We start from the raw sequence: 57671 nt of genomic DNA, 5'->3' as shown, positions 1-57671 counted from the left end.
GCTTCAACTACAAGCGCTCGGCCACCGGGTGGCTGCGCGTCGACGCCGACGAAGACGTGTTCACCGTTCACCACAAGGCAATTCGACACAAGGAGCTCCGTCGCAAGGCCGGCGTCCGCCGCGTCGTGGCGGTGCGTCCGGTGGACTCGGTGCCGGTGCGTTGTGTCGAGGTCGACAACGACGAGCATCTCTACCTCGCCGGTGAGGCGATGGTCCCGACACACAACTCGACGCTGGCAATGGACTTCCTGCGCTCGGCGGCGATCGGACACGGCCTCACCGCGGCCATGTTCTCGCTGGAGATGAGCAAAACCGAGATCGTCATGCGTCTGCTGTCGGCGGAGGCCAAGGTCAAACTCGCCGACATGCGTGCCGGCACCATGAGCGACGACGACTGGACGCGTTTGGCCCGTCGTATGGGTGAGATCTCGGATGCGCCGTTCTTCATCGACGACTCGCCGAACCTCACGATGATGGAGATCCGCGCCAAGGCGCGTCGTCTCAAGCAGCGCCACGACCTGAAAGTCGTTGCGGTGGACTACATGCAGCTGATGACGTCGGGCAAGAAGGTCGAGTCCCGACAGCAAGAGGTCTCGGAGTTCTCGCGTCAGCTCAAGCTGCTGGCCAAGGAGCTCGAGGTCCCGGTGATCGCGATCAGCCAGCTGAACCGTGGTCCCGAGCAACGTACCGACAAGAAGCCACAGGTGTCGGACCTCCGTGAGTCCGGTTCGCTGGAGCAGGACGCCGACATGGTCATCCTGCTACACCGCCCCGACTCGATCGAGCGCGACGACCCGCGCGCCGGTGAGGCCGACATCATCGTCGGCAAGCACCGTAACGGCCCCACCGCCACCATCACCGTCGCGCACCAGCTACACCTCAGCCGGTTCGTCGACATGGCGCGGGGTTAGCACCGGGCCTTGCCGGTGTCTGCCGAAATACGCCCCTGGAACCCACCCTCCAGCGGTCCGCCGTCGACATGGCGCGCTGTTGCGTAATTGGCTGGGTCCGGTCCGGCCTGTCGTGGGTGGTTGGCGGCGGGTTCCGGCGATGATGTGTTGGTGGCCAAGGGTTATCGTCCGGTGCAGCGTGATCAACAGTTTCTGATGCCGCCGAGTATGCGGGAATGGCTGGCGGCTGATGATCCGGTGTGGCTGGTCATCGATACGGTCGCCTCGTTGGATACCTCGGCGGTGCAGGCGGTGCGCAAGACCGGCGGAGCCGGTCGCGCCGCCTATCACCCAGATATGTTGTTGACCCTGTTGATCTGGGGTTGGGCACAAGGTCAACGGTCCTCGCGGCAGCTGGAACGGTTATGTCACCGCGACGTCGCCTACCGCATCATTTGCGCTGGTGACGTCCCTGATCACGTGACGATCTCGCGGTTTCGCGCCGACTGCGCACCCGCGATCGAGAACTTGTTCGTTCAAGTGTTGATGCTGTGCTCGCGGGTCGGGATGGGCCAGTTGGGAGTCGTTGCCCTTGACGGCGTCAAGATCGCCTCCAATGCGTCACTGAGCGCCAATCGGACCGAGCAAGGATTGCGCGCAGCGTTGGCCGCCGAGGCTGCTCGTGCCGCGGCCGAACACGAAGCGGCCGATGTCGCCGAGGATGATGCCCATGGTGATGACCGCGGCGATCAGCTTCCCCGCGAGCTTCACGATCCAGGGTCGCGTCACGCCCGGATCACTGAAGCGTTGGCTGACCTGGCTGCCCACAATGAGCAACTCAACGACGCCGAGTCGGCGGCCGCCCAGCGCAAGAATGACCGTGAACAGGCTGGTGAGAAGGCCCAGAAGGCCCGCGAGGAGACGGTACAGCGGGCGCGGGAACGACGGGCCTCTGGCGGGCCCGCCACGGGTAAGGGATCGTTGCCGGTCGAGATCGAGGTCGAGGTGTTGACCGAGTCGTTGGCGCGAGCGATCGCCGTTCACCAGGACAAGATCGACCGCTATCGGCCCGGGCAGCGGGGCCGTGAACCCGGACCGGTCGAGACGAACTACTACGTGCTGCGCGCCCAACGAGCACTCCAGCGGGCCCTGGACCGTCAACAGCAGCGCCACGCCAAATCCGCGCCTGACTCAACTCCCACCCCGCCTGCCACCGCGACTGCGGCAACGACGTCACGGGCGCGACGGGCGCCACGGCGCAACATCACCGACCCGCAATCGCGGATGATGCCGTTGCGTGGCGGTGGTTGGCTCCAAGGGTTCAACTGTCAGGCTGTGACCAGCGACGACGGGCTGATCATCGCCACCGGTGTGGGCAACAGTCCCGCCGATGCCCCCACCTTCACCACGATGCTCGACAAAGCCGTCACTGCCGCAACACTCATCGACACCCATCGACCCCACCCGCCGGCGACGACCGGCATCGGGGTGGTCTTGGCCGATGCCGGATACCTCTCCGAACACAACCTCACCACCCCCGGACCCGACCGGCTCATCGCGACCGGCAAAAGCCGGGCAGTTTCAGAAGCCGCGCAACACACTCCGACCCACGGACCACCGCCACCAGACGCCTCGCCGATCGAAGCGATGGCCCACCGGTTGGCCACACCAGAAGGGCATGCGCTTTACCGTCAACGCGCCCACATCGCTGAAACCCCGTTCGGCCACGCCAAACACAACCTCGGATTCCGCCGCTTCACCAGCCGCGGACTCGATAGAGCCGCAGCGGAATTCAGCTTCCACGCCCTCGTCCACAACCTGTTCAAAGCCATCGGAAACCCCGCCCTGGCCCCCGCCCTCACCTGACACACCGCCCGGCCAGCCACCGGCCAACCCGACCCGAACCCGACCCCCACACCGATTACGCAACAGCCCGATGGTGTTGTTGGCGTCGCTGCAGAGGGCGCAAACCAGGGGCGCTTTTCGTCGGCGAGACCGGAGACTGTTCGGCGAACCCCACGTGCGGTGGGTCTCCGGTCAAACCGTTTGCGCCCACCCCGACAATGGTGAGGTGACCGAACGAATCCTGCGGCGCGTGAACGTCGTCGACCGATGACCGCACCCGCGCGTTCGACCCAGGCCATGGTCATCTGGCTGGTCGGTCTCACGGTGTACTTCGTCGCGGTTCTGCAGCGGTCGTCGCTGGCTGTGGCGGGCCTGTTGGCGGCGGAGCGTTTCGACATCACCGCGTCGCAACTGTCGATCTTCGTCGTGCTGCAGATCCTGGTCTATGCCCTGATGCAGGTTCCCGTCGGACTCCTGGTCGACCGGTTCGGTCCGCGGCGGGTGATGCTCACCGGGACCCTGATCCTCACCCTCGCGCAGTTCAGCTTCGCGTTCGCCGACAGCTACCCGTGGGCGCTGTCGTCCCGGTTCTTTGTCGGGATCGGCGACGCGATGACCTTCGTGTGCGTCCTGCGGTTGGTCACGAGTTGGTTCCCGACGCGGCGAATCCCGCTGATGACCCAACTCACCGGGGTGCTGGGCCAGTTGGGCGCGGTGGCGGCGGCGATCCCGATGACCTGGGCGCTGTCGACCCTGGGATGGACGCACGCGTACCTCGCCACGGCAGGGATGGGGGCAGCGCTACTGCTGACGACGCTGCTCGTGGTGCGCGATTCGCCGGCAGCGCGCTCGGTGTCGGGTCCGATCCTCGGGTGGGCGGGTATCCGGCAGAGTCTGGGTGAGTCGTGGGAACACCCCGGCACCCGCCTGGGCTTTTGGATGCACTTCTCCACACCCTTCAGCGCGAACGTGCTCGGCCTCCTGTGGGGCTATCCCTTCTTCGTGGAGAGCCAGGGTTTGAGCGCCGGCGCTGCGGGTCTCCTGCTGACGATCATGGTGCTCGCGATCATGGGCTTCGGTCCGGCGTTCGCGTGGCTGATCACCCGATCGCCGTGGCACCGGTCGACGTTGGTCCTCGGGGTGATCACGAGCATCGCAACCGCCTGGGCGGTGGTGCTGGCGTGGCCCGGCGCGGCGCCGTTGTGGTTGCTCGTCGTCCTGGTGATCATCTGCGGGATGGGTGGGCCCGCGTCGATGGTCGGGTTCGATCTCGGGCGCACCTCCAACCCGGCCTCTCGCACCAGTACCGCCACCGGGCTCATCAATCAGGCCGGCTTCCTGGCGACCCTCGTCACCGCAGGACTGATCGGCCTGATCCTCGACTGGCGCACCCCGGATGGGGTCGACGGCTATCCGGCCGAGGCATTCACCTGGGCGATGGCCGTGCAGTTCCTGCTCTGGGGACTCGGTGCGCTACAGATCTGGCGATACCGACGAAAAGGCCGCGCGCGGTTGCTGCGAGATGACCCGGAGCAGTGGTCCCGTCAGTCCGGACGCCCGGTCCCCGACCGCCCCTGAGCCGCCTGAGGACGCTCGATCCGAGGAGGTCGTCAACCCTGACATGTCCCGGAAGGGGCTCACCCGAAAGTAGGGGGTCGACTCGGTCTTCTCACCGATGTGCGGGACGCCCTCGTCGCCCTACCGTCGGGACATGAGTGTGATCGACACAGTCGAGAGTCCGGCAGTCTCCGGCAGCGAACCCCCAGCGACGCCACGCCTTTGGGGTCCGGCGAAGAAGGTGGCGTTCCGCTTCACCTTCACCTACACGGCCCTGTTCTGCCTGACCTTCGCCCAGATCACCTTCGTGTTCTTCGGAGTGGCGGGAAACCTGTTGCCCGACTCCGCAATCCTGTGGCAGATGCAGACGCTGTCCCCGCTGATGGAGTGGGTGGGCCGCAATGTCTTCGGCGTCGACGCGGTGCTCAACCTCCACTCAGGGAGCGGTGATCAGGCCGCGATCTGGATCTACCTGTTCCTCATCGTCGTCGTCGCCGTTGTCGTGACCGGTGTGTGGTCGGTCCTCGACCGGCACCGGCCCGACTATGCCCGGCTGTGGTCGTGGACGATGGTGTTCCTGCGGCTCGCACTCGGCGGGCAGATGCTGTTCTACGGCTTCGCAAAGCTCATCCCGTCGCAGATGGGCCCACCTCCGCTCGCCGCGCTGCTCGAACCGTTCGGAGACTTCAGCCCGGCGTCGGTGCTATGGCTGCAGGTCGGCAGCTCACCTGTCTACGAGATTCTTCTCGGCAGCGTCGAGGTACTGGGAGGTCTCCTCCTGTTCTGGACGCGCACAGCCACACTCGGCGCGGTAGTCAGCTTTGTCGCGATGGTCCAGGTGTTCATCCTGAACATGACGTTCGACGTCCCGGTAAAGATTCTGTCGTTCCACCTGATGGTCTTCTCGCTCATCCTGCTGGGCCCGCAGATCCGGAACCTCCTGGAGCTGTTCGTGTTCGGTCGAGCAGCCGATCCACTCACCCCGCCTTCCCTGTTCACGAGTGGCAAGCTCAACCGGTGGGCCGCGGCAGTTCAGGTGGTCCTGGGTATCTGGGTGGCGATCGGCGCGGCGCAGATCAGCTGGTCCGCGTACCAGGAGTACGGAGCCGGCGCGCCGAAGCCCGAGCTGTACGGCATCTGGACCGTACAGGACTTCCGCGTAGAAGGAACGCCGGTCCCACCGCACACAACCGATGAGAAGCGCTGGCAACGCATAGTTTTCGATATTGGCGGAGCCACCACGTTGCAGATGATGAGCGGTGTGCTGGTGCCGGTACCGGCCGAGACCTCCGACAAGACGCTGCGGATGCAACAACCGCCCGCGTCGCTGGCGATCGACCGTCCCGACAACGACACCCTGGTGCTGTCCGGCGAGCTGGACGGGATTCCGACGACGGTCGTCGCCCACCGCATGGACCACGACGCGATGACGTTACGGAGCAGGGGTTTCAACTGGGTTCAGGACGAGCCGTACTTCCGGTGACGGTCGCGCTCAGAGGAGCAACAACCACACGAACCGCAGCACGATCGCGCTGATCCCGAAGACCGCGACGCCGAGAAGCCAACGTCGGGCGTCACGGTCGGCGGCCACGGGATCTCGGCCTCGGCGTAGGTAAGTGAAGGCCGCCATGATCGCGCACGCCGCCGCGATCACGCCGGTGATGAGGACGAAAACCAGCATCACGGTGGTCATGTGCACAACCCGGCGTCGAGCCGCTCCGGCATCCAGACCTCACTTCGACGACGCGACCTCGATCGAAGTCGCATCGTCGGGACGAGATCCACCGGTTGGCGCCTCACACCACCCGCTTCAGTTCGCCGGGGGTCACGTCGTCATCGGCGGCCAGCGCCAGCACCTCGCCGAACCCGGCGACCAGGCACTCGGCGAACAACTCCTGGTCGGTGACCGCGGCACCGTCGGAATTGATCCCGAGACAGGCGGTTCCGTTGTGGGTGATCATCGTGGCCATCATCGCGCAACCGGGCAGTGGGCCGAAGGGGAACATGCGCTCGACCTTGGCGCCCGCGACGTACGTCTCCCACGGGATTCCGGGGACGTTGCTGGCCTGGAGGTCGTTCTGGCTGGTCGTTCCGCTGAACCGCATCAGGACGGTGCCGGGCAGCCAGGCCATCACCGATCCGAGGGTGTTGAAGATGTCCACCGCGGGCTCGTGGCGGGCCTGGCGGACCTGCTCGCGGATGGTGAGAACGCGTTCGAAGGGGTCGGCGATACCGACCGGACCTGCGAGCCGGCCCACCGCGATGCGATTACCGCCTGCCGGATCCTCGGGTCGGCGCACCGAGATCGGGATCGCCACCGGCATCGTCTCGATGGGCGAACCCATCTTCTCGTGGTACAGCCGGAATCCGCCGATCAACCCAGCGAGATAGACGTCGTTGATCGAGGACCGGGCGGCGGTCGCGGCGGCTTTCATGTCGGCGAACGGCACCTCGAAGGCGCTGAACCGCCAGGACAGACTGCGGTGGGCCAACAAGGGAGAACCCGGAGGGCTGACGAGGCCCGCCACTCGCGGTACCGAACGGCCATAGCGCAGAGCAGTACTCAGCGCCTGCCGCGGATTCGCCAGCGCGCGCACGCCACGGAATGCGGTGTCGAGGCGGTGGGGCACTCGACGGACCTCTTCGATGATCTGCCGCTCGAGCAGATCGAGCGGCGTGATGTTCACCGGGTCGGGGCTCGGCGGCTGCGGTTTGCTCGGATTGTGCTCCCGCGTCGGCGAATGCAACTGCGCCAGACCGAGGATCGCACCCAGGCCGTCGGTGAGGGCGTGATGCGCCTTGAGGAAGTAGGCCGCCCTGCCGTCGGGCAGACCTTCGATCAGGTAACCCTCCCAAGGCGGGCGTGCGGCGTCGAGCGCGGTCATCGCCAACTGCTCGCACGTCGTGAGCAGTTCCCGCATACTGCCGTCGCCACCCAGGCTGATCCGGCGCAGGTGGTAGTGCAGATCGAAGTCGGGATCGACTGCCCAACTGGGTGTTCCGGTGCCGAACGGGGAGTCGACAACCCGCTGGCGGAAGCGCGGAGCCATCCGGCTCGCCCACTCGTGGGCGGCGACCAGCCGATCCCAGTCGGGATCGCAGTCGTAGATCTCCAGCATGCAGATCGTGCCCCGCATGCGACGATCCGTGTCGCCACGCCACATGATGGTGTCGACCGCGCTCATGTGGGGGTCGCTCGCCCAGTCCAGGGGGCGGTCGACACCGTCGGTGAGATCACCCTCGTCGGCCATCGTCAGTCCTCCTCGGACGTTTTGTGCAGCGATTCCACGGAATCGTCGACGAATGATTCCAGCGGCCAGTCGGCGAGCGCCGTGACATACATCTGGCGGACCTCCTCGGCGCGGGCGCCGATCTCATCGGCTGTCCAGCCGCTGGTGTCGATGGGCGGCAGGACCATCACCTCGACCGTACCTGGCCGGATGAGCTGCGCACCGCGCCACATCAATTCACCGGTGTTGCGTAAGACGACGGGGACGATCGGGACGCCGGCCTGCATGGCGATGTGGAACGGACCCTTCTTGAACGGACCGATCCGTGGCGTCGGGGACCGGGTCCCCTCCGGTGAGACGACCAGCGACAAGCCGTCCTCGCGAAGCGCTTTGACCGCCGGTGCCAACTGTTCGATGGCCTTGCCCCGGTCGGCCCGATCGATGAAGACGAGTCCCGCCTGTCGCAGGATCTCACCGAGCACCGGGACCCGCTGCACTTCCTTCTTGGCGACGCCGGTCGCGTCGGTGCGGACCAGATTGATCATGACCGGTAGGTCGAGCTTCGACTGATGGTTGAAGAGGAAGACGCAGGGTCGATCGGAGAAGAGGTATTCGCCGCCGTCGAGCACCTGGACGTGGACGCCCGCGAGGGACAGGCCGATGTCGTTCCCGGTGGGAAGCGCCTCGACGAGCGCGTGCGGATCGCGGCGGACCAGGCCCGCGGCCGCGCCGATGGCGGCGGAGGCGACGAACGAGCCGTAGAACGCGCCGGTCCGGGCCAGCGATCCGAGACGGTTGTAGGTGGGGTTCTTCAGATCGATGATCGGCCAGCCGCGGGACTCGGCCTCCGCCCGCAGGATTCGACGCGGCGAGATCGCCGCCGGATTGCCCACCGACTCCAGATACGGGATGTCCTCGTTCCCGTCGCTGTAGGCGAAGGATGCGTCGAGGTCGATGTCGTTGGCGCGTGCCAGTTCCCGGACCGCGGCTGCCTTGCCGGGACCCCAGAGAGGGCGTCCCTTGATGTTCCCGGTGACCACACCGTCGACGACCTCCACGTCGGTCGCGAGCGCGAAGTCCGCACCGATCTCCCGTGCGATCGGCTCGATCTGGAAGCGGGTCGCCGACGACGCGATCACGATGGTGTGCCCCATCTCCCGATGCGCGCGCAGGATCTGCCACATCTGAGGACGCAGCTTGGCAGCGGTCTCGTACTTGAACAGATGCTCGCCGAAAGCGATCAGCTCGGCGTAGGTCTTGCCCGCGAAGGTCGGCCGCGTGGCCGCCAGGACCTCGGCGTAGTCCTGCTCGGACATGACGCCGCGTAGGCCGATCACCAGGAAGTCGGCGAGTTCCCCGAACCCGAAGTCCATGCTGCGCAACCGTGCCCGCATGATGGCTGCGGCGGAGAAACCCTCGATCAGCGTGCCGTCGTAGTCGAAGAGCGCGGCCACCTTCTTGCCTGTCGGCGCCGAACGGATGGCCCGCATGCGGTCGGTGAAGGCGCTCACTGCTGCTCCTCGTCGTCGACGACGACCGGCTGCAGGTCCTCGATGGCGGCGATCCGGGCGAGCCGATCCCGCATGAGTTCGACCTCGTCGAGCCAACTCCGGCGGGCGGCCCGGAGATCCACGATGTCCTCGCCGTGGATGAGGCCGCGGTTGTCGGCCAGGCGGTAGGCCCCGTCGTACAAATCCTTCGACACCGAATCCTTGCTGCGCAGAACGGCTTGCAGCGCGAGTTGGCGTCCGAGCCCGAGGCAGTCGGCGATCAGGGCATCCTTCTCCTGGGCGGTGTTGCCGAGTTCCACCAGCTTGGTCGCCACCACGAGCTGGGCGTCGAAGAAGGTCTGGAGTGTGCGTCGCGCGAGGAGTGCTCCCGTGTGGCCGTGCAACACCTCGTAGGTCCACTCCTGGGTAGGAGTGACCGCCCGCCAACCGGGGGCGAGGAGATCGAGTTCGATGCCGAGCCGGTGCAGATACTCGGTCTTGGGCGGGAAGAAGAACTCGAACTTCAGGAGGTCGCGGATTCGCAGGGCCTCGCGTTGGGCGGCGGTCAGCAGTTCCTCGTCGGGTGCCGGAGCAGAACCGACGTGGCTGCTCCGGATCGGCGTGCTGCCGGCTTTGACCTCGCCCTCGGCCAGCGCCAGCAACCCCATCTCGACGATCGCGCGGTCGACGAAATGATGGAGTGCGCCGTTGCGGTAGTACGCGGCGACGGCCCGATTCTCGGGGACGACGGACCAGACCTGTTCCGAGCCACCGTCGTAACAGGTCACCACGCCGTTGCCGGCCAGCACCCGCAGCGTCCGGACGAGCCCGACGCCGCGGCACAGCGCGGGGTCCGGTCCGGGGAGGCCGCGGCGCTCGATGTAATCGAGCAGGGGAGCCAGGACGGCTTCGATCTCGGGCAGCGTGTACGCCCGGTCCTGCGCGCCGAGGGCCGCGAAGCCGACCAGCGAGGTCGCGGTGATCGGTGTGGCCGAATTGATCTCGTCCATCACGCGGAAGGCGACCTTCTCCAGACGCGCCGGTCCGTCGCCGGCCTCGTCCAGCGTCTGCTTCAGCGAGATCGGCGTGCCGAAACGAACTCTCGCCTCACCGAGATAGCTGCGCTGGGCCTTGGCGTATCGCAACAGCCAGCCGACCCCCTCGGGCTTCTTGACGCCACCCGCGTCCTCGGCGGCGATCGCATCGACCTCCTGCAGCTGGTCGTACACGATCGACGTCGGCACGATCGTCACATCGGCGTCGTCGAGTTGGCTCGCGGCGTCGACGACATAGTTCAGCAGTCCGAGCATCGGCTTGCGCAGCTTGCCCGTTCGGCTCCGACCGCCCTCGATGTACCACTCGAGGTTGAACCGCTTCTCGATGATGTAGGCCAGATAGGAACGCATCGCGAACTTGTAGACCGGGTCCGACCCGAACTTGCGGCGGATGAAGATCATCCCCGCGCGCCGGGCCACCGGCCCCACCGGCCAGAACGACAGATTGTTGCCACCCAGGACGAGGTTCGGCGGGAAGTCGTTGTTGCGCAGCACTGTTGCCAAGACCAGCGGGTCGACGTAGGAGCGGTGCGAGGGGAGGAAGATCAGGCCGGTCGACTTGTTCAGGGTCCGTAGGGAGTTCAGGGTGTCGACGTCGACCGTGACGTTCCAGGCGCGTTCGTGGAGGCGGTTGAACGTCGCCGAGAAGATGTCATCCATCAACCGGCTCTGGGTGGCGACGAAGCCGGAAAGCTTGTCCGTGGCCTCGGACACGACCGCATCCGTGGGCCGGCCGAGTTCAGCGGCGAGTTTGGCGGCACCGCTCTGAAATCTGGCCGAACTGCTGATCTGTTCGGCCACCAGGCGCGGAACCTTGTACCGGTCGCCGACGATCTGGCGTTCGGCTCGTTCGGCGGAGACCGACGCCGCGATCCGGACGTACTTGTCGAAGGGTTCGCCCTCGGCCTGATCGCGCGCATGCCGTTCGCGGAGTTCGGTGATGGTGGCGGGCTCCCCGGCCACCACGCGAAGGGCATCGGGGCGTCGTTTGCGGATGATCGGCTGCATGAGGCCGAGCGGCCGCCGGGGATTCGACAGCACGAGGACATCGCCGAGAGTCACCCGCCGCTCACCCTGGCGGACCGCGGGGAGCCACACCGGACGCACCGGCACGAGGAGGGTGTTCGGCGGCAGTTCGTCGAAGTCGACGTCGGCGCCCTGCCGGACCTCGGCGTCCGGGTAGGCGGTTGCGGCCCAGTCCTTGACCGCGTGCATCTCGCACGACGTACGCGCCTTGGTCAGGACCAGAACGGGATCGGACATCTGCATCACCCTCACGTCATCGTCGTCGACACCGCGCCGGTGTGCTCCCGTGCTCAGGTGTCCCATGGCGGTTCCCTGAGGGAGACCGCCATGGGTCCCATTGTGTCGTGGGTTACAACGAGCGGGGCGGGTTTCGGGTGACCGCGGCACTCCTCGGCGCGGAGGGTCACCGCCCGGTTAGGCTGAGCTGGTTGCCGGGGAAGGAAACATGGGCATTCGAATTCGTGCGTTGACGGCGCTGGGCGCGTCGGCGGCTCTGGTCTCGACCCCCGCGGTGGTGGCGGACGCGGCAACTCCGACGGTGCGGTCGGGGATGGAGATCAGCATCGATGACACGGTGGTGACCTCGCACAGCTGCACGCTCGGCGCGGTCATCTCCGCCGAGAAGGCGCTGACCGCGGGACACTGCGGGGTCGTGGGTCGGGCCGTCCACGACCGCACGGGCAAGAGAATCGGGACGATCACCGCCAATCGCGTTGCGCAACGGCTCGACATCGCGGTCATCGGATTGGTTCCGCGTACCGCGGCGCGTATCGACCCGGTGGATTGGAACGCGAAGTTCGGCCGGGGACAGCTGGTCTGGAAGTCGGGGATCACCACGGGTTACGGAACGGGCAAGGTCACCGATCCGGCCGAGGTGCTGCGGACGTCGCACGGCTTTTCGCTCGCTCCGCCGTTCCTGACGAGCCACGAATCGTATTCGGTTCAGACGAGCCTGCGTTCGGAGTCGGGCGACAGCGGCGCGGGTGTGCGGGACAGCCGGGGCCGCGTGGTCGGAATCCTGTCCTCGGCGACCCTCGAGGGCACGGTCGTCGTCCCGGTGTCACGTCTCCCCCGCGCGCTTCGGTGACGAAGGGGCTGTACAGCAGCTGATTCGACGCAGACCCCGGAAACGACGAAGCGCCCCATCTGGCCGGAGCCGGATGAGGCGCTTCGTGAAGTCAGGTGTGCTTAGAGCGCGCTGACGTTGGTTGCCTGCGGGCCCTTCTGGCCCTGCTCCACGTCGAATTCGACGCGCTGGTTCTCTTCGAGGTTGCGGAAGCCGCTACCGGTGATCGAAGAGTAGTGGACGAAAACATCGGCGCCCTGATCGTCGGGTGCGATGAAGCCGAAGCCCTTTTCGCCGTTGAACCACTTGACGGTTCCCTGTGCCATACTGCTGTACTTCTTTCTTCAGTTCAGCAGCCACCAAAACTGATGACCGCCCGCCAAGTGTGGCACAAAAGATGTGTTCTGGGAAACGGTGAGCGCGGATCGCCGCAAAAGAAGAGCACAATGGGGGGTTCTGGGCGCGTGCGGGGCAACCCTTGAGGGGCGGTCCGGCGCGCTGAGTAGCAGCGGCGCCGTCGAGCGTGTCGATCGAGTGATATGCGTCACTCGCCGAGTGTTGGCCTGGCTCCCGGCATCGGAGGACTGTGAGAACTCGGCCGGGCCTGACAGAGCCTGTCTCTCAGTTGGCCGACATCAGCGGCGCGACGAGTGATTTCAGGGGCCTTGTGGTGTCCGCAGCCGCCTCCGGATCGATGGTGGCGTTCTGGGCGAGAGCGCGTTTGATCGCCATGTGTTCACGCGGGTCGTCGACCGTGTCGCCCGCGATCAGCACGCCGTCTCGGTAATAGAGCACGGTGATCCGATCCGCGGCGCCGCGGCGGACGACGTAGCGGTCATGGCCGTCGGAGATGCCGGCGATCTGGATCTTCAGCGAACCCTGGTTGGACCAGAACCACGGCACCCCGCGGGGGGCGGGCTCGATGCCGAGCAGCGTGTGTGCGGCCAGTTTGCCCTGCTCGACGGCATTGTTCACCGACTCGATCGCGATCACGTGTCCCTTTCGGTGGGGGTGTGGCGAGACGGTGCAGTCGCCGGCTGCGACGACCCGTCGATCGCTTGTGCGGGCTCGGTCGTCGACGACGATCCCGGGTGAGCAGTCCAGGCCGAGCATCGTCGCGACGTTCACGACGGGCGAGGCTCCGACCCCGACCACGACGAGATCGGCGGGGACGGACTCCCCGTCGTCGAGGATCACCGAGTCCGCCCGGCCGGAGATCACGCCGATCGACGTCACGCTCCGCCCGGTCTCGATCCGGATGCCCTGTTCGCGGTGATGGTCCCGGACGAACGACGACACCGGTTCGGCGACGACCCGGCCGAGGACGCGGTCGGTCGCCTCGACCACCGTCACCGTCGCGCCACGTGCTCGCGCCGCGGCGGCCACCTCCAAGCCCACGAAGCCGCCGCCGACGATGACGACGTCGCGGGCCTTCTCGAGACCGGCGCGGATGGCACGCGCGTCTTCGACCGTGCGCAGTGTCGCGACGCCCTCGGCCTCGGCGCCGTGCACCGGCAACCGCCGGGGCATCGAACCCGTGGCCAGCGCGAGCCGGCTGAACCGGACGACGCTGTCGTCGTCGAAGTAGGCAGCGCCACCGCCGTTCCCGTCCTGTTCGATCCCCACCACCCGCCGGCCGGTCAGGAGGGTGATCTGGTTGGCGGCGTAGAACTCCGGGGCACGTAGCGCCGCCGGTTCGTCACCGTCGGCCAGATACTCCTTCGACAGTGGGGGACGCTGATAGGGAGGGAAGGGTTCGGCACCGACCAGACAGATCTCCCCGGTGTGCCCGAGTTCGCGGAGTGTCACCGCGATGGTGAGACCTGCCTCGCCGCCGCCGACGATGAGGATGCGCCCGCTCACTGTTCGGGCGCGATCGTCAGCGTCAGCCCGTCGAGTTCATCCGTGATCCGGATCTGGCACGACAGCCTGCTGCACTCGGTGGCCGGGGTGAGGGCGTCCTCGAGCATCTCCTCCTCGAAGTCCTCGGCCCGACCCGTGCGGTCGAGGTCGCCGGCCTCGACGAACACATGGCAGGTGGCACAGGACAATCCGCCACCGCACTCCCCGACGATGCCGGGCACGCCGAGTCTGACCGCGGTCTCCATCGCGGATGCGCCGACCTTCGCCTCAACCGGATGTTTGGTGCCGTCGGGGCTGATGAACGTGATGGTGGGCAACGCCTACTCCTCTATCCCTACTCACTTCCGAACGAAAACCGCGTGACCAGAACTCAGAAGAGTTCGAAGTACTCGCGGTGTTCCCAGTCGGTGACGCCGTTCACGTAGGTCGACTCGTCCGGGTTCTCGGCGACCCAGGCCTCGTAGCGGGTGACCTCGCTGCGTTTCATGGTGACCAGGTAGTCGATGAAACCGTCGCCGAAGGCCTTGCGGTAGAACGCATCCTGTTCGAGGGTGTCGATCGCCTCGGCGAGTGAAGCGGGAAGCTGTGGGACATCGGCGTTGTAGGGGTCATCGCTGAGGGGGCCCGGGTCGGTGCGGTTCAGGATGCCGTCGAGTCCGGCGGCGGCCTGCGCGGCGATGTACAGGTAGGGGTTCGCCGCCGAGTCGCCGACGCGGTTCTCCACATGGGATGCCATGTCACCGGGTGCGCTGATGACGCGCATCATGGCCGCGCGGTTGTCCTGGCCCCAGGCGAGACGGTCGGGTGCCAGCGAGTACGGACGACGACGACGGTAGCCGTTGATCGTGGGCGTGGTGAAGACCGACGCCGCTGCGCCGTGGGCGAGGGTGCCGCCGACGTAGTTCACACCCCAGATCCGACAGTGGCGCAGCACCGTCGGGCACCATGAGGTTCTGGCCGGTGCCGCGTTCGGCGACCGAGGTGTGCAGGTGCCAACCGTTCGCGTAGAAGCCCGCGATCGCCGGGGTGCACATGAACGACGCCAGGTGACCGTTCCGCTTGGCGATCTGCTTGGTCGTCGTCCGGAACAGGGCCGCGGCGTCGGCGGCGGCGAGACCGTCGAGGACGTCGAAGGTCGTCTCCATCTGGCTCGGTGCCCATTCGTCGTCGAAGGAACGGATCGGTAACCCCATGTCGGACAAGGCATTACGGATGGGACGCAGGATGTCGTCGACCTGGTCGAGATGATCGACCAGCAAGTAGTTGTAACCGCGGGCCACCGGCGCGACGGTCGGCGGGTCGGCCGGCGATCCCGGAGCACCCAGCGAGCACGTGCCGAGTCCGTTGTCGACGACCTTCGTGAGGTACCACTCCATCTCGATGCCGGCCACCAGGTCGTAGCCGTTGTCCGCCATCTCGGCGAGTGTCTTCTTCAGGATGGTGCGCGGTGCCAGCGGGAACGGTCGGCCGTCGGACATGTACAGGTCGCAGAAGACCAGCGCGGTCTTGGTGGCCCAGGGCAGGACGGTGAAGGTGCCCGGGTCCGGCACCATCTTGACGTTCGGGCTTCCGCCGAGGCCGTCGAAGTCGAAACCGCCGTCGGGGCTGAAGGGGTTGAACACGATGGCGTTGGCAGTGTCGAAGAAGAAGGGCGCCATGGTGATGTCGTTGCCGGCCTTCAGTGCAGCCAGGAATGCCGGAACGGTCAGCGCCTTGCCGCGCAGCAGGCCGTGCTGGTCCGGCCAGACCACGCGGACCACCTCGATGCCCTCGCGGTTGATGATGTCGACGGCTCGATCGGCGGCCTCGACGTCGGCGGGTCCGTACAGGTTGTACTGCTCGACGAACTTGGTCACGGGATTCTCCTCGGATGTGAGTGCGGTTGAGCTGAAGCGGAATCGGATCGGTGGACGGGGTTACGAGCGGGCACGTCGTCGAGCCAGACATCGAGTAGTCGGCGGCCGGGTTGCGGACCGCCGGCCGGGATGGCGTCGCGGATGGCGTCCACGTCGACGCCGTACTGCCGGAGCTTCGGTCCCTCGAGAGCGAGCAGGGCTTCGATGCCCGGCCCGTCGAGTTCGGGATGGAACTGGATCGCGGTGGATGTCCCGAGGCGCCAGGCCTGCAGATAGCGGTCGCTGCGGGCAAGGACCTCTGCGTCAGCCGGAGGGTCCGCGGAATCGGAGTGGAACGAGAAGAACCGACCGTGCAACGGTGACTCGTCATCGACGGCGGTCACGTCGATGAAGCCGCACTCCAATCCGCTGTCCCCGGGCCGTGATCCTCCGCCGAGGGCGTCGGCGAGCAGCTGGGAACCGAGGCACAGGCCGAGAACCGGGATCTCGCGTGCATGTGCGTCGCGTAGGTAGGCGATCTCGTCGACGAGGTAAGGATGGTTCTCCACGTCGTAGGCGCTCTGGGGTCCGCCGAGAACGACGAGCGCCTCCACGGCGTCGAGGTCGGGTAGCCGGTCTCCACGGAAAGGTCCGACGACCGACATCGTCCAGTCGCCGGCGGTGGCGGCCTCTTCGAGGACGCCGATCGACGGCTTGTTCACATGCGTGATCACCGACAGCTCACGGGCACTCATGATCGGGGCCTCGCCTCGATCGGAGTCGACCAGGGTTGCCAGTGATCGATCTTCGCCAGTGCGGCAAGGAGCTCCGAGGCCGCCGTGCGGTCGATCGCGACCCAGTCGCTGCCGGGTGCCACGCCGTAGGGGGTGTAGTCCCAGATGTGAAGGGCACGTACCGCGCTCACGAGGGGGCGAGTCGCGGCGACCTCGCGTTCGATGCGTCCCACCCGTGCGCGGACGAGCTCCAGCTCGGCGGTCAGTGCGTCGACGCGGCGGACCAGGTCGGCATCCACCGGTGCGGGGGAGGTTTCGTCGTCCATGGTCAGAACACCAGGGTCAGGTTCTCGTGGTACTGCTCGGAGTCGATCAGGTTGACCGACTTGAGTCGGATCCGCCACTTACCGCCGGACTTGTGCAGTACGTGCCCGTACCAGCCGGTGTAGGTCTTCGCGGTCCCCGCACGCATCTCGTGGATCACGAAGTTGGACCGGACGTAGCGGAGGCCGTCGGGATGGTCGAGGCATTCGACGTTGGTGATGAGGCGTCGAGTGCGCGAGGGTGGCAGCTGGCTGTAGGCCAGGCCGGTCCGCAGCCAGTAGACGCGATCGGTGAGACGGCGGTGATCGTCGAAGGCATGGCTGACCTCCCGGCGGGGGTCGCCGCCGCCGGCGGTGACCGGCACCCAGTACAGGCAGTCCCCGGTGAACAGGTCGAGCCAGTCGTTGAACCGGCCGCTGTCGATCAGGCGGGCCTCGGCGAACAGGAACGACTGTGCCTCATGCCATTCGGTGGGCGGGGAGACGGGCCAGTCCTCGGAAAGGGTCTGACGGAAGCGGTCGAGCTCGTCGTACCAGTCGGTGTCGACGTGGTAGGAGAAGGACGACGTGTCGGCGTAGGTGTCGGGCAGACGGTCGAGATTCATCGGTTCGCTCCTCGCATCCGGCGCTGCCACTCCTCGTAGTAGCCGCGCATGTGGATCTCGTCGGTGACGGCGCTGCGGATCACACCGTCGTGTTCGACGGTCTGCCAGCCGGTGTCGAGGCCACGGTTCATGAAGACCCACTCCGCTTCGGGAGCGGCCAGACCGCGTTGCGCCTCTTCGAAATTGGCCTGGTCGTCTGGCTCCCCGAATGCAGGGAAGTCTTCCTGGGAACGCATGCGCATCGTGTTGATCTCGTCGGGAACGCCGCCGATGGAGGTGGCGTGCCAGGTGAGCTGTGTGCGGTCGACGGCGAGGGGCTCGACGACCTGGATCTGATTCCCGATGATCAGGAGATTTGGGAAGATGCTCAGATTGATTTGCGCGCCGATGGCGAGGTCGAGGAGACGATCGGCATCGTCGCCGTGGTCGGCGCGCACCTGCTCCTCGAATCGTTCGCGTCCGGGCTGTGGACGTTGGTTGGCCCAGAAGCTGCCCTGCCCTTCGTACACGGGTCGCTGGTCGATGACGCTGTGGCCGTTGCCCAACGAGTACACCTTCATCGGGCCGTCGTCGGGAGTCTTGCCGAAATACGACATGTCCTTGGAATCACCCATGCGCGAGGCCATCTCGAGCAAGGACCGGTGGGAGAACGCGGGATGGTAACCGTCACCCGCGTTGTCGAAGGCCAGCTTCCAGTTACCGCGGTAACCCATGCGGTAGGCCGCGGACTTCACGACGACCTCGCTGGTGGGGGAACGGTCGATCCAGTAGTCGAGCCAGGAGCGTGCGTGTCCGAGCCACTCGTCGACCGGGGGTGCGTCGGCGTTCATCGTGCCGAAGATGAACCCGCGGTAGCTCTCGACCTTCGAGACGACGGTGAGACCGAACCGTTCTCGGTCGAGCTCGCCGTATCCCTGAGGCCACGGTGTGCCGACCAGTTCGCCGGTGTTGCGGAACGTCCAGCCGTGGTACGGGCACTGGAAACTCTTGGCGGTGCCCGACTCCTCGCGACACACCGTCGCCGCGCGGTGGGCGCACCGGTTGAAAACCGCATGTAGTCCGCCCTTGCGATCGCGGGTGACGATCACCGGGCGCAACCCCATCCGGACCGAAAGGAACGAGTTGGGATCGGGTACCTGGGATTCATGGGCGAGGTACACCCAGGACTCACCGCCGAAGACCTTCACCATCTCCTCGTCGAAGACCGCGGGATCGACGTAGAGAGTGCGGTGTACGCGATCGTGCTGGATGAGATCGGACCATCGGTCATCGAGGGGGGCGGTCGTCTGCGGTGCGTCCCACGTGGTGGTGGGTGCGTGCGACGGGCTGTTCTGCAAGGTCATCGCTGCTTCCTGGTCGAGCTGAACCGGGGGATGTGAGTGACGTTACATACGTTACGCGCGATTGTGTAGGCGTAACGTGTAAAACGTTTGTTTCCGGGTACTTGGACCCTTGACGGTCTAAGATGCGCCGGCGCGGTCGCTTTCGGCGCGCTCGCGGCCGGCGGGGCTCGTCGCGCCGACTAGACTTCGCCCATGGCTCAGGGTGCACCGCTCGAAGGGACCGTCGCGCAACGCATCCGTCAGGTACGCGGATCGCTGGCTCCCGGTGAACTACGGGTGGTCGCCGCCCTCACCGACGGCTATCCCACCGCAGGTCTCGTTCCCATCGCACAGCTCGCGGCCGAGGCGCAGGTGTCGGCGCCGACGGCCTTGCGCCTGGTGAGCAAACTCGGGTTCCCCGGATACGGGGCGTTCCAGGAGTCCCTGCGGGCGGAGGTCCAGACGCGGTTGTTCTCGCCGGTCACCGTGTACCCGACCGACGACACCGGAGCGGGCCGGGCAGGGCCGGCCGATGACGCCGATCTCGCCGATGCGCTGACCCTGTACACCGCGGGGGTCCGCGCGACCGTCAACAACCTGTCGCGCACCGATCTGGCCGGCGCTGTCGAGGCACTCGCCGACACCGATCGCCGGGTGATGCTCCTGGGTGGCCGCTTCACCTCGGTCCTGGCCGCCGAATTGCACCAGTACCTCCGTATGCTGCGCCCGGGTGTGATTCTCGTCCAGCCGAACTCGGCCGACCGCATGGCCGCGATGACCGATGTCGACGACAAGACCGTCGCAGTCCTGTTCGATTACCGGCGGTATCAACAGACCACCATCGAGTGGGGTCTGACGGCGGTGGATCGTGGCGCCGACCTGATCCTCGTCACCGACGTCTATCTGTCCCCGCTCGCCTCCCACGCCACTTCGGTCCTCACGACCAGTCACACGGGGCCGGGTCCCTTCGACTCGATGGCCCACGGATTCATTCTCGCCGAACTGCTCGTGTCGCTGGTGACCAAGGAACTCGGTGAACCGGCCCGTGACCGGCTCGCCGACTTCGAAGAATTGCAGCTCGCCGAAGAACGGGAGCGCCGCCTCCCCCGGAAGGGTTGACACGCTCGATCAGGTCGGCGCTGACCAGGTCATCGTGAGTGCAGGAATATCCGCCGCCCAGGCGTGCCTTGAACATGAACATGGTCGTGCGACCCGGGCCCCGGGCCGAATCGCCCGCGACCCGCCGTCGAGGGTTCGCTCTCGTCTCGCCGCAACGAAAGGACAGATCGCCCATGACAGTCCCGAACATCACGCTCAACAACGGCATCACCATCCCGCAGCTCGGCTTCGGCGTCTTCCAGGTACCGCCGGAGGACACGAAGGCCGCGACCCTGACAGCCTTCGAGGTGGGCTACCGCCACATCGACACCGCCGAGATGTACGGCAACGAGAAGGGCGTCGGTGAAGCGCTGGGCGATTCCGGTCTCGCCCGCGACGAGGTCTTCATCACCAGCAAGCTCAACAACGGCTTCCACGACTTCGACGACGCGCTCAAGGCGCTCGACCGGACCAATGCCGACCTCGGCGTCGACCAGGTCGACCTGTTCCTGATCCACTGGCCGCTGCCCGAGGTGGGCGACTACGTCCAGACCTGGAAGGCACTGGAGAAGGCCTACGCCGACGGCAAGGCGCGCGCCATCGGTGTCTCGAACTTCCAGCAGTCCCACCTGCAGCGCCTGTTCGACGAGACCGATGTCGTTCCGGCCGTGAACCAGATCGAGGTGCACCCGTATCTGTCGCAGAACCCCCTGCGTGCCTTCAATTCACAGCACGGCATCGCGACCGAGGCCTGGTCGCCGATCGCGCAGGGCAAGGTCGTCGACGACCCGGTGATCGCCGAGATCGCCGAGGCAAAGGGGCGCTCGGCCGCCCAGGTGACGTTGCGGTGGCACATCCAGCGCGGTGACATCGTGTTCCCCAAGTCGGTGACACGCGCCCGCGTCGAGGAGAACTTCGCGCTCTTCGACTTCGAGCTGTCCGACGACGAGGTCGCGGCCATCGACGCACTCAACACCGATGACCGCATCGGACCGGACCCGGACACGTTCAACTACGTGCCCTGATCTGTGGGCACAACGGGCGGGCCACTGACCGAGTGGCCCGCCCGTTGCCATGTCTCTAGGGCTTCGCGAGTGTCGCCCGCAGCTGGCTGAACCGGACAAGCGCGGGTTCGCCGACCATCGCCTCGTATCGGTTGATCACGGCGCCGACGAACCGGTCGGTCTCGGCCCCGGACAGTCGGCTCGTCCAGTCAGAGGCACCCACCGCGAACCAGGCGCGGAAATCGTCGACCGAATCGAACTGCCAGGACAGGTGTTTCACGGTCAGGTCGTCGACCTTGAACCCGGCGGCCGCGGCGAGTTCGCCGAAATGCTCGGGTTCGACGTGTTCGTATGGCGCGGTGAATCCCTCGAAATCGCTCGTCCACGGCGGATCGCACGTGACCAGCATGGCCACGTCCTCGATGCTCGGCCGGTCCGTCGCACAGACCATCTGCAGCACCGCCCGTCCCCCGTCGACGAGGCTGCGCGCGATCTGTCGTAGCGCCTCGCCTTGGTCATGGACCCAGTGCAGGGCGTTGAACGATACGGCGATGTCGAAGTCCTGGTCGAACGGCAGGGCGAGCACGTCGTCGACGTGGAACTGGACCCGCAGCATGTCGAATGGCACACGTGCGAGGGCCCGCTCGATCATCCGGTGCGAAGCGTCGACGCCGACCACCGAACCGTCGGGCAATCGGTCGGCGAGCAGCATCGTGATGAACCCGTCCCCGCAGCCGACGTCGAGAAGCCGCTCGGTGCCGCTGAGCGTGAGATCGGCGATCGACTCCTCGGCAACCATGCGCTGAAGTCCGCTCACCTCCGCGTACCGTGCACCATCCCAGTCGACCATCGCTTCTCCTGCCGTCGGAGCGTCGACGTCCATGGTCCGCCGCCTGCGGCTGCAGAGTGCGGGTTTCGTGCGATCTGACCGTGGGCTTGCGCTCCCTGCTGATCAGCGAGCGGAGGTGGCGACCATGTCCGCGATCTCGCGGTACCGGCCGTACACCTCAGGAGTGGCGGTCGCGGAGAGGGTTTCGCGGGGCATGTCCCATTCCGGCAGCTCGCCGGTGAGGGCCCAGGCGGCTTGACGTGCGGCACCGAGGGCCACGTGCTCGCCGTCGGCGGGGATCTCGACCTCGCCACCGAAGAGCGCCGGTGCGATCGCCCGCACCGCAGCTGATTTCGCGCCGCCCCCGGTCAGGAGGATGCGGTCGACGCGCACGCCCTGTTCTTCGATCTTCTCCCGGCAGAACACCAGCGACGAGATGAGCCCCTCGACCGCGGCGCGCGCGATCGACGCGGGACCGAAGTTGTCTGTGGTGATGCCGGTGAGGGTTCCGGTGGCGTCCGGGAGATTGGGGGAGCGTTCGCCCGCGAACCACGGCACCATCGTCAGTCCCCCGGCACCCGGATCGGCGGAGGTGGCGAGCCGTGCGAACTCGTCGAAGTCGACGCCGAGCATCTTCGCCGTCGACGCCAGCACCGGAGCGCCGTTGAGGGTGCACACCAGCGGCAGGTGCCGGCCGGTCGCGTCGGCGAAACCGGCGACCAAGCCGGCGGGGTCGCTGGGGGCGGTGTCCGACACGGCACACACCACGCCCGACGTCCCGAGGGACACCACCGCGTCTCCGCGTCGGGCCTGGAGCCCGAGGGCCGCGGCCGCGTTGTCGCCGGCACCTGGTCCGACGACCACCCCGGCGGCAGTCGTCCCGGCCCGGTCACCTGGTCCGACGACGGTCGGCAGCTGCGGGTTTCTCCCGCGAAAAGCCAGCTCCAGCAAGTCTTTCCGATACTCGCCGGTGGCCGCGCCGAAGTAACCGGTTCCCGACGCGTCGCTGCGGTCGGTGGTCAGCTCGGTGATGTCGGTGCTCCCGCGAAGCCGCCAGGTGAGCCAGTCGTGGGGGAGACACACCGCGGCGGTGGCATCGGCGTTCGCGGGTTCGTGGTCGGCGAGCCAGCGCAGTTTGGCGGCGGTGATGGCGGCGACCGGGACCACGCCGACCGCCTCCGCCCATACTCCCGGACCGCCGAGGTCGTCGACCAGATCGACGGCGCTCGAGGCGGATCGGACGTCGTTCCACAACAGGGCATCGCGCACCACTCGCCCAGACGCGTCGAGACACACCATCCCGTGCTGCTGCCCCGCGACCGACACCGCGGCCACGTCCTCGAATCCACCCGCGGCGGAGACGGCGTCGCCCAGGGCATCCCACCACCGGTCGGGGTGTACCTCGGTGCCGGCCGGGTGTGGTGCGCTCGCCGACCGGACGACTGTCCCGGTCTCGGCCTCGCAGATGACGACCTTGCACGACTGGGTGGACGAGTCGATCCCGGCGACCAGGGTCATGACAGCAGCTCGGTGAGTGTGGCGCGAGCACCCTTGGTACGCAGCGAATCCAGCGCGGCCAGGTACGGCGTCGTGAATTCCTCTTCGTCGGCAAGAGTTCCGAACAAGTCGCGGTCGGCGACGAACGCCAGTGGATCGGTCCGCGAGCGCTTCGCCCGCGGAACGAGCTCCGCGGCCAGGGGATCGACGACGTCGATGGGGTCGCCCTGTTCGTCGGTCCCCTCGGCGTACCGGGTCCAACTCGCGACGACGGCCGCGGCCAGCTCACTACGCTGCCCGGATGCCAGGCGTTCGCGGATCACCGGCAGCAACCACTTAGGGATACGGTCGGACGAGTCCTGGCACAGCCGGGCAATGGTGTCGGCGATGGCAGGGTTGGCGAAGCGCTCGAGAAGGGTGTTGATGTAGGACTCGACGTCGACGCCGGGCATCTCCTGCAGCGTCGTGCTGCCTTCTTCGATCATGTAGCGCCGCAGCAGTGTTCGGATGTCCGCGTCCGACGCGGCGTCGTGGACGTAGCGGTAACCGAGCAGATATCCGAAGTAGCACAGCGCCTGGTGTCCGGCGTTGAGCAGCCGGAGCTTCATCAACTCGTAGGGCGTCACGTCGTCGACGACCTGCACGCCGACTGTCTCGAGGGCGGGGCGGCCCATCGAGAAGTCGTCCTCGAGGACCCACTGGGTGAAGGGTTCGGCGACCACCGGCCATTCGTCGGCGATTCCGGTTCGAGCCGCCACCTCGTCGATGAGATCGGGAGGCGTTGCGGGAGTGATGCGATCGACCATCGAGTTGGGGAAGCGGGTGTTCGTCTCGATCCAGTCGGCAAGAGCCTCGTCGCGGAGCCGTGCGTAGGCGAGGAACGTCGACCGGGCCATGTGTCCGTTGCCCTGGATGTTGTCGCATGACATCACGGTGAACGACGGGATTCCGCGTTCGCGGCGTCGGGCGAGTGCTTCGGTGACCAAGCCGAAGACCGTACCCGGCGGTGCCGAGCCCTCGAGGTCCGCGACGATATCGGGGTTCGTGGCGTCGAATTCGCCGGTCGTGGGGGAGAAGTTGTACCCACCCTCGGTCACGGTCAGCGACACGATGCGGGTGGCCGGATCGCTGAGGCGTTCCAGGACTGCCTCGGGATCGTCGGGCGCGAAGAGGTATTCGACGATCGACCCGATCACGGCGGTCTCGGTGTCACCGTTCGGATGCTTCAGGGTGAGCGTGAACAGGCCGTCCTGGGGGACGAGCGCATCGCGCATCGCGGAATCTGCCGGCCGCACCCCGACACCACAGATGCCCCACTCCTTCGCGGCGGGATCCGCTGCTAGCAGTCGATCGAGATACATGGCCTGGTGCGCGCGGTGGAACGCGCCGACCCCGAAGTGCACGATGCCGGGCGTGACGGCGGTGCGGTCGTACGCGGGAACGGCGGCCCCGTCGATGCGGGTCAACGATTCGGCGTTCAGCGGGGTACTCATCGGCGAGCCTCTCCTGTCTGTTGGTCGGCGGCGCGCCACTCCGAGATGCCGGGATAGACGACGGCCTTGATGTTCCCGGGCCGGAGGTCGGCGTTGAGGGCGTCGGTGAGCTCGTCGAGACCGAAGCGTGCAGTGACCATGGCGTCGAGGTCAACGGCGCCGGTCCGGACAAGGGCAAGGGCGGTCGGCCAGGTGTTGGAATACCGGAAGACGCCGGTCACCACGAGCTCTCGGTTCTGGATCAGCGTGACCGGTAGTTCCATTGTGTCCGAACCCATTCCGACGAGTACGACGTGACCGCCGGGTCGGACCCGGGTCATTCCGTCCCGGACGGCGGCAGCAACGCCGCTCGCGTCGACGAAGGCATCGACCGGGTCGGTGTCCTCGCCGGGCGCGATCGCATGCGAGGCACCGAAGTCGGTTGCGCGTCGGCGCCGCTGCTCGTCGGGTTCACTGATCACGATGCGTGCCAGACCCGACGCGCGGGCGACCTGGGCGATCATCAACCCGATCGGTCCGGCGCCCGCGATGAGGATCGAGTCGCCGGCCGCGACCGCCGCCTTGCGGAGTGCGGCGATGCCCACGGACAGCGGTTCGAACAGGGCCGCGGCCTCGTCGGAGACCTCCGGCGGTACCGGATGCGCGAAATCGGCTCCGATGGTGACGTACTCGGCGAAGGCTCCGTCGATCGGCGGCGTCGCGTAGAACTCCATGTGCGGACACAGGTGGTAGTCGCCGCGTTTGGTCTCGGCGGTGGTCGGGTCGGGTCGTTGCGGCTCGATGGACACGCGTTCGCCGACACGGTTCGGGCTGACTCCGTCGCCGACCGCCACGATCACCCCGGACGCCTCATGACCGAGAACGAGCGGTGCGTCCACGACGTGGTCCCCGATGCGTCCATGGCGCAGGTAGTGGGTGTCGGAGCCGCAGACGCCGACTGCCCGCACCTCGACCAGCACATCTCCGCGTACGAGCCGCGGTGACCTGCGGGTTTCGGTGCCGACTGAGAGGTCCGGGTGCAGAACGCCGGCCCGCATCACCTGTGGAGCGCCCGGAATGTTCGGATCGGTTGTTGCGTGGGTCACACCAGGATGCTAGCTTACTGAGCATATTCACCGCTAGTGAGCATCTGCTCACGAGAGAACGGGAGTAGGCCATCGATGGCACCTCGTAAGCAGTCGGTCGACACCGCCGACGACCACCAGGGTTCGTCGGGACGGGCGGCGGGGCCGCGCGGCACCGACGCCGGCCAGGATCTGCGCTTGCTGGTCCGCGCCGCGACGATGTACCACCTCGAAGGCCTGACCCAGGCGGAGATCGCCGCCCGCCTCGGAGTCTCCCGACCCACAGCCGGCCGCCTGGTTGCCCGCGCCCGCGCGCAGGGACTCGTCCACGTCTCGGTCTCGGCGCCGCCGCATCTGTCGTCGTCGATCCACACCGAGCTCGAACGCGCGGTCGAGGAGACGTTCGGTCTGGACGAGGTCCTGGTGATCGACGAGATCGCCGACGGATCGACCACCGGCAACGCTGCACTGGGGCGGGCCGGGGCGTCGGTTCTGACCCGACGTATCCAGGCCGCGGACACCTTCGGGTTCACCTGGGGGCCCGAGCAGGTCGCGGTCGCCGACGCCATGGGAGCCGCAGCCTCCTGTCAGCGGGTCGTGCAGATGGACGGTTCGATGACGTCGGTGGAGTACCACACGGGTGTCGACCACGCCCTGTCGCGTTTCTCCGAACGCCTGCACGCCCGGCCTCTGCGCCTGGTCGCGCCGCTCTACGTCGATCCCGAGACGGTCACCGCCGTCAACCGCGATTCGATTCTTTCGCAATCGCTCTCGGCCGCCCGCGGTGCGCAGGTCATGCTCTTCGGCGTCGGTTCGGTCTCGACCTCGACCACCCTCTTCGAAGGCGCTTTCATCGACGCGATCGTTCTCGACGAACTCGTCGAACTGGGCGCGGTCGGCGAGATCGGCGGCCGGTTCTACGACGCAGACGGAAACGCGGTGGCATCGAGCCTCGTCGACCGGACCGTCTCGGTCTCCCTCGACGCGGTCCGCGCCTGCCCCACCTCGATCCTGGTCTCCGGTGGTGAGCACCGGCGGGAGTCCATCCTCGGTGCTCTCCGCGGTGGTTACGCCACCATCTTGGTCACCGACGTCCCCACGGCGGAATGGCTTGTGTTGCAAGAGAAAGGTGAACAATGAAGTTCTCCCGACCCCGGATGTTCGGCGCCCTGGTGGCGACCGTGACGCTGGTGATGACCGGCTGTTCCGGCGCCGGTTCCCTCACCGGTGGAGGCGGGCGCGAGATCACCGTCGCGATGGTCTCCAACTCCCAGATGCAGGACGCGGTCGCGCTGTCCGACCAGTTCGAAGAGCAGAACCCCGGCGTCTCGGTGAAGTTCGTGACGCTCTCGGAGAACGAGGCGCGCGCCAAGATCACCGCGTCGGTCGCCACCGGCGGCGGCGAGTTCGACGTCGTGATGATCAGCAACTACGAGACCCCGATGTGGGGCGAGTACGGCTGGCTGGTCAACTTGAGCCCGTACATGGACGCTGATCCGGAGTACGACGCCGACGACTTCATCCCGACGCTGAAAACCGCTCTGTCACACGATGGGTCGATGTACTCGGCGCCGTTCTACGGTGAGTCGTCGTTTCTGATGTACAACAAGAAGCTCTTCGAGCAGGCCGGGGTCACGCTCCCGGCGAATCCGACCTGGCCCGAGGTGGCGGAGGTCGCGAAGAAGCTCGACAACGAGCGCACTGCGGGGATCTGCCTGCGCGGCAAGCCCGGCTGGGGTGAGGTGCTCGCTCCGCTCAACACCGTCATCAACGCCTTCGGCGGCCGTTGGTACGACGAGGAGTGGAACGCGCAGCTCGACAGCCCGGAAGTCGAGGCGGCCGTGCAGTTCTACGTCGACACCGTCCGTAACCACGGTGAGGCCGGCGCGTCGTCGTCGGGCTTCCAGGAGTGCGGAAATCTCCTGTCCCAGGGGCAGGTTGCCATGTGGTACGACGCGACGTCGGCGGTCTCGGTCCTCGAGAGTCCGGAAACCTCGTCGATCGCCGGCGATGTCGGCTACCTCCCCGCACCGAGCATGGCCAAGCAGGACAACGGTTGGCTCTACACCTGGTCGCTCGGCATCCCCACCAGCAGCAAGCACCCGGACGAGGCGTGGTCGTTCATCCGCTGGATGACGAGCAAGAGCTACATCGAATACGTGTCGGAGAAGCTCGGACCCAGCCACGTTCCGCCGGGCAGCCGGCTGTCGACGTACGAATTGCCTGCGTACAAGGAACTCGCGAAGCCGTTCGCCGAGCAGACATTGACCTCGATGCAGGCCGCGAACCAGCTGAAGCCCACTCTGCAGCCGGTGCCCTACACCGGGGTGCAGTTCCTCGCGATCCCTGAGTTCCAGGATCTCGGTACCCGTGTCAGCCAACAGATCTCGGCGGCCATCGCCGGACAGATCAGCGTCAAGGACGCGTTGGCCCAGTCCCAGGAGTATGCCGAGGTCGTCGGCAAGTCCTACCAGAGGGAGCAGTGATCATGGCCACCGCAGTCTCGACGCGCTCGCCCGAGGAATCCTCGCCCGAGCGGACACCACTGACGTCATCCCGCGACCGCATCTCGCGGGCGGAGGGGTGGCGGCGACGCGGACCCCTGCTGCCGGCCCTGATCTTCATGATCGTGGTCACGCAGGTCCCGTTCGTTTTCACCCTGTATTACTCGACCCAGTCGTGGAACCTCGTCCGTCCCGACTCCCGAGCGTTCGTCGGCCTCGACAACTACGTCGCGGTCTTCGGTGACAGCCAGTTCTGGCGGGTCACGGTCAACACGATCCTGCTGATCGTCGGCACCGTGCTGATCTCGGTGATCCTCGGACTGATCTTCGCGCTGCTGCTGGACCGTAAGTTCCTGGGACGCGGCGTGGTGCGGACCCTGCTGATCACCCCGTTCCTGGTGACACCGGTGGCGGCGGCACTGCTGTGGAAGACCAGCCTGCTGTCGCCGACCAACGGCCTGGTCAACTGGATGCTGAGCCCGTTCGGCGTCAAGGTCGACTGGCTCTCGGAGTTCCCCCTGATGAGTGTCATGGCCGAATTGGTCTGGCAGTGGACGCCGTTCATGATGCTGCTCATCCTCGCCGGACTCCAGTCGATGCCCCGCGACGTCCAGGAGGCCGCCCGCGTCGACGGTGCGACGAGCTTCCGGCTGTTCCGTGAGCTGACGCTGCCGCACCTGCGGCGGTTCATCGAACTCGGCGCCGTGCTCGGCGCGATCTACCTGGTCAACACCTTCGACGCGGTGTACATGATGACCTCGGGTGGCCCGGGAGTCTCGAGTTCGAACCTCTCGTACTACATCTACCAACGCGCCTTCCTCGGCTTCGACATCGGTCAGGCCGCCGCGATGGGTGTCGTGACGGTGGTCGGCACGATCGTGGTCGCCACGCTCGCACTGCGTCTGATCTTCACATCATTCTCCGGAACAGAGGAGCCGGCCTGATGAGCACCGACATCCGCCCCGACCGCACCGCGGAGGGTCCCGCAGAACAGCGCCCCGGCAGGGAGATCCGACGACGTCGCAACCCCCGAGGGGGTCTGTTGACCGCGGTCACCTGGATCATCGCGATCGGATTCTTCTTCCCCGTCCTGTGGATGGTCCTGACCGCGTTCAAGCAGGAGAGCGACGCGGCCACCAACCCGCCAACCTTCTTCTTCGAACCGACCCTGCAACAGTTCCGCGACGTCTTCGACGCGGGAATCGCGACACCGCTGCTGAATTCGCTGTTCGCGACCATCGTCTCCACCATCCTGGTGCTGCTGCTCGGCGTACCCGCCGCATTCGCCCTGTCACTCCGGCCGGTGCGAAAGACCAAGGACGCCTTGTTCTTCTTCATCAGCACCAAGATGCTGCCGATCGTCGCGGCGATCATCCCGCTGTACGTGATCGTCGGCGAGATCGGCATGCTCGACAACATCTGGACTCTGGTGATCCTCTACACCGCGATGAACCTCCCGATCGCCGTGTGGATGATGAGGTCCTTCTTCCTCGAGGTCCCCGGCGAACTGCTCGAGGCCGCCAGCATCGACGGCGCGAGCCTGTGGACCTCGGTGCGGGAGGTCATCCTTCCGCTGATCTCGCCCGGGATCGCCGCCACCGCCCTGATCTGCGTGATCTTCTCGTGGAACGAATTCTTCTTCGCCGTCAACATGACCGCGGTCAACGCGCAGACGATGCCGGTGTTCCTGACCGGCTTCATGTCCGGGCAGGGCCTCTACTGGGCGCAGCTGTCGGCAGCGTCCGTCCTCGCCGCACTGCCGGTCGTCATCTGCGGTTGGATCGCCCAGAACAAGCTGGTCCGCGGGCTCTCGTTCGGCGCGATCAAGTGATCGCCGCCCGCACCCACCGACTCGAAAACCTTTGAGACAGAACCGGAGAACATCATGGCTTCCATCACCTACGACAAGGCCTGCTGCGTCTACCCGGGCGCGGACAAGCTGGCCGTCGACTCCCTCGACCTCGACATCAAGGACGGCGAGTTCGTCGTCCTCGTCGGACCGTCGGGTTCCGGCAAGTCCACCGCACTGCGCATGCTGGCCGGCCTGGAGGAGATCGATTCCGGGCAGATCCGCATCGGCGGTGACAACATGGTCGGCGTCGCGCCCAAGGACCGCGACATCGCGATGGTCTTCCAGAACTACGCGCTGTACCCGAACAAGACCGTCGGGGAAAACATGGGTTTCGCGCTGAAGATGCGTGGTGTGCCTCTGGAGGAACGCAAGCGCAAGGTCGCCGAGGCCGCGAAACTGCTCGACCTCACCGACTTCCTCGACCGAAAGCCGGCCAAGCTGTCCGGCGGTCAGCGCCAGCGTGTGGCGATGGGACGCGCGATCGTCCGTGAACCGCAGGTGTTCTGCATGGACGAGCCGCTGTCCAACCTCGACGCCAAGCTGCGCGTCCAGACCCGCACCCAGATCGCAGCACTGCAGCGTCGTCTCGGCACCACCACGGTCTACGTCACCCACGACCAGGTCGAAGCCATGACCATGGGCGACCGGGTTGCGGTCCTCAAGAACGGTCAGCTGCAACAGTTCTCGACCCCAACCGACCTTTACGACAAGCCGGTCAACGCCTTCGTCGCCGGGTTCATCGGCTCGCCCGGGATGAATCTGTTCACCGCACCCGTCACCGACGGCACCATCACCATCTCCGGTGGCACGGTGGACATCGACGCCGAATCCGAGGCGGCGCTGCGTCGTTCCGGTCTCGACTCGGTGATCGTCGGCATCCGCCCCGAACACCTGGCCCTCGCCGACGGTGGCACCGGCATCGAGGCGGAGGTCGCGCTGCTGGAAGAGCTCGGCAGCGAGACCTACATCTACGCCAACCTCGCCGATCAGTCGGTGAAGAGTCTCGACGGCGAATCGATGGTCATGGTCGCGCGGTCGGCGGAACGGTCACCGGCCAAGCGTGGCGAAGGCATCCGGCTGCGCCAGTCCGACACAGCTGTTCATCTTTTCGATCCGTCCACCGGCGACCGCCTGGTCTGACTCAGGCCAGCAACCGCCACAACCCGATCAGGCCGACGACGACGATCACCCCGCGTAATGCGCGGGGTGAGAGTCGTCGACCGTAGCGGGCCCCGATGACGCCGCCGAGGAGTGAGCCGACGGCGATGACTGCGGCCGCCGACCAGTTGATCCGGTCGAAGGCGACGAGCGTGTAGGTGACGGCCGCGACGACGTTCACGACCAGGGACAGCAGGTTCTTCGCGGCGTTCATCCGCTGCAGGTGGTCGGGGACCACGACACCGAGGATCGCCATCAGCATGATCCCCTGGGCGGCGGTGAAGTACCCGCCGTAGATGCCGACCGCGAACGTGCCGGCCACCATCGCGGCAATGCGGGCGGGGGTCAGGCGCGGCGTGCCCAGGTGCGTCGGCGCGGTGGACCGACGACCGACCCACTTCTGGATCCACGGTTGCACGACGACCAGGATCAGAGCCGCCACCAGCAGGATCGGCACGATCGCCTCGAACACCGTCTCCGGCAGATGGAGCAGCAGCCAGCAGCCGACGATCGCGCCCACGAACGACGCGGGGATCTGCCATCGCAGCTGCGGCCACTGGCCCTCGAGTTCACGTCGGTATCCCCAAGTACTGGACACTCCGCCCGCGACGAGACCGATGGCGTTGGAGATGGTCGCACTGACCGGCGGGACCCCGAACGCGACGAGCGTCGGGAAGGTGATCAGGGTGCCGCTACCGACGACCGCGTTGATCGCGCCCGCACCCACACCGGCCAGCAGGACGGCGAACAGTTCCCATGTACTCACGACTTCTGAGGGTGCCCGGTGCGTCCGGTGGGTCGGTCACCGGGGTGGATCCCAGGGGGGGTCTCAGTGGGCCGGGGTCGCGTCCTTGTTCTTCCGCTTCGGGATGAAGTGCAGGATCGCGACGAGGATCGCGCCCACGATCAGGCCGACGACCGCGGACAGGACGGTGCCCGCCGTCCAGGACAGCACCCCGCCGAAGCCGCCGTGGACCAGCTCGCCGAACCAGTGCTCGACGTGATGGAGCTGGTCGGCGAGCCAGTGGAAGCCGGCCTCACCCACGTTGACGATGAGGATGTGCCCGCCGACCCACAGCATCGCGGCGATACCGACCACGGTGAGGGTCGACATGATCTTGGGCATCGCGGTGACCAGCCCGCGGCCGACCTTCTGACTGAACGTCGACTCCCGTTGTGCGAGCGCGAGCCCGACGTCGTCCATCTTCACGATGATCGCGACCACGCCGTAGACGAGTGCGGTGATCAGGAACGCGACGACGATCAAAACGCCCAGGCGAGTCCAGAACGGTTCGTTCTCGACCGAGGACAGCGAGATCACCATGATCTCGGCCGAGAGGATGAGGTCGGTGCGGATCGCGCCGCTGACCATGTGCTTCTCGAATTCGGGATCGCCCTTCCTGGACCCGGACCCCTCCTCGTGATGACCGCCGGTGATCGCCTCGTAGACCTTCTCCGCACCCTCGTAGGAGAGGAACAGACCGCCGGCGATCAACAGATACGGCAGGGCCTGCGGGAGGAACTGACTGAGGATCATCGCGACGGGCAGGATGATCAGCAATTTGTTGCGGATCGAGCCGATCGCGATCTTGCGGACGATCGGCAGCTCGCGGTCGGGGGTGAACCCGTCGACGTAGCGCGGGGTCACCGCGGTGTCGTCGACGACGACGCCCGCAGCCTTCACACTCGCCTTTCCGGCCGCGGCGCCGATGTCGTCGAGTGACGCGGCGGCGGCACGGGTGAGTGTCGCGATGTCGTCGAGCAGAGCGACGAGACCACTGGCCACGGGGACCTCCCGGTTCGATGAGCGTGGGTCATCGAACAGTATGCCGAAACGACCGACGGCGTCGGTCATCCGTGCGGTCGGACGCTGGTGGCCCGCCCTGTTCCCGGTTCTCGCACTCGCCTACTCGGTGTGGGCTGCCTCCCGGGTCACCGCCTTCATCTCCCGTCGCCGACGGGTCTGACCATCAGACATCCGACTGCCTCTCTCAACCCTTCCCAGAACGGAGCCCCGACAACCATGAAACGACTGTCCACCCTGGTGAGCGGAACCGCGCTCGCCCTCGCCGCCGCACTGACACTCAGCGCGTGTGGTGGCGGGTCGTCGAACGACTCCGCCGAGGGCGGGGTGGTCATCGTGACCGCCGCCCAGCCGCCGAGCTTCAGCTACGAGACCAGCGCAACCGGTTACGAGGCTGCCGAGTTCTTCCTGAACACCGGCGCCACCCTCATCCGCAACCCGTACATCGCAGGGTCCGACGGACTCTCGGCACACCAGGAGCTCTTCAAGTTCGAGCCCGTGCTGGCCAAGAGCTACGAGGTCAGCCCTGACGGCGAGACCTACACCTTCCACCTCAACACCGAGGCCAAGAGCGCCGCCGGCAATGCCCTCGACGCCGACGACGTGATCTTCTCGTTCAAGCGCAAGTTCGAGGTCGACACCAGCATCGTGTCCTTCGTCAGCGCTCCGGTCATCACCTCGCCCGACCAGGTGAAAAAGGTCGACGACGCCACCGTCGCCATCTCGATCGCCGATCCGTCGCACGGCTTCACGCTGCTGTCGCTGCTGGCGAACTCCCCGTACGCCATCTACGACTCCGAGGTGCTGACGGCGAACGCCACTCCGGACGACCCGTACGGCGTCGAGTACTCGAAGACCAACGCGGACTTCGGCTTCGGTGCGTACAAGCTGACCAGCTACACCCCCGGCCAGCAGATGGTCTATGAGGCCAACCCCGGATACGCTCTCGGCGAGCCCGGGGTGAAGCGTGTCGTCCAGCGCGTCGTCGCCGACGCCGGCCAGCGCTCCAACCTCGTCAAGAGCGGTGACGCATCGGTTGCCACGCAGCTGCGTCCCGCGGACCAGGTCGCCCTGCGCGATGCCAACGCCGCCCAGATTTTCACGGTGCCCAGCAATGCCTACGTCTACGTTCCGCTGACCACCACCAAGGCGCCGTTCGACAACGTCGAGGTCCGCCGCGCGTTCTCCCACGCGGTTCCCTACGACGCGATCATGAAGGACGTCTACAAGGGTCGGCTGGGTCCGATCTCGTCGATCCTGAACGACACGCTGCCGGACTACAACGGCGACGGGTTGAAGAGCAACACCACCGATCCGGCGAAGTCGCTGGAGATCCTGCGCAACGCGGGGATCACCACCCCGGTGAAGTTCGAGCTGACCGTCAACAACGCCGTGCCGGATCTCAAAGAGACTGCCGTCCAGATCCAGACGGCGGCCCGCGCTGCGGGATTCGAGGTCACGATCAACGAGGTGAACTCGGCGGTGTTCCAGGAAGGTCTGGCCAACAAGACGTTCCAGGCATCGATGGGCCGTGACTACGCGGTCGTGCAGTCCCCGCCGTACGTGCTGTCGCTCTTCTACACCCCCGGATCGCCGATCAACTGGCCGGACTTCGATTACGCACCGCTGAACAACGCCATCGCTGCGGGCAACGCCTCCGGCGAGCCGCTCACCCCGGCCGCCTGGGGCAAGTGGAACGAGGCCGAGCGCGTCCTGCAGGACCAGATGCCGACGGTGTACATCGGATACGTACAGCCGCTCAACGCATTCGCCAACGGTGTCGAGGGTTACGTCTTCCGCACCGACAGCGTGATCGACTACTCGGAGCTCAAGCCATGACCACGCTCACCGACCAGGTCGCGGTAGCCGAAGAGGACCTCACGGGCACTCCTGCCCCGGTCCTCGAGGTCACCGATCTGACGATCCGTTACGGCGGGGTGGAGAAGATCCACCCGACCTCCTTCACGATCGGCCGGCGCGAGCGGGTCGCCATCGTCGGCGAGTCGGGCTCGGGGAAGTCGAGCATCGCCAACGCACTCGGCGGGTTCATCCCGCCTGGAGTGGGCGAGGTGTCGGCGGCGACGATGTCGCTGTCGGGTCGCTCGCTGCTGGCGGGGAAGGCTCAGAGGATCCCGGCTCGGCGCGAGGGGATCTCGATGATCTTCCAGGACGCCATGAGCTCCCTCGATCCGATCTGGTCGGTGGGCAGTCAGCTCACGGCGGTCCTGCCGAAGAGCAGGTACGGCTCCCGCAAGGCGCGGGCCGCGGTCGCGGAGGCCCGCCTGGAGCAGGTCGGCATCGTCGAACCGCGCCGGGTGATGTCGTCGGTACCCGGCCAGCTCTCCGGCGGCATGCGTCAGCGCGTGATGATGGCGATCGCACTGGCGTCCGAGCCCGAATTGCTCGTCGCGGACGAACCGACGAGTGCACTCGACGCGTCCCTGGCGGTGTCGGTCATGGAACTCATGACCGGCCTCACCATCGAGAACGGTGCGTCGCTGGTCTTCATCACCCACGACATCGCGCTTGCACGACGTTTCGCCGACAAGGTGCTCGTCATGCAGGCCGGCAGCGCCGTGGAGATCATCGCCGCCGCCGACCTCGATCATGCGACGCACCCCTACACCCGGGGATTGCTGGAATGCATGCCCACGCTGAGTTCGGCTCAGCTGGACCGTCTTCCGACCCTGGAGACGGTCATGAGAGAGGAGGCGGCAGCATGAGCACGATCATCGAGGTCGTCGACGTCCACAAGCAGTACGGGCGCAAGGTGACCGCTGTCGGCGGGGTGACCACCAAGCTGGAGAGCGGCCGAGCCACCGGGATCGTCGGCGAAAGCGGTTCGGGCAAGTCGACTCTCGGCAAGATGATCGTCGGACTCACCACGCCGACCTCGGGGCAGGTCCTCGTCGACGGCCGCGACCTGTCCCGGCTTCTCGAACGTCGTCCCGGCCGCCTCGCGTACCGCCGCAAGGTGCAGCTCGTGGCCCAGGACACCACCACGACGTTCGATCCCCGGCGGATCATCCGCGAGGCGATCCGACGCCCGGCGCAGATCCTCGGCGGGCTCGACGAGAAGGCGGCCGACGCCGCCGTGGACGCGATCGTCGCCGAACTCGGCATCGCTCCCGAACTCGTCGAGCGGTTTCCGCACCAGCTCTCCGGCGGTCAGCGGCAACGTCTTTCGATCGCACGGGCGCTCGTCGCCGGGCCGGACATCCTGGTCTGCGACGAGGCGGTGAGTGCGCTCGACGTGTCGGCCCAGGCGGTGGTCCTCAACCTCCTCAAGAACTACGTGAAGACGCACTCGCTCGGGCTCGTCTTCATCTCGCACGGACTCCCGGCGACTGCCTTCATCACCGACGACCTGCTCGTGATGAACCGCGGCAGGGTCGTCGAATCGGGCGAGACGAGGTCGATCCTCGAGGCGCCGTCGAACGACTACACGCAGACGCTGGTCGGCGCCTACCAGGCCATGGAAGCAGCGGCCTGACCCCACCCGCGACTCGCCGGCCGCCCCGGCCGGTGGCAACACATCTCACAACCATTTCTCACGACAGGAGATCGCAATGTTCCACATGGGTTGGTTCCTCGGAGACGGCTTCGGCATTCACCCCTGGAGCCCGACGAACGGTGACGGTCCGTGGACCGGCACCAACCACCTGGACTGGATGAAGCCCGACATCCACGTCGACATGGCCAAGAGTCTCGAACGTGCCGGCTTCGACTACATCCTCATCGAGGACACCTCGATGGTCGAAGATTCCTATAAGAACTCCGCCGAGACCTCGCTGCGTCGCGGCTTCATGGCCCCCAAGAACGACCCGCTGCCGCTGGTGCCGCTGATGACCCAGCAGACCAAGCACATCGGCATCATCCCGACCGTGTCGACCATCCAGTACCCGCCGTTCCTCGCGGCGCGTGCGTTCACCACCCTCGATCACCTCACCGAGGGTCGCGTGGGCATGAACGTGGTCACCAGCGTCACCGACCGCGTCGCCCAGAACTTCGGTTACGAACGGCATCTCGAGCACGACGAACGCTACGAGATGGCGATGGAGTGGATCGACGTCGTCAAGGCGCTGCAGAACTCGTGGGAGGAGGGCGCCGTCATCGCCGATCCCTACTCCGGTGTCTACGCCGACCACACCAAGGTCAACCCGATCGAGTTCGTCGGCAAGTTCTTCAAGTGCCGCGGCCCGCTGAACACCATCCCGGGCCCGCAGCGCGAGGTCCCCGTGTGCTCGGCCGGCAGCTCGGAGCCCGGTCGCGTGCTCGCCGCCAACTACGACGACACCCAGATCGCCATCGTCAAGGACGCCGCGGACGCAAAGGCCTACCGAGCGGACATCCGTGCGCGCGCGGCCGCCGCCGGACGCAACCCCGACCACATCAAGGTCCTCTTCATCGCGACCCCCACGATCGCGGCCACCGACGCCGAGGCCCAGGCAGCCTACGAAGCGGCTCAGGCATTCCGCAAGACCGACAAGGCCATCGAGTACAACCTGTGGAACATGTCCTACACCTCGGGCGGCCGCATCGACTTCGGCGCCATCGACCCCGACACCAGGGTCGGCGACATCGACCTGTCCAAGCAGAACGGCGAGTACACCTCGATCGCCGGTCTGTTCGGCGGCCGCGAGGACGAGACCCTGCGCGAGGTCGTGGCGAGCAGCTTCCAGGTCAAGGACATGGGTCTCGTCGGTTCACCGTCGACCATCGCCGACAAGATGGGCGAGATCATGGAGGAGGCGGGCGGCGACGGCTTCCTGTTCTACCTGCCCACCACGCGTATGAACCTGGCGATGATCTCCGACGGTCTGGCGCCCGAGCTGCGCCGCCGTGGACTCATCCGCGACGAGTACACCGGCTCGACCCTGAGGGAGAACCTGCGCGCCTTCTGATCACCGAAGCCGCTGTGCTCCCGCATGATTCGTTGTGCGGGAGCACTGTCGTTCGTTTACCGGTACGCCGCGCGCGCGTGGGGAACCATGCGGACAGCCCTGGGCAGACGCGGGACGATCACCCGCGACTGCAGCGAGATCAGGCGGAAGAGGAAGCGCCGTGCGGCGCCCCAATCGATGCCGAGCAGATCTCGCAGTTCCGGCGTGAGAAGCCCTGCGGTGACGGTGCCCAGCACGAGCCCGGCCACCGGACGGACCGTGGCGTTCCAGACGAGCGCGTGCCGTAGAACCGGGATGTGCGGCGGCGGTTTCGGCGACGTCACCACACCGAAGACGCGATCGGTCATGTCGGAACGCTCGAGTCGGGTGCGGGTCATCTCGTCGAACCAGGCGCAGAACGCATCCCAGTTCTCCGGCATGTCCTGCTCGCGCACCCCGTACATACGCCCGACCTGACGCATCTCGAGGTAGAACTGCTCGACCTCGCCGGGCCTCCACCCACGACCCAGTTCTCTCTGCTGGGTGTAGATCCCGTGCACGAGACTCGCGTGAACCCAGTGGAACGCTTCGGGATTCAGTGAGCTCCAGCGGGAGCCGTCGGGATTGCGGCCCTTGATGTCGCGGTGGCGTTCGCGCAGCCGGCGCGCCATGGTGAGTGCGTCGTCGCGGCCGTAGACGACGCCCATGATCATGTCGAGTGTGCGTTCGGCGCGTCCGTACGGGTCGGTCTCGAAGACCGAGAACTCGCGCACGCCGGTCGCCACCACGGGGTGGGCGACGTCGATGAGGAGCCGACGGGGCGCACCCAGGACGAAGGTCAGGTCGCCGAATACTTTCCACGCGACCGAATCCGGTCCGAGGGGAGTCATCTCGGAGTTGTCGACGGACGCGTCGGGGACCGGGTCCGCGGTCATCGGCCTTCACTCATTCCGGGGTAGAAGGGATCGACCTGGAAGCAGGGTACGCGGGTGGCCTCGGCGGGAGTCAACGCATTCCGCACGTGACGCCAGGCGCGCTCACTGAACGCGATGGACAGGTGCTCGGAGAGATCTACCGGACAGGCCTCCTGCAGAAGGATGTTCGTGACGTTGTCACCCTCGAGGAAGCCGTTGGTGAACGGGGTCGCGATCTCGTCGTACTTGGTGACGATCGTCGTGTAGTGCGGTCCCGGCTTGGTGTCACCGTTGCCGTAGACCTTGCGAACGAGGTCCGAATACTGTGCCTGCTGTGCGAAGGCCGGGAACAGTGCCTTGAAGATGTCGTAGCCGACGGGTCCGAACGGTGGAATGAAATACCGGACGTAGGTGAGCATGTCGCCCGTCGAACCGTGGTTGCCGGGCGCGATGCCGATGACCTTGTCGACCTTCTTGTCACCGCCGAGAAAGTCGATGTAGTAGTGCGGCAACAAGCCACCGCCCTGCGACCAACCGACCAGATCGACCTTCTTCGCGCCGGTGCGTCGCATGATCCGGTCGATGTTGCGTGAGACCTCGCGGGCCGACCGCTCGATGTCGGCGAGACCCTGGATGGGGAAGCTCGGGATCGGCGTGATGTTGCCGTAGTTGAGCGTGTAGACGCAGTATCCGCGGTTGGCGAGGTACGGGGCGCCGGCACTGTAGGCCCACTGGGTGGTGGCGGTGGCGTTCAGCAGGATCACCGGGTTGGGGCGGTCCTCCGTGAGTTTGCACGACGGGTCGTTGGCGCCCGGTGGGGACCAGTTCGCGTCCAACGTCTGGTTGAGCGCGTCGGGGATGGCGGACCGGAAGTCCCAGGACACGGGGTACTTCGTGGACGGCGCGGCCGCGGCCGCGCCGACCCCCGAAAGGCCCGCCGTCGCCGTCATCGTGCACACCACGGCAGCGGTGACGAGCGTCGTCAATCGTCGAAGACTGAACATGTTCCTCCACCCTCTATCTGAAGACAGATGTTGTCAGAGTTGCCGCGAAAGCGCAATGAATCAGTTACCTGCTTACGGTGGCGGACACCCTCGTCGCCGCCGGAAACCCGGCCACGGCCCGGTATGCGTTGGGGCCGAGCCGATTTCGGCGAAGCGGACATGGCCGAGCGGGTGGCGACCTACTCTGGCACCTGCATCGGCCATGGTGACGCCCGTGACCAACGTCGCGTCATCGTCGAGCCGACCCGAGGGCGCGGACTAGCGGCTCGGCCGCGAAAGGTGGGTGGACATGGTCTCGGTGACCGGTGCGGTCGGAACCGCCGTCGAACAGGTACAGGACGCCGTCGGCGCATTCAAGGTGCTCAGGCGTTCGGGTCTGCTGGACCCCACGCGACCCAAGGAGCTCCTCACAACGGTCAAGCGCGCGAAGATCATCGGGCCCTGTGCCTCGGTGGTGGCGCACGGTGCGGACGAGTACCCGGAAGCGGGTGCGGTCGCTGATGAGCGTGGCGAGCTGACCTATGGCGAGATCGATGCCAACGCGAACGCGTTGGCCAACCATCTACTCTCCTCCGGCGTCGAGCGAGGCTCGGTGATCGGCGTGATCGCGCGCGACCACCGAGGTCTGCTGACGACGATGAGCGCCGCGGGCAAGGCCGGTGTGCGGCTGGCCATGATGAACACCGGGTTCGGCAAGACCCAGTTCGTCGAGGTCGCCGAACGCGAGAAGATCGTCGCGATGCTCTACGACGAGGAGTTCACCGACCTCGCCGACGCCCTTCCGCCCGCGACGTTACGGATCGTGACCTGGGTCGATGGCGAGCGCCCGGTCCCCGAGGGGGTTCGTACCCTCGACGACATCGTCGCCGGCGGGGACACGTCCACGCCCGCGGAGCCGGACGAGTGGGCCGGACTCGTGATCCTGACGAGCGGCACCACCGGTCTGCCCAAGGGTGCGCAACGCTCCAAGTTGTCGCCGTTCTCCAGCGCCCTGCTCCTGGACCGGATTCCGTTCCCGCAACGGGGCACGATGGTGATCGTCTCGCCGATCTTCCACTCCACCGGCTTCGCACTCTGGGGTGTCGGCGCCGCTCTGGGAAACAAGGCCGTGGTCATGCGACGGTTCGACCCGGAGAAGACGCTGGCCGCGCTGGCCGAACACAAGGCGGAGGTGCTGGTCGCGGTTCCGACGATGCTTCACCGCATGGTCGCTCTCGGCCCCGACGTCATCAAGAAGTACGACACGTCCGCGCTGCGGATCATCGTGATCGCGGGATCGGCTCTGTCGCCGACGCTTTCGGAAGCCGTCCAGGACACCTTCGGTGACGTCCTCTACAACCTCTACGGGTCGACGGAGGTGGCTGTCGCGTCGGTGGCGCAGCCGAAGGAACTGCGGCTCGCCCCGGGCACGGTGGGACGGCCGCCGGTCACCAGCCGCCTCGCCCTGTTCGACGACGAGGGCCGCCGGATCACCGGAACAAATGTCCGCGGAAGACTTTTCGTCCGCAACGGTGCACCTTTCGAGGGGTACACCGACGGTCGGAACAAGGAGATCATCGACGGTTACATGTCGACCGGCGACATGGCCCGCTTCGACCAGCACGGCCTGCTGCACATCGACGGTCGCGACGACGACATGATCGTGTCCGGCGGGGAGAACGTCTATCCGCTCGAAGTGGAGAACCTGCTCGCCGAGCACCCCGACATCGACGATGTCGCGGTGATCGGGGTCGACGATGACGAGTTCGGAAAGCGGTTGCGCGCCTTCGTTGTCGCGGCCCCACACGCCGACCCGTCGCCCGACGACATCAAGGCGCACGTGAAGGCGCATCTCGCCCGATACAAGGTGCCGCGTGACGTGGTGTTCGTCGACGAGCTGCCGCGCAACCCCACCGGCAAGCTCGTCCGCCGACAGTTGCCGACGGGGCCGCTGTAGGTCTCGATCAGCGGGAGGTCAGCCGGCGGCCTGGTCTCGCTTGAGCTGTGCGACAACCAGATGCAGGGCGGCCGTGGTGGTGAGTGAGCGAACCCGTTCCCGGTCACCGGGGAAGCGACGCGTGACCGTGTAGGTGGGACGGCCCTTGATCGCGACGCCGAAGCAGACGGTGCCGACCGGCTTGGCCTCGGTGCCGCCGTCGGGGCCGGCGATTCCGGTGGTCGACACCGCCACGTCGGACTTGAGATGGCGGACGGCGCCCTCGGCCATCGCCGCGGCGACCTCTTCGCTGACCGCGCCGTGGGAGGCGATGAGGTCGGCGGGGACGTCGATGAGGTCGGACTTCGCATCGTTGGAGTACGACACGACGCCGCCCATGACGTAGGCGGAGGAACCGGGACGATCGGTGAGTCGAGCTGCGACGAGTCCGCCGGTGCAGGATTCCGCCGTGGCGATCAACCGACCGTCGAGCGTCGCGATGAGCTGGTCCTCGATGGTCGATCCGTCGGTCGAGAAGATCTGCCGCACATGGTGTTCGGCGAGGAATTCCAAGAGCCGACCGTAGGTCCCGGCGTCGGCGGCGGCGAACCGGGTGACCATGTCGAGTTCCCCGCGTCGCAGGCAGGTGGTGATCTCGAGGGCAGCGAAGCCGGCGATGGTCTTCTCGGCGCGGCGCAGGGTCTCGGCGAGCTCGGCCTCGTGCAGACCGTAGGCACGGATGGTCTCTTGCGTGAGGTCGTCGGCCCGGGACACCACGTCGGCGATGGCGGGTGAGGCGATCGCGGTCGGCCACATTGCCTGGAGTTCACCGGGCGGGCCGGGCAGGACGAGGATCGCCGGCACGGGCGGTGTACCGGGTGAGGCGGGAATGGCGACGCCCGGCGCCGTGCCGGTGGGCGGTATCGCCACGGCACCGGCGGGAACGTGGGCCTGCTTGCGGATTCCGATGCGGGTCGCGCCCTCGTCGAGGTCGACGGTGTCGGGTCGCCAGCGTCGGATGATGCCGGCGATGTGCTCCTCGAGAGCTGCGTCGAGCTGCAGGTCGCGCCCGCAGAACTCGGCGACCGTCGCAACCGTGAGGTCGTCGGCGGTGGGACCGAGACCGCCGCTGGTGACGATGAGATCGACCTGCTGGTCGGCGAGGAATCGCAGCTGGGCGGTGAGGTCGGCGGGTCGATCGCCGCAGATGGTGATGTGGGCGACGTCGACGCCGAGCGACAGCAGTTGCTCGGACAGCCACGGGCCGTTCTGGTCGGCGATCCGCCCGGTCAGTACCTCGGTTCCGGTCACCACGATGCCTGCGCGCACACTCACGGGTTCGAGCCTAGTCGGCGACTCCTCCGTGAGGGTGCCTGCTGTTTGGAACCGTACGAACTCAACTCGGCCGCCAGACTTCGATCGAAGTCTGGCGGCCGAGTTGAGATCTGGGAGTGAGGTTCGCTACGCCTTCTCGGCCTTCGCCTTCTCCTGCATCGACGACCGGGCCGGATTGGCCTGGTCATCCGCCTTGGGGTCGGACTCGTCCTTCTTCTCGGTCACGCCCGACTTGATTCGCGCACCGATGTCGGGATCGACGCGGTGCCAGTACTCGAACGCGCGCTGCAGCACGGGTTCAGAAACCCCGTTGAGAAGGTGGCCGACGACGTTGTCGACGAACCGTTCACGCTCGTCGTCGTCGAACACCTCGCGGACCAGCGTCCCCGCCTGACCCCAGTCGTCGTCTTCCGGATGATCGACGTAGGCGCTACGCAGGATCTCACCGTTGGCGGCCCACTGTGGTTCGCCCTGACCGGGATACAGCGCTGACGGCCCGCCCTTGGAGTTGGGCGCATAGACCGGGTCGGTGACGTTGTGGATGCGCATCGCGCCGTCCTTCGAGTACGAGTGGACCTCGTTCTTCGGCGCGTTGACCGGGATCTGCTTGTAGTTGCCGCCGAGACGGTGCCGGTGGGCGTCGGCGTAGGAGAAGACGCGTCCCAACAACATCCGGTCGGGGCTGAAACCGATGCCGGGCACGACGTTGTTCGGCTCGAAGGCCACCTGTTCGATCTGCGTGTGGTGATCGACCGGGTTGGTGTGCAGCGTCATCTTGCCGACGTCGATCAGCGGGTAGTCGCCGTGCGGCCACACCTTGGTCAGGTCGAATGGGTTGAACCGGTAACCCACCGCGTCGTCGAACGGCATGAGCTGGACCTTCAGCGTCCAGCTCGGATGGTTGCCGGCGTCGATGTTCTCGAACAGGTCCCGGGTGTGGAAATCGGTGTCGGCAGCGGCCATCTGATCGGCCTCGTGCTGCGTCAGGTGTTCGACGCCCTGGTCGGACTTGAAATGGTACTTGACCCAGTGCTTCACGCCTTCGGCGTTGACCCACAGATACGTGTGCGAGCTGTATCCGTTCATGTGACGCCACGTCTTCGGGATACCGCGGTCGCCCATCAGCCAGGTGACCTGGTGGGCGGACTCGGGCGACAGCGTCCAGAAGTCCCACTGCATGTCGTGGTCGCGAAGGTTGTTGTCCTGGCGACGTTTCTGGGAGCGGATGAAGTGCTGGAACTTCATCGGGTCCTTGACGAAGAAGATCGGCGTGTTGTTGCCGACCATGTCGTAGATGCCCTCGGACGTGTAGAACTTCAGCGCGAAACCGCGTGGGTCACGCCAGGTGTCGGGGCTGCCGCGTTCGCCGGCCACCGTCGAGAACCGTGCCACCATCTCGGTTTTCACGCCCGGCTGGAACAGTGCGGCGCTGGTGTAGGCCGAGACGTCCTCGGTGGTCTCGAACGTTCCGAAAGCGCCACTGCCCTTGGCATGTGGCTGTCGTTCGGGAATTCGTTCGCGGTTGAACTGGGCCATCTGCTCGATCAGGTAGTGATCGTGCAGGACGATCGGTCCTCCGGCGCCCACCGTCAGAGAGTGTTCGTCACTCCCGGCCGGCGCGCCCGAATCCCGGGTTGTGTAGAGCGAATCGTCGGACATATCGCCTCCGAGAGGTCGTCGTATCCGTGCAAGAAAACGCGGGACCCGAGGGCTGCAGGTCCGCTCAGCCGATCCTACGCTGAGCCGATCACCGTCAGGGCCGCTCGCCCGCGACGATGCCGAACTCGCGGAGCACCGTTTCGGTGTGTTCGCCCAGAGCGGGTACCGGTCCCATCGCGAGCTCGACGTCGTCGAACGTCATCGGCGGCAGCACCGCCTTGATCGGTCCGACCTCGGTGGCGACGTCGCGCCAGCGGTCGCGTTCGCTGAGCTGCGGATGCTCCACCACGGCCTCGAGGTCGCGGATCTCGGCGGCCGGTACACCTGCGTCGGCGAGGCGGCGGTCGAGCTCCGCGGTGGTGAACCGTTTGGTCTCCGCCGCGATGACGGCGTCGACCTCCGTTCGACGGGAGACGCGATCAATGTTGGTCTTGTACCGGGGGTCCTCGGCGAGGTCCGGGCGATCGAGCACGATGCGGGTCAGCGTGTCCCACCCGCGGTCGTTCTGGACTCCGATGAGGATGGCGCCGTCCTGGGGTGGGGTACTTGTCGTACGGCACGATCGCCGCGTGGCCGAGGCCGACGCGGGCGATCTGTGTGCCGCCGTAGAGCCGCATGTACATGGCGTGCCCCATCCACTCGACCGTGGAGTCGAACATCGACACCGACACCCGTGCGCCGATGCCGGTGGTGGCGCGGCGGAACAGCGCCGACAGCACCGAGGTGAGGGCGTACATCCCGGCGGCGATGTCGGAGGACGGGATGCCGGTCTTGGTCATGTCCTCGGGCGTCCCGGTCACCGAGATCAGGCCCGTCTCGGCCTGGACGAGCATGTCGTAGGCCTTGCGGTCGCGGAACGGGCCGGCGTCGCCGTATCCGGACATGTCGACGACGATCAGCTCGGGATGGTCGGCGCGGAGGGCGTCGGCGCCGAGTCCGAGGCGCGCCGCGGCGCCGGGGGCCAGATTCTGCAGGAAGACGTCGGCATTCGCGATCAGGGTCTTGATCGCGTTGCGGCCGGCTTCACTCTTGAGGTCGAGTTCGACCGATTCCTTGCCGCGGTTCAGCCACACGAAATGCGAACCCGCGCCGCCGCGCACGGCCGAGTCGTACTGCCGGGCGAAGTCCCCTTCACCCACGCGCTCGACCTTGATCACCCGTGCACCCCAGGTCGGCGAGATGCCGGGTGGCGAGAGGCGCGGCGACGGCCTGCTCGAGGGCGACGACGGTGATCCCCGCCAGAGGCAGCGGGGCTGAGTCGGCGGAGGGCGACTGGTCCGATTTCACCGGCCAAGAATCACCCGCGCCCGTCCGATTCGTCAATGAGCGCCCGCCGGCCGCGGTCGGCGTCCACCCCCGTGCCTTCGACTCCCGTGGCGTCGAACGTCTCGCCGGCGATGACCTGAGCGAACTCCTCGTCGGTCGAGGCGACGGCCGCCTCCGCGGCGATCCGCTGCTCCTCGCCGGTCAGGGTGTTGAGGGCGACCTCCTTGATGAAGAGGACCGCGATCGTGCCGACGATCGCCATCGCCATCGAGACCAGGAAAATCCGGGCCGTGCCGTCGCCGTACGCGCCGCGGACGATCGCCGCGATGGGTGCGGGCAGTTCGTTGAGGTTCGACAGACCCGCACCGCCCGAGCCGGATTGGGGTGATGCCGATCGCGCGCAGACCCTGACCGATGAGATCGGTGACGTGGTTGGACAGCACCGCGCCGAGCACCGAGACGCCGGCCGCGCCGCCGAGTGAGCGGAAGAACGTCACGGTCGAGGTGGCCGCGCCGAGGTTCTTCGGCTCCACGGTGTTCTGCACCGCGAGCACCAGGTTCTGCATGGTCATGCCCATCCCGAGTCCCAGGGCGAACAGGTAACCGCTCAGGACCGCCATGTTGGTGTGGGCGTCGATCGTCGCCAGGAGCCCGAAGCCGACCGCCATCGCGATCGAGCCGGCAACCAGGTAGTTCTTCCACCGGCCGTACTTGGTGATGAGGCGTCCGGAGAGGGTCGCCGAGACCACCGAACCGAAAACCATCGGGAGGGTCAGCAGGCCGGCTGCGGTGGGCGAGTAGCCGCGGGCGATCTGGAAGTACTGGCCCAGGAACACCGCGCCGCCGAACAGGGCCACGCCGACCGCGATGCTCGCGATGGTGGCGAGGGTGGTCGTGCGCTCCTTGAACAGGTGCAGCGGGATGATCGGGTCCTTGGCCCTGGACTCCACCCAGATCGCGACGGCGAGCAGGGCGAGTCCGAGTGCGACGAGACCGAACGACACGGCCGAGACCCAGTCGAAGTTCTTGCCGGCAAGAGTGACCCAGATCAAGATGACGCTGACGCCGCCCGAGATGAGCAGGGCGCCGGCGTAGTCGATGTACACCTTGCGTCGGACGACCGGCAGGTTGAGGGTGCGCTGCACGACGATCATGGCGATGACGGCCAGCGGGACGCACACGTAGAAAGTCCAGCGCCAACCGAGCCAGCTGGTGTCGACGATAACGCCACCCATCAGCGGTCCGGCGACCGTTGCGATCGACATGACGCCGGCGATGGCGCCCTGGTAGCGGCCGCGCTCACGCGGGCTGAACATCGACGCGATGACGATCATGACCAGCGACTGCATGCCGCCGAGGCCGAGGCCCTGGATCACACGGAAGCCGATCAGCATCGAGACCGAGGTCGACAGACCGGCGAGCATAGAGCCGATGGTGAACACGCCGAGCGACAACTGGACGAGGAGCTTCTTGCTGAAGACGTCGGACAGCTTGCCCCAGATCGGGGTGGCGGCCGTCGAGGCCAGCAGGGTCGCCGTCACGACCCAGGTGTACTGATCCTGGGTGCCGTGTAGCTGGGTGATGATCGTCGGCAGTGCGTTGGACACGATCGTGGCCGAGGTCAGGGCGACGAACATGCCGAGCAGCAGGCCGACCAGCGCGTTGATGCGCTGCTTGTGGGTCATCGGTGTGTCGACGGGTTCCACCTGTGGTGGGGACGTTGTCATACGGGGGTTCCTCCGGGGTCGTGCGTGCGCCGTGTGGACGGAGCCGGATGGCGGCGACCACAGAGCATCGACGGAGCGTGCTCGTCGAGCTCGTGGACACAGGTGCCGGGAAAGCTGGTGGAAACGGGGGTCCGGCATAGGCCGCCGCCCGTTTAGTTGAATGCTGCAACTATAGGACGTGAAAGGTGTAACGCGCAACCAACCGGGTTATTCCCGGCGCCCGGAATGCGGTGGGGAATTGTGCCGCCTGCCCGAACCGGCGCGTCAGGCCTCCGGGTCGACGACCGGGTCGTTGGTCGCCTCGCCGAGCCGGTGGAGCAGGCGTGTCAGGGTGCGGATGTCCTCGGGGTCCCACTGGGCCAGACGGGCTCGCCAGTCGGACACTGCCGAGGCGAGGACGGCGTCGACGCGTTCGCGTCCATGATCGGTCAGCGTGACCACGCGGGCCCGTGCGTCCCGCGGGTCGGGGTGCCGCTCGGCGAGCCCGAGCCGTACGACCGCGTCGATCTGCCGCGTGACTGTCGACTTCTCCATCCCGACGGCACTGACCAGGTCGGACATCGGCATCGAGTTGAAACGGGCGAGCACGGACATGAGTGGATAGCACGACGGATCGAGGCGGGAGTCGATCTCGCGGGCGCGCAGGCGGGTGCGGATGCGCCCGCGGCGCCAGAAGTCGGTCAGCTCGGCTTCGAGGCCCCCGATGGCGTCGGAATCGATCGGAGCGGGGGATTCGGCGGGGGTCGGATCCGAGCTCATGGTCGCGGAGTCCTTTCGCCGATTCACCGTGCCGAGACGCGGTCAGACTACCGACCGCAAAGTGTTCGGGCACACGCAGCCATGTCCGATTTGCCATGCTATGGGTTGCGGACGAACCGGCTGCGCGGAGTGTGGCCTGCGTCAACCTCTTTGGAGACGGCCTCCCCGATGGTGCACGATCGAAGAGTGAGCACGACAGAACGCACCACCCCGAACGCTGCAGAGTACGTCAAGTACTGCTACTGGGCGCCCCTGCCGAAGTCGATGACCGCCTGGGTCGAGAACGACCTCGCGGGGCCGGGTGCCTCGGTGCGCATGGTCGTGCGCTGGGCGATCCCGTGCATCGTCATCCTGCTGCCGATGCTCTTCGTCCCGGCGGACTGGGGCGTCCGGTTCACCATGACGGCGCCGATCCTCATCGCCTACCTCTTCTTCTCGATCGCCCTGAACCGCGTCTACCGCCGGCACCGGCTGGCCCAGCACGGGCTCAACCCCGACCTGGTCAACCGGCTCGAGCGCGAGAAGAACTCCGACCTCTACGACGAGTACCACCGCAAGTACCGCGGGGAAAATCGTCGTCGCTGATTTGCGAGATCAGTACAGGTAGTCCTCGCCACTCGCGCGCACGGTCACGTCCGAGAGGCTGATCCCCCAGGGTTGATCGATGACGTGGACGACGGCGTCGGCCAGATCCTCGGGAGTGATGAGCCAGTACCGGATCGAGTCCGCGTCGGTCAGTTCGGGCGGTAGTTCACCCTTGAGCATCTGGACTACGTGCTCCCGGTACGACGCCGCGCGCTGGCCGACGATGCCGCGGATCGCGCGATCGTTGACGATCCAGCTCGCCAGATTGGTGCCCGCGACACCGGTGGGCTTGACCGTGGTGACCTTGATCTTGCCCTTGGCCTCGATCCGCAACGAGTCGGACAACATGGTGACCGCCGCCTTCGTCGCGCTGTAGACGCCCGATCCCTCGAAGCCGCCGTTGCCGTAGATCGACGCGATGTTGACGACCTGCCCACGGCCCTGCGCGATCATCTGGTCGTAGACGGCGGAGATGCCGTTCACGACGCCCTTGATGTTGATGTCGATGGCCTTGTGCCACTTCTCCCAGGCGCGTTCGTGATCGGCGAAGAAGGCCAACGGCATGACGCCGGCGTTGTTGACGATGACGTCGATGGTCCCGAACTTCTCGACGGCGAGCGTTGCGGCCGACCGCATCTGAGCCATGTCGGTCACGTCTGCGACCTGCGCGACCGCCGAGCCGCCGGCGGCGAGAATGTCGTCGACAACGGCGGTCAGACCGTCGGTGTCGATGTCCACGCCGACGACATGGGCACCGCGCGAGGCACACTTCTGGGCGATGACCTTGCCGAATCCGCCACCGGCCCCCGTGATGATGATGGTCTTGTCTCGCAAGTGATCTGACATGCATCTCCCCCGCCGCGAATAGGTGCAGACCCATTGCCACCGATTCAGTCACATGACTGGAGCGTCTGTCAAGCCTTGCGGTGAGCTGATCAGAACGAGGGACGAAAACCGTTGTAGCCCTTGACAGGACTGTGTTCATGCCGAAGTCTGCTTCGGACGGCTGCATCTCGCAGGCGCCATCTTCTCCCGCTCGCGGTTCGAGAATGCCGTGAGTTCCCTCAGTGCATGCGTGTACGGGATCGTCTCGTGCACCGACGACAGGAGAGCCATGTCCGGGGCGTTGCCGACGAGACGAACCTTCCTCAAGGCTGCGGCGGTCACCGCGGCCGGCGCAGCGGGCGCGATCGCTGTGTCCGCGAACGGGACCCCGGCGTCGGCGGCGCCGGCGCGCCGTGTCCGGCGCACCCGGGAGGAGCATCGGGTGGTGGTCGTGGGCTCCGGTTTCGGTGGGGGTGTCTCGGCACTCCGCCTCGCGCAGGCCGGTGTGCCGGTCCTGATGCTCGAGCGGGGAAGAAGGTGGCCGACCGGACCGAACTCGGAGACCTTTCCACGGGCGTTGAATCCCGACAAACGCGTACTCTGGCACGAGTCCACGCCGAACCTGTTCGGCAAGCCGCTGAGTGTCGAACCCTATGTGGGACTGATTGAGTCAGTAACGGGTGCGAACATGACGGCGCTGTGTCCTGCTGGACTCGGTGGTGGTTCCCTGGTCTACCAGGGCATGACATTGCAGCCCAGTGAGGCGGTCTTCAACGAGCACTTCCCCAACGCTCTCGACTGGCAGCTGATGAACCGCGTCCATTATCCGCGGGTCGCCAAGATGCTCAAGGTCGCGGTGGCACCCGACTCGGTGGTGCGGTCACCGCAGTATCTGGCCCCGCGTCAGTTCGCCAAACGGGTTCGCGCCGAGGGACTCCCGCTGCAGAAGATTCCAATGCCCATCGATTGGGGATATGCCGAGGCGGAACTGCGCGGCGAGATGAAGGCGGCCTACTCCAACGGGGACGGTTCCTTCGGCGTGAACAACGGCGGCAAGCACAGCGTCGACGTCACCTACATCCGGCAGGCCGAGGCCACCGGGCTCGTGACGGTGCGGACACTGCACACCGTCCGGCAGGTCAGCAGGCGGAAGGACGGCAAGTGGTCCCTCCACGTCGAACGGACCGACGAGGCCGGAAAGGTGTTGGAACACAAGGAGATCATCACCAGGACACTCATCATGGCGGCGGGCAGTGTCAACACCACCAAGCTTCTCGTGCGGGCCCGCGAGGCCGGTACGATCAGCGACCTGCCCGATGGTCTCGGCCGCGGGTGGGGCACCAACGCGGACCGCATCTACACCTGGACCAGCCCGAGCATCGATTTCGGAGCGGTACAGGGAGGTCCGGTGGTGTACGGCAGTCTCAACTGGAGCGATCCCAAGAGCGCCTTCACCGTCGTCCAGGCCTCGATTCCCCCGATGCCGGTCTCCGCCAAGACCACGATGCTGGTCGGCTTCGGTGTCAGTTCCGGACGCGGTGTCATCTCCTACGACTCGAGGGCCGGCGACGCGATCATCAAGTGGCCGCACGAGGGTGACTCGGAGATACAGACCAAACACATCGACGGCGCGGTCCGCAGGATCGCCGGGCCCGACGCGATCCTCACCGACACCAACGCGTTCTTCCCGTCGACCTGGCACGCACTCGGTGGCGCCAACATGGGTACGGTCTGCGACCTCGAGGGGCGGGTCAAGGGACAACCCGGTCTCTACGTGCTCGACGGTGCGCTCATGCCGGGCACCACCGCGGCCTGCAATCCGTCGATGACCATCGCAGCGGTGGCCGAACGCGCGCTCGACCACATCGTCGCCAAGGACGTGGGTTCCACGATCTGACGCTTGGTGGCTCGCTTCGCTCGCGGTTTCCAGCGACGGTTCACTCAGAAGCGGGGAGGGTGACCGGAGCGAGCCACATCCCGGTGAGGGCGTCGACGACGATCTCGCACTGCTGCTGCCAGGGTGTGACCGGGTGATCACCGGACTCGGCGGCGCGCTCGAGGTCGGCCAGTGTGTTCACGATGATGTGACGCGTCATGTTGTTGCGCATCTCGAGGACGGGACCCGGGAACTCCGGCAGTGCGCCGTACAAGCCCGCGAGGATCGCCAGCAGTGGTCGGGACTCGCCCATCTTCTCGTACAGCAGGATGGTGGTAGCCGGGTCGCTGGACACGTTCGCGAAGAACCGCGCGAAGTAGGTCGGGGCACCGAGCCCGCCGAGATACTCGATCTCGGGGCACACCAGACACCGGATCCAGTCCCGTACCTCCGGGTTCGGCGTGATCGCGTCGAGTGCTTTCTGACGCAGTCGATCGATGGTGGCGTTGTGTCTGTCGAGGGTGGCCCGGATCAGGTCGTCCTTGGAACCGAAGTGATGGCCCACCGCATAGTTGTTGCCCTGACCGGCGGCTTTGCTGATCTGCCTGCTGGAGACCGCGGACACGCCGTGCAGCGCGATCAACTCCTCTGCCGCGCCGATCAGCGCCTGGCGGGTACGGGCAGACTGCTCGGTCTTCCCATCGGTCATGGGTAGATGATGCCCTACCGTGGTGGTCGTCCGGAGCACGGATCGTGACCTGTTGTCCCGGACCCGACGCGCGAGCGACAGGCCGCGTTTGCGCCGGTGCGGCCCTCCGGTCCTAAGGTGGATCGACTGTACTCGAGTGAACCCGGTCCACGTCTCACGCGGCGGGCCGTTCACGACCTGTGTGAGGGGACCTGATGGCGATTACGCCCGCGGCCACGACAAGTCTGCGCGAGCTGACGCTCCGAGGGGTCATCCTCGGCGGGGTCATCACGCTCGTCTTCACCGCGGCCAATGTCTATCTCGGACTCAAGGTCGGCCTCACTTTCGCCACCGCCATCCCGGCGGCCGTGATCTCGATGAGCATCCTGCGGTACTTCGCCAATCACTCGGTGGTGGAGAACAACATCGTCCAGACGATCGCATCCGCGGCCGGCACGCTGTCGGCGATCATCTTCGTGATCCCCGGTCTGGTGATGATCGGATGGTGGACGGGATTCCCGTACTGGATCACGGTCGCCGTCTGTGCGATCGGCGGCATCCTCGGCGTCATGTACTCCATCCCGCTGCGCCGGGCGCTGGTCACGGGATCGGACCTGCCCTATCCCGAAGGCGTTGCGGCAGCTGAGGTGCTGAAGGTCGGTGACTCGGCCGGCGGTGCCACGGAGAACAAGGCCGGGTTGCGCACGATCGTCATCGGTTCGATCGCGTCGGCGGGATTCGCCCTTCTGACGAAGCTCAAGGTTCTGAGCGACTCGATCGCCACGACGATCAAGGTCGGCGCAGGCGGCACCCTGTTCACCGCCGGACTGTCGATGTCGCTCATCGGTATCGGACACCTCGTGGGCGTCACCGTCGGTGTGGCGATGCTCGTCGGCCTGCTCATCTCCTACGGTGTCCTGCTGCCGATCCAGAGCCAGAACCAGGGTGAGGCCGGGGAGTCGCTCAGCGACGTGGTCTCCGGGGTCTTCGCCAACGACGTCCGACTCATCGGTGCGGGCGCCATCGCAATCGCCGCGATCTGGACCCTCATCAAGGTCATGGGCCCGATCGCCCGCGGGATCAAGGGGTCGCTCGCCTCGTCGCGGTCACGCCGCGAGGGCCAGACCGTGGACATCACCGAGCGCGACATCCCCTTCAACATCGTCGGCGGCAGCATCCTGGTGCTGCTCGTCCCGATCGGTCTGCTGCTGTGGGACTTCGTGCACGACACCGTCCTCGAGGGCAGCGCCGCCGGGATCATCGCGGTGAGCATCGTGTTCGTCTTCGTCATCGGTCTCGCGGTGGCGGCGGTCTGCGGCTACATGGCCGGGCTCATCGGCTCGTCGAACTCCCCGATCTCCGGCGTCGGCATCCTGGTGGTCCTCATCGCCGCGCTCCTCATCAAGGCGACCTTCGGTGGCGCCGACTCCTCCCAGACCGACGCCCTGATCGCCTACACGCTGTTCACGGCCGCGGTGGTCTTCGGCGTCGCGACGATCTCCAATGACAACCTGCAGGACCTCAAGACCGGTCAGCTGGTCGGTGCGACACCGTGGAAACAGCAGGTGGCGTTGGTGATCGGTGTGCTCTTCGGCTCGGCGATCATCCCGCCGATCCTCGGGCTCATGTACGACGTCTTCGGCTTCGTCGGAGCCCCCGGCGCCGGCCCCGACGCACTGGCCGCACCGCAGGCGGGCTTGCTGTCGACCCTCGCCAAGGGCGTGCTCGGCGCCGATCTCAACTGGGGCCTCATCGGACTCGGCGCCCTCATCGGCGCGGCCGTCATCCTCATCGACGAACTGCTGGGTCGTGCGGGGAAGTTCCGGCTGCCGCCGCTCGCGGTCGGCATGGGCATGTACCTGCCGATGTCGGTCACTCTCATCATCCCGGTGGGCGCCTTCCTCGGACACTTCTACAACCGCTGGGCCGAACGCAGCGGTGGCGCAGTCGAACACAAGAAGCGCATGGGTGTGCTGCTCGCGACCGGCCTGATCGTCGGTGAGGCCTTGTTCGGCGTGGTCTTCGCGGGCATCGTCGCCGCGACCGGCGACGACTCAGTGCTGGCCATCGTGGGCGACGGTTTCGAGACCTGGGCGCAGATCCTCGGCGTCATCGTGTTCGCCGGCCTCGTCGCCCTGCTCTACGACCGCATCGCCAAGCTCGCTGCCGCCAGCGGCACCGTGCCGGACACGGTTGTCACGGGAGTCGACGACACCACCAAGACCGACCCCAAGGGCTGAGTCCCGAGGGTCGGCCTCGGCGATCAGATTGCCGCCGAGGCGCATTCGGCGATCGCGGTGTCGAGGATGGCGAGGCCGGTGCGGATCTCCTCGTCGGAGGCGGTCAGCGGGGGTGCGATGCGGAAGATCCCGCCCATGCCCGGAAGCTGGACGACGTTCATGTGGAGTCCGAGCTCGAAACACCGTGCGGTCACGGCAGACCCGAGCTGGTCGGCGCCCTGCTTCGTCGCGCGGTCGGTGACGAGTTCGATTCCCTGCATGAGCCCGCGGCCGCGCACGTCGCCCACGCAATCGTGGCGGCCCTGGATCTCGAGAAGTCCGTCGCGCAGAACCGAACCGGCATGTGTGGCACGGGCGTCGAGGCCGTCGCGCTGCAGCACGTCGAGCACGGTCACGCCCACCGCCGCCACCAGCGGGTCGGACACGTGGGTGGTGAAGAACAGGTAGCCGCGGTCGTGGGCGGCCTGCTCGATCTCGGCGGTGGTGATGACCGCGGCGAGCGGTAGACCCGCACCGAGTGTCTTCGACAGGGTGAGGATGTCGGGCACGATCCCGTCGCGTTCGAAGGCGTACCAGGAACCGGTACGGCACAGTCCGGTCTGCGCCTCGTCGACGATCAGCAGCATCCCGCGTTCCTCGCATTTGCGTTTCAGCGCGGCGAAATAACCTGCCGGCGGCTCGATCACGCCACCGGAGGAGAGGATCGGTTCGACGATGCACGCCGCCAGGGAACCGGTCGACTGGGCGTCGATGAGTTCGAAACCGAAGTCGAGCTGGCGCTGCCAGTCGAGAGTGCCGTCGGCATCGGTGAAGTCGGGACGGTAGGGGTTGGGCGTCGGCAACGCGAAGTTGCCGGGTGCGACCGGTCCGTAGCCGGTACGGCCCGCGCTGTAGGTCGAGGCAGCCGCGGCGTGGGTCATGCCGTGCCAGGACCGCGCGAAGGACACGATCTCGTGCTTGCCGGTGACGAGCTTCGCCATGCGGATCGCGGCCTCGTTGGACTCCGCGCCGGTGCTCAGCAGGAGCACCTTCTCGAGTGCGTCGGGCAGCGTCTCCGCCAGGCGGGACGAGAGTTCCAGCACCGGAGGGGAGATCATCCCGCTGAACAGATGATCGAGCTCGCCGATCTGCCGGGTGACGGTCGAGACGATGTCGGGGTGTGAATGCCCGAGGATCGCCGACATCTGTCCTGAGGTGAAGTCGAGGAGGGGTCGCCCGTCTGCCGTGTGGACCCAGCTGCCAGACGCCCGGACGATCAGCTCCGGCGAGAACTGGCCGCCGTAGCGGACGAGATTGCGGGTGTCGACGCCGGTGGTGCCGGTGATGCTGTCGGACTGCGTGGTCATGACAGACACGGTACGAGTGACCGCGGCGCTGTGCGCACCCAGACCGGGCCATGGTGACCTCGCCCACCACGACGGCGAGACGCCGAATATCGTGTGCAGTGCAGTCGGTTTCCGCCGAAGAACCAGGAGACACCATGGCAGTCGAGCAACGGTTGGATGCGGCGATCGAGGACTACCTCGCGGGCGCCGAACACTACCTGGCCCTGGTCGCGCAGGTGGGCCCGCAGCAGTGGGAGGAGCCGGGACTGGGGGACTGGTCGGTGCGCTCCCTCGTCGGACACACGAGTCGCTCCCTGATCACGGTCGCCGACTATCTCGCCGAACCCGAACCGGACGTCGTCGACATCGACTCGGTGGCAGGTTATTACGCCCGTATCCAGGGGCTGGCGTCCTCACCGGAGGTGACCGCCCGCGGCGTCGCCGCCGGAGTCGACCTCGGCGACGACCCGCTCCGGGCGGCGACCGAACGCCGGGACCGCGCGGTCGCGGCGATCACCGGGATCGAGGATCGACGGGTGGCGACCCCGTGGGGCGCAATCCTGTTGTCGCACTATCTACCGACGAGAACCTTCGAACTGGCCGTTCACGGCCTCGACATCGCCCGCGCCATCGGATCGTCGTCGACGCTGCCACGGAATGTGCTCGCCTCGGCCCTGGCCACGGCGGTGGAGGCCGCCGATCTGACCGGCCAGGGCGAGCAGGCGTTGCTGATCCTCACCGGACGCGAGCAGGGGCCGATCTCGGTGGTGTGACCCCTCAGCCGGGCACGCGGCTGTGGGCGAACTCGGCCACGATCGCGGCGTTGAATGCCGGCAGGTCGTCGGGCTTACGGCTGGTGATCAGCACGCTGTCGCCGCCTCGACACGTGACGACCTCCTCGTCGACCCAGTTGCCGCCGGCGTTGATGACGTCGGTCTTGATGCTCGGGAACGAGGTGAGGGTGCGTCCGCGCACGACGTCGGCCTCGATGAGCGTCCACGGCGCGTGACAGATCGCCGCGACGGGCTTGCCAGCCTCGAAGAAGCCGCGCACGAAACGAACCGCCGGCGACGACGCGCGCAGGAAATCGGGGTTGGCGACACCGCCCGGGAGGACCAGGGCGTCGAAGTCGGCGATGCGGGCGTCTTCGAGAGTCCGGTCGACGGGAAAGGTGTCGGCCTTGTCGAGGTGATCGAACGCCTGGATGGTGCCGGAGTCGGTGGAGACGAGCACCGGCTTTCCGCCGCAGGCCTCGATGGACTTCCAGGGTTCGGTGAGCTCCACCTGTTCGGCGCCCTCGGTGGCCACCAGGAATGCGACGGTGACGTTGTTGAGTTCTTCGGCCATGGTGTCTCCTCCTCGTATGCACAGGCGGGGTCGGGGGTGCTCCGTCGTGCGGGCTGATCGATCCGACCGCGTCTTGATCGCAGGCACACGGCGGAGGCCGCGCTGCCTGGATCGGACATACCCACACACGCTCGGCCCCAACCGTGACGCGCGTCGGCACACCGTGTTGAATGGCCAGC

Annotated in this window: 50 protein-coding genes and 2 pseudogenes (1 of these 52 cut by a window edge); 22 read left to right on the top strand and 30 right to left on the bottom strand. The window is 66.6% G+C overall.

Going from position 1 to position 57671, the window contains the following annotated elements:
- The 4 genes from dnaB to RVF83_RS05135 all read left to right on the top strand — a co-directional run.
- A protein-coding gene (gene dnaB, locus RVF83_RS05150) for a replicative DNA helicase (RefSeq protein WP_039879821.1) crosses the window boundary here: on the top strand, nt 1-911 show its 3' end. Its footprint begins 1339 nt before the window's first position; the window shows 911 of its 2250 coding nt (coding positions 1340-2250); its start codon lies beyond the left edge, outside the window; the stop codon is at nt 909-911.
- 150 nt (nt 912-1061) lie between these two features.
- Nucleotides 1062-2756 carry a transposase gene (locus tag RVF83_RS05145; RefSeq protein WP_005194066.1) on the top strand — a complete coding sequence of 565 codons (1695 nt, stop codon included), beginning with the start codon at nt 1062-1064 and terminating at the stop codon, nt 2754-2756.
- Nucleotides 2757-3002: 246 nt separating this feature from the next.
- Nucleotides 3003-4313, top strand: a complete 1311-nt coding sequence (locus tag RVF83_RS05140) for an MFS transporter (RefSeq protein ID WP_005193757.1) — start codon at nt 3003-3005, stop codon at nt 4311-4313.
- Between the two features lie 133 nt (nt 4314-4446).
- Nucleotides 4447-5775 (top strand): DoxX family protein, encoded by a 1329-nt coding sequence (locus RVF83_RS05135; protein WP_039879777.1) that lies wholly within the window; start codon nt 4447-4449, stop codon nt 5773-5775.
- A 9-nt stretch (nt 5776-5784) separates the two neighbouring features.
- Here the strand turns inward: RVF83_RS05135 and RVF83_RS05130 are convergent, their stop codons facing one another.
- The 4 genes from RVF83_RS05130 to RVF83_RS05115 form a co-directional block, all read right to left on the bottom strand.
- Nucleotides 5785-5985 (bottom strand): hypothetical protein, encoded by a 201-nt coding sequence (locus RVF83_RS05130; protein ID WP_051989220.1) that lies wholly within the window; start codon nt 5983-5985, stop codon nt 5785-5787.
- A 103-nt stretch (nt 5986-6088) separates the two neighbouring features.
- Complete coding sequence (locus RVF83_RS05125; RefSeq protein WP_005193764.1) at nt 6089-7543, bottom strand: wax ester/triacylglycerol synthase domain-containing protein; 1455 nt, start codon at nt 7541-7543, stop codon at nt 6089-6091.
- Between the two features lie 2 nt (nt 7544-7545).
- Nucleotides 7546-9033, bottom strand: a complete 1488-nt coding sequence (locus tag RVF83_RS05120; RefSeq protein ID WP_005193766.1) for an HAD-IB family hydrolase — start codon at nt 9031-9033, stop codon at nt 7546-7548.
- Nucleotides 9030-11336 (bottom strand): glycerol-3-phosphate 1-O-acyltransferase, encoded by a 2307-nt coding sequence (locus tag RVF83_RS05115; protein WP_005193768.1) that lies wholly within the window; start codon nt 11334-11336, stop codon nt 9030-9032. Before RVF83_RS05115 ends, RVF83_RS05120 begins: the two co-directional genes overlap by 4 nt.
- Before the next feature lie 202 nt (nt 11337-11538).
- On the opposite strand from RVF83_RS05115, the gene RVF83_RS05110 reads away from it, so the two are divergent.
- Nucleotides 11539-12180 (top strand): trypsin-like peptidase domain-containing protein, encoded by a 642-nt coding sequence (locus RVF83_RS05110; protein WP_005193770.1) that lies wholly within the window; start codon nt 11539-11541, stop codon nt 12178-12180.
- Nucleotides 12181-12281: 101 nt separating this feature from the next.
- Here the strand turns inward: RVF83_RS05110 and RVF83_RS05105 are convergent, their stop codons facing one another.
- The 9 genes from RVF83_RS05105 to RVF83_RS05065 form a co-directional block, all read right to left on the bottom strand.
- On the bottom strand, nt 12282-12485 hold the full coding sequence (locus RVF83_RS05105; protein WP_005193773.1) for a cold-shock protein: 204 nt from the start codon (nt 12483-12485) through the stop codon (nt 12282-12284).
- A gap of 295 nt (nt 12486-12780) precedes the next feature.
- Complete coding sequence (locus RVF83_RS05100; protein WP_005193775.1) at nt 12781-14022, bottom strand: NAD(P)/FAD-dependent oxidoreductase; 1242 nt, start codon at nt 14020-14022, stop codon at nt 12781-12783.
- On the bottom strand, nt 14019-14339 hold the full coding sequence (locus tag RVF83_RS05095; RefSeq protein ID WP_005193776.1) for a 2Fe-2S iron-sulfur cluster-binding protein: 321 nt from the start codon (nt 14337-14339) through the stop codon (nt 14019-14021). The genes RVF83_RS05100 and RVF83_RS05095 overlap by 4 nt, the downstream gene beginning before the upstream one ends.
- Before the next feature lie 53 nt (nt 14340-14392).
- On the bottom strand, nt 14393-14866 hold the full coding sequence (locus tag RVF83_RS05090; protein ID WP_341262030.1) for a hypothetical protein: 474 nt from the start codon (nt 14864-14866) through the stop codon (nt 14393-14395).
- Entirely contained in the window at nt 14760-15878 is a 1119-nt protein-coding gene (locus tag RVF83_RS05085) for a hypothetical protein (RefSeq protein WP_341262003.1), read from the bottom strand. The genes RVF83_RS05090 and RVF83_RS05085 overlap by 107 nt, the downstream gene beginning before the upstream one ends.
- Entirely contained in the window at nt 15875-16612 is a 738-nt protein-coding gene (locus RVF83_RS05080; RefSeq protein WP_005193781.1) for a type 1 glutamine amidotransferase, read from the bottom strand. The genes RVF83_RS05085 and RVF83_RS05080 overlap by 4 nt, the downstream gene beginning before the upstream one ends.
- Entirely contained in the window at nt 16609-16917 is a 309-nt protein-coding gene (locus tag RVF83_RS05075) for a hypothetical protein (RefSeq protein ID WP_005193783.1), read from the bottom strand. The genes RVF83_RS05080 and RVF83_RS05075 overlap by 4 nt, the downstream gene beginning before the upstream one ends.
- A 2-nt stretch (nt 16918-16919) precedes the next feature.
- Nucleotides 16920-17519, bottom strand: coding sequence for an aromatic-ring-hydroxylating dioxygenase subunit beta (locus RVF83_RS05070; protein ID WP_005193785.1), 600 nt, complete (start codon nt 17517-17519; stop codon nt 16920-16922).
- Entirely contained in the window at nt 17516-18862 is a 1347-nt protein-coding gene (locus tag RVF83_RS05065; protein WP_005193787.1) for an aromatic ring-hydroxylating oxygenase subunit alpha, read from the bottom strand. Before RVF83_RS05065 ends, RVF83_RS05070 begins: the two co-directional genes overlap by 4 nt.
- A gap of 192 nt (nt 18863-19054) precedes the next feature.
- On the opposite strand from RVF83_RS05065, the gene RVF83_RS05060 reads away from it, so the two are divergent.
- Together RVF83_RS05060 and RVF83_RS05055 are read left to right on the top strand one after the other, a co-directional pair.
- A complete protein-coding gene (locus RVF83_RS05060) occupies nt 19055-19960 on the top strand; it encodes a MurR/RpiR family transcriptional regulator (protein WP_005193789.1) in 906 nt (301 codons plus the stop codon).
- 173 nt (nt 19961-20133) lie between these two features.
- On the top strand, nt 20134-20964 hold the full coding sequence (locus RVF83_RS05055; protein WP_005193791.1) for an aldo/keto reductase: 831 nt from the start codon (nt 20134-20136) through the stop codon (nt 20962-20964).
- Between the two features lie 55 nt (nt 20965-21019).
- Here RVF83_RS05055 and RVF83_RS05050 read toward each other — a convergent pair whose 3' ends face one another.
- The 4 genes from RVF83_RS05050 to RVF83_RS05035 form a co-directional block, all read right to left on the bottom strand.
- On the bottom strand, nt 21020-21793 hold the full coding sequence (locus RVF83_RS05050) for a class I SAM-dependent methyltransferase (protein ID WP_005193794.1): 774 nt from the start codon (nt 21791-21793) through the stop codon (nt 21020-21022).
- 102 nt (nt 21794-21895) lie between these two features.
- The gene (locus RVF83_RS05045) at nt 21896-23290 is read right to left on the bottom strand and encodes a xylulokinase (RefSeq protein ID WP_005193796.1); all 1395 of its coding nucleotides are present in this window, start codon (nt 23288-23290) and stop codon (nt 21896-21898) included.
- Nucleotides 23287-24762 (bottom strand): mannitol dehydrogenase family protein, encoded by a 1476-nt coding sequence (locus RVF83_RS05040; protein WP_005193797.1) that lies wholly within the window; start codon nt 24760-24762, stop codon nt 23287-23289. Before RVF83_RS05040 ends, RVF83_RS05045 begins: the two co-directional genes overlap by 4 nt.
- Nucleotides 24759-25799: an NAD(P)-dependent alcohol dehydrogenase gene (locus RVF83_RS05035; RefSeq protein ID WP_051989221.1), complete on the bottom strand. Its 1041-nt coding sequence runs from the start codon at nt 25797-25799 to the stop codon at nt 24759-24761. The genes RVF83_RS05040 and RVF83_RS05035 overlap by 4 nt, the downstream gene beginning before the upstream one ends.
- A 123-nt stretch (nt 25800-25922) precedes the next feature.
- Between RVF83_RS05035 and RVF83_RS05030 the strand changes: the two genes are divergently transcribed.
- From RVF83_RS05030 to RVF83_RS05010, 5 genes are read left to right on the top strand one after another with little or no spacing between them, the layout of a single operon-like run.
- A complete protein-coding gene (locus tag RVF83_RS05030; RefSeq protein WP_005193801.1) occupies nt 25923-26966 on the top strand; it encodes a sugar-binding transcriptional regulator in 1044 nt (347 codons plus the stop codon).
- Nucleotides 26963-28312: an ABC transporter substrate-binding protein gene (locus tag RVF83_RS05025; RefSeq protein WP_005193803.1), complete on the top strand. Its 1350-nt coding sequence runs from the start codon at nt 26963-26965 to the stop codon at nt 28310-28312. Before RVF83_RS05030 ends, RVF83_RS05025 begins: the two co-directional genes overlap by 4 nt.
- A gap of 2 nt (nt 28313-28314) precedes the next feature.
- Entirely contained in the window at nt 28315-29274 is a 960-nt protein-coding gene (locus RVF83_RS05020) for a carbohydrate ABC transporter permease (RefSeq protein ID WP_039879784.1), read from the top strand.
- Nucleotides 29274-30161 (top strand): carbohydrate ABC transporter permease, encoded by an 888-nt coding sequence (locus RVF83_RS05015; RefSeq protein ID WP_005193807.1) that lies wholly within the window; start codon nt 29274-29276, stop codon nt 30159-30161. Before RVF83_RS05020 ends, RVF83_RS05015 begins: the two co-directional genes overlap by 1 nt.
- Nucleotides 30162-30215: 54 nt before the next feature.
- Entirely contained in the window at nt 30216-31322 is a 1107-nt protein-coding gene (locus RVF83_RS05010; RefSeq protein WP_005193809.1) for an ABC transporter ATP-binding protein, read from the top strand.
- Between the two features lies 1 nt (nt 31323).
- On the opposite strand, the gene RVF83_RS05005 is transcribed toward RVF83_RS05010, so the two are convergent.
- Both RVF83_RS05005 and RVF83_RS05000 read right to left on the bottom strand, forming a co-directional pair.
- A complete protein-coding gene (locus RVF83_RS05005; protein WP_005193810.1) occupies nt 31324-32106 on the bottom strand; it encodes a sulfite exporter TauE/SafE family protein in 783 nt (260 codons plus the stop codon).
- A 63-nt stretch (nt 32107-32169) separates the two neighbouring features.
- On the bottom strand, nt 32170-33126 hold the full coding sequence (locus tag RVF83_RS05000) for a DUF808 domain-containing protein (protein WP_005193811.1): 957 nt from the start codon (nt 33124-33126) through the stop codon (nt 32170-32172).
- Between the two features lie 40 nt (nt 33127-33166).
- Here RVF83_RS05000 and RVF83_RS04995 point away from each other — a divergent pair, with 40 nt between their 5' ends.
- The 5 genes from RVF83_RS04995 (at nt 33167) to RVF83_RS04975 (ending at nt 38048) form a co-directional block, all read left to right on the top strand.
- Nucleotides 33167-33307, top strand: a complete 141-nt coding sequence (locus RVF83_RS04995) for a hypothetical protein (protein WP_239581719.1) — start codon at nt 33167-33169, stop codon at nt 33305-33307.
- Nucleotides 33308-33363: 56 nt separating this feature from the next.
- On the top strand, nt 33364-34983 hold the full coding sequence (locus tag RVF83_RS04990) for an ABC transporter substrate-binding protein (RefSeq protein WP_005193813.1): 1620 nt from the start codon (nt 33364-33366) through the stop codon (nt 34981-34983).
- The gene (locus RVF83_RS04985; protein ID WP_005193814.1) at nt 34980-35867 is read left to right on the top strand and encodes an ABC transporter ATP-binding protein; all 888 of its coding nucleotides are present in this window, start codon (nt 34980-34982) and stop codon (nt 35865-35867) included. The genes RVF83_RS04990 and RVF83_RS04985 overlap by 4 nt, the downstream gene beginning before the upstream one ends.
- Nucleotides 35864-36637, top strand: coding sequence for an ABC transporter ATP-binding protein (locus RVF83_RS04980; protein WP_005193815.1), 774 nt, complete (start codon nt 35864-35866; stop codon nt 36635-36637). The genes RVF83_RS04985 and RVF83_RS04980 overlap by 4 nt, the downstream gene beginning before the upstream one ends.
- A gap of 76 nt (nt 36638-36713) precedes the next feature.
- A complete protein-coding gene (locus RVF83_RS04975) occupies nt 36714-38048 on the top strand; it encodes an NtaA/DmoA family FMN-dependent monooxygenase (RefSeq protein WP_005193816.1) in 1335 nt (444 codons plus the stop codon).
- A 56-nt stretch (nt 38049-38104) separates the two neighbouring features.
- Here RVF83_RS04975 and RVF83_RS04970 read toward each other — a convergent pair whose 3' ends face one another.
- Both RVF83_RS04970 and RVF83_RS04965 read right to left on the bottom strand, forming a co-directional pair.
- On the bottom strand, nt 38105-38962 hold the full coding sequence (locus RVF83_RS04970; protein ID WP_005193817.1) for an oxygenase MpaB family protein: 858 nt from the start codon (nt 38960-38962) through the stop codon (nt 38105-38107).
- A complete protein-coding gene (locus tag RVF83_RS04965) occupies nt 38959-39945 on the bottom strand; it encodes an esterase/lipase family protein (protein WP_005193818.1) in 987 nt (328 codons plus the stop codon). Before RVF83_RS04965 ends, RVF83_RS04970 begins: the two co-directional genes overlap by 4 nt.
- A gap of 289 nt (nt 39946-40234) precedes the next feature.
- On the opposite strand from RVF83_RS04965, the gene RVF83_RS04960 reads away from it, so the two are divergent.
- The gene (locus RVF83_RS04960) at nt 40235-41881 is read left to right on the top strand and encodes an acyl-CoA synthetase (RefSeq protein WP_005193819.1); all 1647 of its coding nucleotides are present in this window, start codon (nt 40235-40237) and stop codon (nt 41879-41881) included.
- An 18-nt stretch (nt 41882-41899) separates the two neighbouring features.
- Here the strand turns inward: RVF83_RS04960 and RVF83_RS04955 are convergent, their stop codons facing one another.
- The 5 genes and pseudogenes from RVF83_RS04955 to RVF83_RS04935 form a co-directional block, all read right to left on the bottom strand.
- Nucleotides 41900-43195 (bottom strand): competence/damage-inducible protein A, encoded by a 1296-nt coding sequence (locus RVF83_RS04955; protein ID WP_005193821.1) that lies wholly within the window; start codon nt 43193-43195, stop codon nt 41900-41902.
- Between the two features lie 126 nt (nt 43196-43321).
- On the bottom strand, nt 43322-44854 hold the full coding sequence (locus RVF83_RS04950) for a catalase (protein WP_168432675.1): 1533 nt from the start codon (nt 44852-44854) through the stop codon (nt 43322-43324).
- A gap of 94 nt (nt 44855-44948) precedes the next feature.
- Nucleotides 44949-46141: pseudogene (locus RVF83_RS04945) on the bottom strand (CaiB/BaiF CoA transferase family protein).
- A gap of 10 nt (nt 46142-46151) precedes the next feature.
- Nucleotides 46152-47847: pseudogene (locus tag RVF83_RS04940) on the bottom strand (MDR family MFS transporter).
- 264 nt (nt 47848-48111) lie between these two features.
- The gene (locus RVF83_RS04935) at nt 48112-48606 is read right to left on the bottom strand and encodes a MarR family winged helix-turn-helix transcriptional regulator (RefSeq protein ID WP_005201642.1); all 495 of its coding nucleotides are present in this window, start codon (nt 48604-48606) and stop codon (nt 48112-48114) included.
- A 168-nt stretch (nt 48607-48774) separates the two neighbouring features.
- On the opposite strand from RVF83_RS04935, the gene RVF83_RS04930 reads away from it, so the two are divergent.
- Entirely contained in the window at nt 48775-49191 is a 417-nt protein-coding gene (locus RVF83_RS04930) for a DUF5313 domain-containing protein (protein WP_039881303.1), read from the top strand.
- Nucleotides 49192-49200: 9 nt separating this feature from the next.
- Here RVF83_RS04930 and RVF83_RS04925 read toward each other — a convergent pair whose 3' ends face one another.
- Entirely contained in the window at nt 49201-50037 is an 837-nt protein-coding gene (locus tag RVF83_RS04925; protein WP_005201640.1) for an SDR family oxidoreductase, read from the bottom strand.
- Nucleotides 50038-50305: 268 nt separating this feature from the next.
- On the opposite strand from RVF83_RS04925, the gene RVF83_RS04920 reads away from it, so the two are divergent.
- Entirely contained in the window at nt 50306-51913 is a 1608-nt protein-coding gene (locus RVF83_RS04920) for a GMC oxidoreductase (RefSeq protein WP_039881302.1), read from the top strand.
- A 40-nt stretch (nt 51914-51953) separates the two neighbouring features.
- Here the strand turns inward: RVF83_RS04920 and RVF83_RS04915 are convergent, their stop codons facing one another.
- Nucleotides 51954-52601, bottom strand: coding sequence for a TetR/AcrR family transcriptional regulator (locus RVF83_RS04915; RefSeq protein WP_005201637.1), 648 nt, complete (start codon nt 52599-52601; stop codon nt 51954-51956).
- 194 nt (nt 52602-52795) lie between these two features.
- Here RVF83_RS04915 and RVF83_RS04910 point away from each other — a divergent pair, with 194 nt between their 5' ends.
- Nucleotides 52796-54820, top strand: a complete 2025-nt coding sequence (locus RVF83_RS04910) for an OPT family oligopeptide transporter (RefSeq protein ID WP_005201636.1) — start codon at nt 52796-52798, stop codon at nt 54818-54820.
- Nucleotides 54821-54843: 23 nt separating this feature from the next.
- Here RVF83_RS04910 and RVF83_RS04905 read toward each other — a convergent pair whose 3' ends face one another.
- Nucleotides 54844-56166 (bottom strand): aspartate aminotransferase family protein, encoded by a 1323-nt coding sequence (locus RVF83_RS04905; RefSeq protein WP_005201635.1) that lies wholly within the window; start codon nt 56164-56166, stop codon nt 54844-54846.
- 134 nt (nt 56167-56300) lie between these two features.
- Between RVF83_RS04905 and RVF83_RS04900 the strand changes: the two genes are divergently transcribed.
- The gene (locus RVF83_RS04900; protein WP_005201634.1) at nt 56301-56918 is read left to right on the top strand and encodes a maleylpyruvate isomerase family mycothiol-dependent enzyme; all 618 of its coding nucleotides are present in this window, start codon (nt 56301-56303) and stop codon (nt 56916-56918) included.
- A 4-nt stretch (nt 56919-56922) separates the two neighbouring features.
- Here the strand turns inward: RVF83_RS04900 and RVF83_RS04895 are convergent, their stop codons facing one another.
- Nucleotides 56923-57492 carry a type 1 glutamine amidotransferase domain-containing protein gene (locus RVF83_RS04895; RefSeq protein WP_005201633.1) on the bottom strand — a complete coding sequence of 190 codons (570 nt, stop codon included), beginning with the start codon at nt 57490-57492 and terminating at the stop codon, nt 56923-56925.
- Nucleotides 57493-57671 lie beyond the last annotated feature (179 nt).

Origin of the sequence: Gordonia rubripertincta, from assembly GCF_038024875.1 — a bacterium.
GTDB lineage: Bacteria > Actinomycetota > Actinomycetes > Mycobacteriales > Mycobacteriaceae > Gordonia > Gordonia rubripertincta.
Note: the sequence above shows the minus strand (reverse complement) of the source record. Positions and strands in the feature narration are given on the sequence as shown.

What these genes read in the sequence shown, in the direction of transcription:
- RVF83_RS05105 (WP_005193773.1), bottom strand. Translation starts at nt 12,485, where the DNA reads ATGGCACAGGGAACCGTCAAGTGGTTCAACGGCGAAAAGGGCTTCGGC.
- RVF83_RS04915 (WP_005201637.1), bottom strand. Translation starts at nt 52,601, where the DNA reads ATGACCGATGGGAAGACCGAGCAGTCTGCCCGTACCCGCCAGGCGCTG.
- RVF83_RS04985 (WP_005193814.1), top strand. Translation starts at nt 34,980, where the DNA reads ATGACCACGCTCACCGACCAGGTCGCGGTAGCCGAAGAGGACCTCACG.
- RVF83_RS05010 (WP_005193809.1), top strand. Translation starts at nt 30,216, where the DNA reads ATGGCTTCCATCACCTACGACAAGGCCTGCTGCGTCTACCCGGGCGCG.
- RVF83_RS05070 (WP_005193785.1), bottom strand. Translation starts at nt 17,519, where the DNA reads ATGAATCTCGACCGTCTGCCCGACACCTACGCCGACACGTCGTCCTTC.
- RVF83_RS05030 (WP_005193801.1), top strand. Translation starts at nt 25,923, where the DNA reads ATGGCACCTCGTAAGCAGTCGGTCGACACCGCCGACGACCACCAGGGT.
- RVF83_RS04925 (WP_005201640.1), bottom strand. Translation starts at nt 50,037, where the DNA reads ATGTCAGATCACTTGCGAGACAAGACCATCATCATCACGGGGGCCGGT.
- RVF83_RS05140 (WP_005193757.1), top strand. Translation starts at nt 3,003, where the DNA reads ATGACCGCACCCGCGCGTTCGACCCAGGCCATGGTCATCTGGCTGGTC.
- RVF83_RS04930 (WP_039881303.1), top strand. Translation starts at nt 48,775, where the DNA reads ATGGTGCACGATCGAAGAGTGAGCACGACAGAACGCACCACCCCGAAC.
- RVF83_RS05040 (WP_005193797.1), bottom strand. Translation starts at nt 24,762, where the DNA reads ATGAGTACCCCGCTGAACGCCGAATCGTTGACCCGCATCGACGGGGCC.
- RVF83_RS04950 (WP_168432675.1), bottom strand. Translation starts at nt 44,854, where the DNA reads ATGTCCGACGATTCGCTCTACACAACCCGGGATTCGGGCGCGCCGGCC.
- RVF83_RS04905 (WP_005201635.1), bottom strand. Translation starts at nt 56,166, where the DNA reads ATGACCACGCAGTCCGACAGCATCACCGGCACCACCGGCGTCGACACC.
- RVF83_RS05080 (WP_005193781.1), bottom strand. Translation starts at nt 16,612, where the DNA reads ATGAGTGCCCGTGAGCTGTCGGTGATCACGCATGTGAACAAGCCGTCG.
- RVF83_RS05045 (WP_005193796.1), bottom strand. Translation starts at nt 23,290, where the DNA reads ATGACCCTGGTCGCCGGGATCGACTCGTCCACCCAGTCGTGCAAGGTC.
- RVF83_RS04910 (WP_005201636.1), top strand. Translation starts at nt 52,796, where the DNA reads ATGGCGATTACGCCCGCGGCCACGACAAGTCTGCGCGAGCTGACGCTC.
- RVF83_RS05075 (WP_005193783.1), bottom strand. Translation starts at nt 16,917, where the DNA reads ATGGACGACGAAACCTCCCCCGCACCGGTGGATGCCGACCTGGTCCGC.
- RVF83_RS05115 (WP_005193768.1), bottom strand. Translation starts at nt 11,336, where the DNA reads ATGCAGATGTCCGATCCCGTTCTGGTCCTGACCAAGGCGCGTACGTCG.
- RVF83_RS05035 (WP_051989221.1), bottom strand. Translation starts at nt 25,799, where the DNA reads ATGCGGGCCGGCGTTCTGCACCCGGACCTCTCAGTCGGCACCGAAACC.
- RVF83_RS04960 (WP_005193819.1), top strand. Translation starts at nt 40,235, where the DNA reads ATGGTCTCGGTGACCGGTGCGGTCGGAACCGCCGTCGAACAGGTACAG.
- RVF83_RS04980 (WP_005193815.1), top strand. Translation starts at nt 35,864, where the DNA reads ATGAGCACGATCATCGAGGTCGTCGACGTCCACAAGCAGTACGGGCGC.
- RVF83_RS05060 (WP_005193789.1), top strand. Translation starts at nt 19,055, where the DNA reads ATGGCTCAGGGTGCACCGCTCGAAGGGACCGTCGCGCAACGCATCCGT.
- RVF83_RS05015 (WP_005193807.1), top strand. Translation starts at nt 29,274, where the DNA reads ATGAGCACCGACATCCGCCCCGACCGCACCGCGGAGGGTCCCGCAGAA.
- RVF83_RS04935 (WP_005201642.1), bottom strand. Translation starts at nt 48,606, where the DNA reads ATGAGCTCGGATCCGACCCCCGCCGAATCCCCCGCTCCGATCGATTCC.
- RVF83_RS05025 (WP_005193803.1), top strand. Translation starts at nt 26,963, where the DNA reads ATGAAGTTCTCCCGACCCCGGATGTTCGGCGCCCTGGTGGCGACCGTG.
- RVF83_RS05055 (WP_005193791.1), top strand. Translation starts at nt 20,134, where the DNA reads ATGACAGTCCCGAACATCACGCTCAACAACGGCATCACCATCCCGCAG.
- RVF83_RS05110 (WP_005193770.1), top strand. Translation starts at nt 11,539, where the DNA reads ATGGGCATTCGAATTCGTGCGTTGACGGCGCTGGGCGCGTCGGCGGCT.
- RVF83_RS05050 (WP_005193794.1), bottom strand. Translation starts at nt 21,793, where the DNA reads ATGGTCGACTGGGATGGTGCACGGTACGCGGAGGTGAGCGGACTTCAG.
- RVF83_RS04995 (WP_239581719.1), top strand. Translation starts at nt 33,167, where the DNA reads ATGCCGAAACGACCGACGGCGTCGGTCATCCGTGCGGTCGGACGCTGG.
- RVF83_RS05135 (WP_039879777.1), top strand. Translation starts at nt 4,447, where the DNA reads ATGAGTGTGATCGACACAGTCGAGAGTCCGGCAGTCTCCGGCAGCGAA.
- RVF83_RS04920 (WP_039881302.1), top strand. Translation starts at nt 50,306, where the DNA reads ATGTCCGGGGCGTTGCCGACGAGACGAACCTTCCTCAAGGCTGCGGCG.
- RVF83_RS05065 (WP_005193787.1), bottom strand. Translation starts at nt 18,862, where the DNA reads ATGACCTTGCAGAACAGCCCGTCGCACGCACCCACCACCACGTGGGAC.
- RVF83_RS04990 (WP_005193813.1), top strand. Translation starts at nt 33,364, where the DNA reads ATGAAACGACTGTCCACCCTGGTGAGCGGAACCGCGCTCGCCCTCGCC.
- RVF83_RS05020 (WP_039879784.1), top strand. Translation starts at nt 28,315, where the DNA reads ATGGCCACCGCAGTCTCGACGCGCTCGCCCGAGGAATCCTCGCCCGAG.
- RVF83_RS04965 (WP_005193818.1), bottom strand. Translation starts at nt 39,945, where the DNA reads ATGTTCAGTCTTCGACGATTGACGACGCTCGTCACCGCTGCCGTGGTG.
- RVF83_RS04900 (WP_005201634.1), top strand. Translation starts at nt 56,301, where the DNA reads ATGGCAGTCGAGCAACGGTTGGATGCGGCGATCGAGGACTACCTCGCG.
- RVF83_RS04975 (WP_005193816.1), top strand. Translation starts at nt 36,714, where the DNA reads ATGTTCCACATGGGTTGGTTCCTCGGAGACGGCTTCGGCATTCACCCC.
- RVF83_RS04970 (WP_005193817.1), bottom strand. Translation starts at nt 38,962, where the DNA reads ATGACCGCGGACCCGGTCCCCGACGCGTCCGTCGACAACTCCGAGATG.
- RVF83_RS04895 (WP_005201633.1), bottom strand. Translation starts at nt 57,492, where the DNA reads ATGGCCGAAGAACTCAACAACGTCACCGTCGCATTCCTGGTGGCCACC.
- RVF83_RS05130 (WP_051989220.1), bottom strand. Translation starts at nt 5,985, where the DNA reads ATGACCACCGTGATGCTGGTTTTCGTCCTCATCACCGGCGTGATCGCG.
- RVF83_RS05125 (WP_005193764.1), bottom strand. Translation starts at nt 7,543, where the DNA reads ATGGCCGACGAGGGTGATCTCACCGACGGTGTCGACCGCCCCCTGGAC.